Below are 41,676 nucleotides of genomic sequence, written 5' to 3'. Positions count from 1 at the left end.
TTGTGGGCGAAGGGGGACTTGAACCGCCATATCGCCCCAACTCACGGCACGCGACCTGGGGATTCATCGGGATTGATCGGGATTCACCGGGATTGGTAGAGGCGAGAATATCCCGTTTTGTGGACCGCGTCCACAGCGCTTATAGGCTTATCGAGGGGCGACGATCAGCTCTCGGCGTTACCAAACGCCAGGTCGTGCAGACGCTTCGACCCGCCCCGCGCCGTGCGGATGATGTGGGCGGCCTCGCGTCCAGTGAGCCCGAGCTGCTGCACAAGTGCGACAGGCACGACCTCAGCGTCGCCGACAAGCTCGACGAGTAGCCGATTCCGTTCCTGCTCGGCGGCGAGGATCTCATCACGCGCCCGGCGGTACCTCGTCGACCGCGCCGGAGAGCGCCCGCCCTCGGCGCGGGTCTCGGTCTCGCCGGTGGCGAGCAGCTGCGCGCGGGCCGCAGCAATCTTGGCCAGTGCTTCGGCGATCCGCTTTTCGGTCACGCACTCACGATATCGCGCGCGGCGAGGCGCTCGTCGAGGTCGCGTACGCACCGGGCATCGGACCACGGCGCGAGGTTGTGTCGGGCGTCCACGATCGCTGACGCCAGCCGCGGCGAACCGTTCTGCTCGGTCAGGTCCGCCGCCGTCGCTATCGCGTCAGCCGCCTCGTCTATGTCGGCGAGGGACACGAGCGGACGCGACAGCTCAAGCAGAGTCACTGCACGGTCGCGGACAAACGGGTCGGTCATGAGCGCGGCGGCGCGACGCGACGCATCGGCGGCCGGTGCAGCGTCACCCAGAATTGCCAGCGCTGAACCCCGGTAAGACTCCAACATCCCAGCGCCCACGAAGTAGGCGCGCGACTCGGCAGGGTTGCAGGGAGTGAGTCCATCTAGGTCTCGCTCGGCGTCGTCGAGCGCGTCTAGCACCGCGGTGCGCTGCCCGTTGAGGGCGGCGGCCTCAGCCATCCGCATGCCAACATAGGCGCGTAGTCGCCGGTCTTCGGTCTGCGCTACCCACGCCCGAGCGGCAACCGCGTGGTCGATCGCGGTGCGGCGTCGCTGCTGCCAGATCGCGAGCTGACTCAACCCGCACAGCATGTACGCGGCCAGGTCGGAATCTTCGGCGTCGTGCGCTGTTTCGCGGGCGGTCTCGTATCGCGATGCGGCGGTCGCGTAGTCGCCCGCGTCCCACGCCAGCGCGCCAGACAGGCCGGTCCATTCAGCGTGCAGACTCAGTAGGGCCGGGCGAAGGTCGGCCGAGCTGGCGCGCAGCATTGCCTCGGTGAGTTGCTGCTGAGCCGCGACAAGCCCGGCGGCGGCGGGCGAACCGAGCTGGTCGTCGAGCTGCATTGCGGCGTGCAGAGTCGAGCGGACAACCGCGACGGCCGCAGCGTCAGGTCGACCGGCACCCGACACAGCGAGGGTTACGCGGTCGCCCACGCCCGTACTTGCAGCGACGCCGACGACCGCCGCCGACATGAATAGCTCTCGACGCTTCACGTCGTTCTCCTCGCGCAGTTGCCGGAACATCTCGACAACGTGCGGATCTGCCTGCGCGAGCATCGTTCCGAGGTCGATCTGTGCCAGAGTCCCGATTGGCGCGCCACTCTCCCATCGTTTGACGGTGCGAGCGACAACGCCGATTTTGGCCGCGAACCTCGGTTGTGACAGCCCCATTGCTTTACGCAACGCGCGGCAATCTTCTCCGGTCCACCTGGCCACAACGATAGCCATCACGCCCCCTGCGTCGGAGTGGTCGAAATCCGACTGTATCTCCGATGTCCCCCTCGCGTCCCCCCTTCGACCGCCAGTGTCACCGGTGACAGCGGCACTGTCAGATGCACGCCCCGCCGCCGGGTGATCACCGCATCCTCGGCGGCGGGCGCGAATCAACCGTCTACCTGCCGGGGGTGGCCCCATGGTCGCATCGTCCGATTCAACACTGCCGCAGCGCGATCCGTTCGTCGGTCCGCGCGGTGCGTACAGCGGCGCACCGGGCGATGTGGTCGAACTGTTCGCGGACGCGGTCCGCGAGTGGGCAGATCGACCCGCACCCACGGACCCAACGGGGAAGCTCTGCCCCCGCTGCACCTATGAGGATGCCGAGCCGGATACCGGCATTTGCGGCTACTGCAAGGCCGCGATCGAGCGCTCAGGCAACGCAACGCTTGTCGCGATGCGCGACGCCAACGCGGGAACCGATCGCCCGGCGGGCTGGTTGCAGCGCGACGACGGATCATGGGCGCCTGTCGACGATCACGGGTTTGTCGGCCAGTCGTTCGCATTCGAATTGGATGACCACCACGAGATCGACGAACGCGCCGTGATCACCGTCGAGCCGGTCTCGATCGACGACACGGAGGTCGACTAGCCGTGTCGACTACTGGACTTGTATGCGCAACTGTCGCCGGGGTTTTGGTGCTGGGCGTCGTGGTCTTCTATGTGCTGCCGTACCTCGTCGACCGCCCGGTGCACGTCGACGGTGAGCGCCCCAGCACGGAAATACTCGCCCGCATAGCTCGCGACGCGTGCCACCGTGCACCGGATCGTCCGTACAGCGTCGATGAAGCGCGCCGTGTGTTCCGTGCGCGCATCAACTGCGACGCCGACTCATGCGGCGCAAAACATGAAGCGTTCTGGACCTTGATCGACGCAGGGGTGCTCCGGCCCGCTGCATATGTCGAGCGGTAGGCGCCTCGTTCGAGGCGGTTCTGATCTCTCCCGTGTGGTGCGGGAGTAGTAGGTAATGGAGGATATCCATGAGATTCAACGCGATTCGGGCAGCCCTCACGGTTGTCGCCGTGAGCGCCGCATTGCTCGGCGGGCAGACGCTCACCACCACACCGGCGCAGGCCGGACCGTGCTTGTTCGGGCACGTCGACCCGAACAACGACAACAGTGCTTGCAGGGGCAGTGACTCCGCGAACTTCCCGGAATCGGAGGCGAATCCGGACGGCAGTCCGAAGCTGGCCTGCACCCGTCTCAATGAAGGGCAGAACGTCAAGACCCACGACGCGCACGGCTGGCTGTACTGGGGCTGCAAGGCGTACAAAGACCAATGGGGCAACAAAACGTACCAATGGACCGAGTTCGTGCTCGACTGACGGAAGATAGAGCCATGGCGGATGACATCAGGCGCACACCGATGTACGACGAGCTGCTCGCCAGTGCCGAGCGGATAGCGCGCGAACGCGGAGACGATTACGTGAGCGTCGAGCATGTCGCGATCGCGATGTTCGCGGATGCGGAGTCCGTACCGGCAATCGAGTTGCGTCACCGCATGGGCGTGAACGTCGACGAGCTCGTCAGGCGGCTCGGGTGGTATCTGGACGAGCCGAAACCAGGGCCGGGCGAGTACGGGGTGCGTCGCCTCGACGGTAGCGTGAGCATTCATCCGGCCGACGATCCAAGTACAACGCTGGCACGTTGGGCGCCACCCCGGGCGTCCTGAAACGCTGAACGCGCCCCGCCCGACCGAATCCACGGAGGCGGGGCGCGTTTTCGTCGCACAGACCGGTTAGTCTGCGCTCGTGGCGATCAGTGAGGGCGACCTAGTTCATCTCGTCAAGGGTGGGGTCGACGTGTTCCGAGTGTTGGAGGTCGGCGTCGATGGCGATACCGACATGGCGCTCGTCGAAGCGGTCGGCGAACCGCGGCCCGGGATCTACCCGGTAGCGACACCCATTCGCTATCTGGTGCCCGCCGACTCGCCGACTGAGGCGGACTGAATTCCCGGATTCTGTTGCTGCTAAACATCTCCCCCTGTCAGGATGATCGGCACGCGACGACTCCTGTCGGGGGGAGCCGCCCTTCGGGCCTGTCAGGTCGCGTCCCATCCAGTTTTCAGGGGAGAAATGACGTACCAGCCTCCGGCGGAGCCTTATGGCCAACCGCCCCGCCCAATGCCGCAGGGGCCGACGCCGAAGAAACCGAGCAACCGTACGGCATGGCTTATCGGTGGCGGTGTGATCGCATTGTTCGTCGTGCTCTTGGTTATCGGGACGCTTGCCAAAAGCGACGACACCGACCAGGCCGCGCCCACACCGACCACAGCAGCAGCTACGAGCGCCATTGCGACAACGCCGAACTCAACAACCGCGCCCGCTGCACCGCCTGTGCCCACCACCGAGGCCGCGCCCGCGCCCACAGCGCCGCGCCCGGCGAGCGACTCGGATCCTCGATGCGCACCCGCCGCCGCCGGTGCTGTCGAGAAAGTGCAAGCCGGACTTACTCATTCGGGATGGCGGCTCACGAACGGCACAGTCATCGATTCGGGCGGCAAGACCTACCTCGGCGCGACGATCGTCGACGGCAGCGGCGCGACGAAAGAACGGTCGGATGTGTGGGTGATCGCGAACGGAGCGGTCTACGCCTCGACCGGTGGCGCCCGGAATAGCACGATGTTTCCGAAAGCCTCGGCAGCGCCGCTCAACGTCTCGCCCGGCGATGATGTGGTGCAGGCGGTAGACCGCTGCGTGGTGAATAAGACGCTCGGCCGCTGAGTCCAGGAACGACGAAACGCGCCCCGCCGAATCCGGCGGGGCGCGTTGCTGTTTCAGCGTGTCTGGTATCAGGTGATGCGCACATAGGTGCCAGCGCCGGTGGTGACCGATGGCTGCCCTGAATAGCCGCTCGCTAGGATCTGCACCTTGACGAGATCGCCGCTGGCGATGGTCTGCCCGGTTACGGTGCACGTGGCGGTCCCGGAGCTGGCCTGTACCGCGGTGCCGGTTCCGACGACGGTGCCGTTGACCAGTATTCGTACCTGGGTTCCGGTGCCGAACGTATAGGTGCCGCCGCTGAACGGGATGTTCGCGGTGAGCGTCGCCCCCGTTTTCGCGGCCTGGGCGACGAGGGATGTGTTCGAGTTGACCGATGATCCCGGGTAGGTGCCGGTGTCGGCGGTCCACCCGGTGATGTCGGCGAACGACGTCGTCGTCGCCTGCGCGCCGTTCTTGGTCATTCCGGATGGCCGGAAGGCTAGGCCGCCAGCCACCACGAACATCATGTAGTGACCGCCTTGATGCTCACCTGTAGGCCGTTGCCTGCCGGGCTGTCTGGCGTGACGATGTACGGGATCAGTCGGTCGCCCGCCGCGACCGACCACGGTCCGCCTGCGGTGACCGTCGTGTCCGCGGCGTGGTTGGCCGCTGCGATCGTCGACGCGGCAGGCATTCCCGTGTTGCTGCCGTTGCGGCGCAGCTCGACCACGAGATTGCCGGTGCCCGCGGTCTCGCCGCGGAACGTGACCGATTGGATGCTGATATCGCGCTCGATCCGGACGCCTTCGGGAATCACATTGCCTGCGCCCGCCGCACGCGTACTGGCGTGGCTCTTGATCGTGAAGTCGTAGACCTGACCGGCAGCGGTCGGCGTGCGGGCATTGGTGAGTCGAGCATCGTTGCCTTCGCAGGCGGTACCTGCGGTTGTACCGATGGCCAGGCTCGACGTGCCTGCACCGATCGCTGTGCGGGCGGCGGCGGCCGAGGCGGCGGTGAGCACAGCGCGCCCGGTCGTGGTCGAGTCCGTGATATCGGCGGCGACGTGCGTATGCCCGACGTCGGACTTGCCCGACCATCCGGTCACCGTCGGGTGATCCGCTGTGCCGCCGAGTTCGCCTGGTGTACTGCCGGGAAGTTTGATGATGCCTTTGACGCTGGAGGTGGCATCAGGTGCTGCCGGTCCGGCCGGTCCGGGTGGTAGCACGAGGTCGAGGGTCCAGTCGGGTGGGCCGCCGTGGACTGTGGCGGCGGCGGGCCCTTCGCTCACGGCGCCGATCGCGAGTGTGAACGAGTCGACGGCGTCCTGTGCTGCGGTCGCGGCGGCGGTCGCGCTGCTCGCGCTGGCGGCGGCGGCCGAGGCCGCGGCCGACGCTGCGCCGATGGCGGGCACGGTCACCGGGTCCATGTCCTCACCGTTGTCGAGCTCGAATACGAGCGCGTCGCCGACCAGGTGCACGCCGACCACACTCAGGCCCCGCACGACAGCTTCGCCGTTGGACGCGGGGACCGGCGAGACGAGGGTCAAGTCGACCAGGCCGACCGCGTCGATATCCGGGTGATCTGGATCCGGGCCGGGCGTGTAGGGCGGGACCATGAACGCGTACGAGTCCATCGGTACTCGGTTGCCCTCATAGGTCAGGTCGAACGAGACACGCCAAGTCCAGCCGGTCGGATTGGTATCGCCGTTTGGCGCGACGAGCCGGATACCGCGCTGACCGCGCCAGGTCAGGTATCCGAATTCGTCAAGGCTCGCGACGTAGTAGTCGGGCAGCTGCACGTAGGTCGCCGGATCGGGCTCAGCGGCGGCGACGAGTACCTTGGGCGCGCCGGCAGTGAACGTCACCGTGCCCGCGAGTGGCAGGAACTCGGGCAAGTCGCCGATGTCGGGGCCGTCCGCGATGTTCGCCAGGAAACGGCCGACGACCCGGCCGTATTCGAGCGGTGCGAGCTCGGCCATGGTCAGACTTCCTCTCGCAGTCGCTCGGGAATCTCGGGTCCGGCTGGCGCGTCGGTGCCGAGTTGGTGCGCGAGTCCGAGGTCGCGGATGTGGGCGAGCAGTATGCGGATGAATCGAACAGCCTCGCGGAACAGGCTTTTCGACTTGGCGAGCTCAGCCTCAAGGTGCCCCACGCGGGCCTCAAGCTCGGCGGTGCGCTTAGCCTGGCGGGCGCTCAAGTACCCGAATATCGCCGTCAGAACGCCGACGGTGCCGCCGAACAGGGCCGTGATTTGTTCGGGGCTCATAAGTCGCCGCCTGCTCGCGGCTCGGCTGCCAGCCAGGGTGCCCATATGGCGAGGGCGGCGTTTACCGCGGGCACAGACATGACTCGCGTGATGGTCGCTGAGATCGCCAGCGCCGCACCGATTCCCGCCGCGGTGGCGGGCAGGCCGCTCGTGGCGACGATCATCGGTAGCGCGGCGGCCAAGCCGACGACGAGCTGAAACACGGTGCGGACCACGGCCCGCCACGGGTAACGCACCTGCGAGGCGTCGGCCTCATGGCTGGCCGTCACTGGCCGACCCGAATCGCGGTGGCGATCTTCGCAGGCAGATCGGCGAGCGCCTGCTCGATCCTGCCGAGCGCGGCGGGCACGTCGATGCTCGCCTCGTGCACACGACCGTCGACATTCAGGGCGATACCCGCGAGGGTGTCGACCGGGTCATCGTTGAGACGATGCGCCGACCGCGAGGGGTACTGCTGCGTCAGCTCGCGGTGCACCTCGACGAGCATCCGTTCCTGTTCGGGCGTCATGTCGATATCTCCTCCGGTGAGTAGGTTCCTGAGTTGGTCGGGGGTGCCCTGGAAGGCATCCACGTCGATCGAGCGACCAGCCACCAGGCCGCGCTCGGAAAACTGGAAGATGGCGACTGGCACGCCGCCATACGGCGCCCATCCGATGTCGTCGTGCCCGGGATAGATCGCCGAGGCGTACCCGGCGCGGCCGGGTTGGGGCCCGTAGTGCGAACTCATCAACGGCGGCAGGCCGGACAGATCGGGGCGGCCGATCTGGTCCCAGTACCAGCGCGGTAAGTAGGTCAGGCCGATATGAATCCCGCGGCGTTCGATCGCCTCGTGCAGGGCGCGCAGCACATCAACACCGCCCGAGTTGGCCTCGTGGTCGAGCATTCCAACGATGCCCGGGTCGCCGAGGTGCTCGACGAACAGCTCGGCCTGGCCCTCGATATCGCAGTCGGCGCGAACGTAGTGGTAGCCGACGAGGATCTTGCCCGCGGCCAGAGTCTCGTCGCGGAACCGCGGCCATTCAGGATCCCTGAAATAGTCGCCCTCGCTTACCTTGGCGATGACGAACTCGAATCCCTCGGCGGCCACTGCTGACAAGTCCAGCCCGCCTTGGTGATTGGAGATATCGACCCCGAATGTCAATGCCGCAGGCATGGGTTCGGCCGGGTGTTCGGGTTTGGTCGGCCGGTCGGCGGGCGATGGGGCCGCTGTGTAGCCCTTCGGTGGAATGAGACTGGCGAGCTGCTCGAAAGCCATCCAGTATCCGAACGGCCGGAAACCGCTGTCGGCCACCCATACCGCACGCTCAGGCCCGTCGTCGTAGCCCATGAGCGCGATGTAGTGGTAGACGACTCCACCTGCGTACGCCGGTGACTGTGAACCCTTCACCCCGCGCGGGTAGTTGCTCGGCGGCGCAACGATGTTCGCGACCACGCCGTACCCGGCGTCGATCGAGGCAGCGATGTCGGACCACAGCAACTCCACCTGCGCCGGGGTCGGCGGATCATTCGGCATGGTCCGCACGATGTACGCCCCGTCGCAGAACGCATTCAGCACCGGAGCGATCAGCCCGACGTAATCGGTCCCGTTCTCGGTGGTGCCGATGGTGTTTGCCATGTCCTGTTCGGAGACATGGATTCCGCGGCCGCTGAGCACGACCTGAGTCGACGCGGGCCCGCACCAGTAGTACGTCTCCTGCGGCACGATGCCACGGTCGTAGGGCAGTACTTTCTCAGCCATTGCCTGTTGCCTCCTCGATCTTGGCGCGGATGCGCTCGACGAGTCCGGCGAGCGCTTCTGATTTGGTCGCCGCCTGGTAGCCGAGGCCGCGCGGGTGTTCTGCTTTCCAGCCGCCGTCCGGAAGCTGCGTGGTTTTCACCTCGTCGACGTCCCAGAACTTCTCGGGATCGGGCATAGGCCATTCGCCGGTATCGGGGTCGGGCCGGATATGCAGGCCGAGGTCGTGGGGCCCGGGCAGGCCGCCTGGTGTTGGGGCCCACCGGATCCGCTCGTGTGCGAGGTCTCGCCGCCAGCCGCGCTCGACGAGGTATGCGGCGACGCGGGCCGAGCTGGGCAGCGTGAACACGGTGGCGTCGGCGAGCTTTCGGCCGGCACTGTTGCGCCACTCGGGCAAGTGCAGCACTGCCAGGTCCGAGAGCAGGTCGGCGACGGCGGGGTCGAGCGGCTCGACCTTGCCGGGGTCGGGCAGCTTGCCGTCGAAAGCCATCTTGGCGAATTCGCGGTACTTCGCGGTGATTCGTTCCTGTTCGGTCGCACGCTGCTGTTCGGCCTCTGCGCGCTGCTGTTCCTTGCGGCCCGCTTCGGTGACTACGGTGCGCAGCACCTCGGGCTCGGGCGTATCGGTCACGGCTGCTCCATCAGTGGTTGTGCGGCGACGACGAGCTGCGCGCCGGTGGTGACGATCGAGTAATTGCGGTCGCCGATCTTTCGGGCGATCACGTAGACCACGGCGGTCTCGGACGGGCCGACGATGCCGAGGTCGCTGTCGGGTGTGACGGCGTGCTGCCATCGCGGGTACAGCTGCACCTCGAACCGGTTAGCGACGCCGGTGGCGTAGCCGTAGCCGATGATTTCGCCCTCGGGTGAGCCGAGACGGATCTCGATCTCGACGTGCGTGTCATTGAACGCGGACACATGGACCTGCACGGTGATGTTCCCGGAGAGGACAATCGGCCGCCAGGCGATCGGCTGCGCCGGAATCGTCATGGTCGCAATGGTTTTCGTCGTAGCCGAAATGTTCGAGCCGCCGACGAACTGCGACGAGGCGACCGCCCACGGTCCGCCGAGGCGAGGCGCCGGGATCGGCCGCCATTCCCCGGGTGTGGCCGCCCACGCCAGCACCGACCCTTGCCGGGCTGCGGCAAGGTCGCCGACATCAGCGGCGTCGGAGATCTTGCCCGCCTCGCCAGGGTCGCCGGTCGCGCCGGTCGCGCCGCGCGGCATGGTGACCTCCAGAGCCTGCGATGGCGCGGTTCCGGTGAGCGCTGCGGCCGCCGATGAGCCGACAGCACCGGCCACTGCCGAGCCGGTCGGTGCGGCCGGTGCGCCTTGCGGGCCGGGAGTCTGGAATGCCGCGCCGAACGCGATCATGTCCATGCCGGTCCAGAAGTAGATGGCGTTCGCGCTCACGACGCGCCAGGCTTTGCGGGCGTCGGCGGTGGTGAGGTTGAGCGCAGTCAGCGCCGCCGGGGTCGCGATATCGCCCTGCCACAGCCACGGCCATGCTGGCGCGCCTTGTGGGCCGGGGCCGCCTGGTGGTCCCTCGCGCAGCTCGACGAGCACCTCGCGGTCGACGAGCTCGAGCGGATGGACGGTGTAGGGCAGGCCGACCGGGTCGTCGACTCCGCGCATCCTGATCGAGACGGTCTCGTCGTAAACCTCGGTCATGGCGCTCCTGTCACAGGCACGGCCCACGCGGCGACATGCGCGCCGGTCCGCGTGTAGGCGAAATTCGCGGTGCCGAGGTTGCGGCGAATCACGATGTGCAGCGTGGTCGCGACACCGGCGGCGATCACGCCAACCGATGAGGCGGGCGTCATCGCCGCTGTTTGAAACTGGGGCTGCATCCGAGCGAATGCATCGAGCGCAAACGGGATGCCGACGCCGAGGGCGACGATTTGGCCGCTCGCTGAGCCGATGCACGCCTCGATATCGACACGCGATGTGTGGTCGGTGGCGGCCGTCCGGACGACGGCACCGCCAGTGACGAACGGGCGCCAAGCGGTGTCTTGGGCCGGGATGGCGAGTTGGGCGATCGTGTAGGGCGAAGTCGACAGGCCGGACGCCGAGGCCACGAAACCGGCCGCGCCGTTCCATGCCTCGCCCTCGGTGATCGTCCACGGCCCGCGCCATCCGGGGTATGGCGTCGGTGTCCATTTCGACGTTGCCGCCGACCACAGCGGCACCATGCCGTCGGTTCGGGTCACCGTGCCGTCGAAATCCGAGGCGCCGGTGATCGGGCCGGGGGGGCCGTCTGGGCCCTGCACACCCTGAACACCGCGCGGAACCGTGAGATTCAGCGCCTGCGCGGGCGGGGTGCCGGTGATGCTGGCGACGAGGTCGGACCCTGCCGCGCCCGTGGTGACGGTGCCGATCGACAGCGAGTTCGGTACACCCTGCGGGCCGGTGCCGCCGAATGCGTCGGGGAAGATCTCGAATATCCGGCCGTCCCAATACATGAGCGCGTTGGTCGAGAGCACCCGCCACGCCTTGCCCGCTTGGGCGGGGCCGAGGTTTGCTGAGAGCGCGGTCAAGGCAGCGGCATCGGCGACGTCGCCTTCCCAGCGAAACGGGATCGCGGCCAGGCCGGTCACCCCATCGGCGCCGACCGAGCCGATCGGTAGCTCGAGCGCGCCATCGGCCGGGGTGACGTGTAGCGACTGGACGACACCCTCGTCTCCGATACCCTCGTCGATGCCGCGAATAAGGGCGGCCGCGAAATATTCGCCGACAGTGGTCACGGTGCCTCCTAGACGGGTTGCGCCCACACGGTCAAAGAGCCGCGCGCGTTGTCGTATCCGATGTCGGCGCCGGTGCCGACGCGCTCGACGGTGAGCAGCAGCGTGGCGGGGACGCCTGCGGGGACGGTGGCGTATGTCGAGCTCGGCGACAGTGGTTTGGTGCCCTCATCGCCGAAGGTCGGGTTGAACGGGATCATGAGGTATTGGCTGGTGGCTGCGCGCAGGCCTGCACCGCTGGCGACCATCACGCCGGTCGCTGAGCCGAGGCGGACACGCACCTCGGCTGTGGCCCCGGTCCCGGTCTCGCAGTACGTGTACAGATTCCCGAAGCACATCGGCCGCCAGCGAAACGGCAGCGCGGGCACGGCCGCGGTGAGCGCGATGAGCTGGTCGACGTCGGCCAGCTGGTCGGCGGCGATGTCGGCATCCCACCACGACCACGGCCCGAAACCGTTGGGCGGCGCGGTCGTCGACCAGCGGCGGCCGCCGAGGTTGAGTGCGAACATGCTGCGTTGGGTCGGGCCCGTTGTGTTGTCGTAGTCCTCGGCGGTGGCGATCGAGCCGGACGCGCCCGGCGGTCCGGCCAGTCCGGCGACACCGGCGGGGGCGGTCGCGGCGATCGCGAGCGCGGCACCCTCGGCCGAGATCCGCAGCGCGGGCGTGGTCAGTGCCGGGTCGTGCGTGGTGGTGACCGTGGCGATGGTGGCGGCCGGGGCGACGGGGCCCTGTGCGCCGACAGCGCCGGGCGAGTGCACCCAGGCCGCGCCGGTCCACACGTCCATGCCGTTGTCGTCGAGCCGATGCCACCAGCGGCCGCGGTCGTCCGGGCCGAGTCCGGTCGGGCGCGCCGCCGCGTTGGCGATCGTGCCCGCCTTGACGAACGTCGACCGCGGGCGGCCGCGGGGTCCCTGCGGGCCGGTTTGTCCAGGTGGCAGCGGCAGCGCAGCCGCCTCGCTATCCGGTGTCACAGTCGCCATAAGGATCGGCAGGCCGTCGAGGTCGACGTCCCGCGTCGCGGTCAGCCGCGCCGGAAAAACGATGTCGGACAACGAACCTCCTAGAAAATGAGCAGATCGAGGTCGGCGCCGACGTCCGTGCTGATCGTCTTGACGATCGTCGCCAGGCTGCCGAGGCGCTCCCATCCCTTGACGACGGTGTCTTCCTCATCAGCGCCGTCGCCGATCTTGAGCTCCCAGCGGCCGCCGCCGGTGCGGTCGTCGGTGTAGGTCATCTCGGTCACGTAATCGGTGAAAACCTGCTGCCCGACCTCGAAACCGATCTGATGCCCGATGTCGTAGTCCTTACCCGGCAGGTATGGCGCGCCATCTGCCACGGTGACCGACTTCGCGGTGTAGCCGCGGGTCGTGTGCAGCGCCTGCCGACCCGCCATCAGGCCGTCGAGGGTGAATGCCTTCTGCGAATTCGTCGCAACGAATTCCTTTGGCGCGAACGGCCCGGCGCGCTGCGTGCGGCCGACGTCCTCGTACTGCATCCATGCGAGAAAAACATCGTCGAGCTGCCCCTGATACAGCGAGTCGAGGCCGGGAATACCGATCAACAGGCCGATCCAGCTGAGCAGATTTTTCATGGCGATCTCGATGCCGGCATTGACCCAGCCCGGCGACTTGCCGCCCACGATGACGTGGGTCGCGGTGGGCTTGTGGATCGAGACCTGAGACTCGCCGAGCCCGCTGTATTCGCCTTCGCGGTACCACACCCACGGCAGGCCGCGCGCGGTGCCGAGTGGGCCGTAATTGGCGTACACCGCTTCGTATTCGGTCTGCGCGTCGAAGTTGGGATACCGCACCGGCGAGGTGTCGTCGATGAAGTCCTCGAACCAGGACAGAAGGCCGTCGAGGAGGGTGCCGGTCGGTCCGACCGAGGCCGAGTGATCGCGGGTGCGTAATACGACCGTGTTCCGATCGAGCCAGAACCACTCGGGCGCGGGCTGCTCGTCGCCCTTGTCGGGCAGGTAGAACGAGGCCTCGACGATCACGCCGGAGTCGTCGAGCATCGGCTCGAAAAACACGTCGGCCATGTCGAACCGGGCGCTACCGGCCGCCCACTTGCTCGTGTTGGTCAGGATGTCGACCGGCACGATCGCGATCGGCCATAGGCCGTCGCCGCCGCCGACCACCCAATCAGGCGCGTCGGCCCACTTCGCTGGCATGGCCGTCGACTGCTGGCGAAGGATGTTGCACGACATATAGATGCCGAACAGGACCTCGACGGGCCCGACCAGAATCATATGACGCGGCCACTGTGCCAAAATCGGCGCGAATGGTGAGGCCCAAAGTGCCGTTGTCGCAACGTGATTCCAACAGTGGATAGCCTCGATATCGACCGATTCCGTGCCGTCGGCGGCCCGCAGCAGCGAGGCCTTGGTGATGTACCCGTCCCATCTGTACGCCTTGGTTTCAACCGTGATCGGGATGGTCGCGTCTTCGCCGTCGGGGTTGTTGAAGATGTGGTCGAAGTGCACCATGTCGCGCGGGCACGCCATCTTCAATCCGCCTGCGCGGTTCTTCGGTTTGGAGAACTGGAGATCGAGGTACCGGCCCTCTTCGCCGACCTCGTCGAGCCACTTGTCGTAGTAGGTGACGATCGACGATTGGTCGGTGCGCCACTCGTCGTCTGCTCGCTCGAGGGCGTCCATTCGCCGCACTTCGGCGGCCGCATTCCACGCGGCCATCAGTACGGCCTCGACGAGCGCGGCGTCACGGTGACCGTGATGCTCGATTCCGTTGTGCCGCCATCGCTCACAGCGACCGGTATCGACACGCTCGACCACGGCGAGATCTGAGCGAACCAGCGCCGCCCGGCCAGCTGCGCCCACACATTGCGCCCCGAGGGCGCGGCATCGGAGTAGACGCGGGCCGTGCGGTAGCGCGGGTGCGGGTTGATTCGCAGCGTTTCGCCAGCCGCGATCACCGGGGTCTGCACGAGGCGGGACACGTCGCCGTCGACCGGGTCGCCGATATGCCAGCGGCCGGGGCCGTTCATCGTGTACCGAGGCCAGGCCGCTTGGTCGGCAGCGTTGCGCGCGTGGACGATTCCCTCGTTCAGCCCGTCGACATTCGTCCACGTACTCGGCTCGTCGAACGAGCGCATCGCCGGGTCGGCGGCGAGCGCCGACATCTGGAGTACTTCGTGGTAGTTCTGCTGCGGGTCGATGCCGGTGAGCGGCACCACGGGCCCGTCACGCTGGACGCGCTGAAATCGCCAGCCTTGATGCCGGGTGAACCATGCCAGGGTGCCCGGCCGGTCCGTCGACCAGTCGCGCAGCCAGGCGTCGTGCACGGCATGAAAATGCCTCGCCGACTGAAAGATCAGCGGGATTGTGTCGCCGCCGACCGACACGTTGAAATCGATCTCTTTCTTGCTGCGCACCGACCGTAAGACGGTCACGCCGTCCTGGCGGGCGCCCTCGGAGAGCAGTAACGACACCGGGGTGTCGAAGTGTCCGCCCATACTGTCGCCGAGCACCACGCCCTCGGCGCCCGCGCCGACCCCGGCGAGGTGCCAGGGCCGACCCTCGGGCGAGATGTAGACGAGCTTGGTCGCCTCGATGGCGAGCAGGGGGTGAAGCCTCATCGCGAGATACCCCCTCCCCGCTGTAGCGCCAGCGTTCGGCGGCGCAGAACGCGATCGACCGCGGCGGCCGCGCCCATCGGGTCAGTGCCCGAAATGTTGAACGTCGGCGCGGCATCAGCGGCGCCGGTGGCGCCCATGCCGAGCAGGGACAGGCCAGAGTCGAGCATCTCTTTCCAGTTGGACTCGAAATAGCTCGCGGCGTCCTTCTGCGTGGCCTCCCACTTCTCGGCGCCCTTGGTCTGCAAGTACTCCCACGGGTTGTCCTGCTGGTACCAGGGCGCGTCACCGTCGAACAGCTTCCCCGTCAAGGGTGCGCCCTGTAGCGGGTGTGCCTTCGGGGTCGAGGTCCCGGTGCCCGAGGTGTCCGCGCTGGTCCCTGCGCTGGCGGTGCTGTCGTCGGTGCCAGCACCCGAGGTGTCCGTGCCGCTGCCGGTGGTGGCGGCCGCCGCATTGCCGAACGTGCTCGGCCAGTTGTCGACCCACACCGGTGTGGCATCGCCCGCGGGCCGAGTGCCCGAGCCGCTGGCGGTGCCCGAGCCGCCGCTCGTGCCACTGCCCCCCGAGGTTCCGCCGCCGCCGCTGGTGCCGCTGCCGGGTAGCGATCCGCCGCCCGCGCCGGGCTCGCCCGATGGCGCGGCCGGTGCGCCCGTCATCGCCCAGTGCACGTGGTCGGCGTGGTCGCCCATCGTGTCAGCGCCGTAGAACGACATGCCGTTGCCGACGTCCTTGCCGTTCTTGATGTTGTGGGCGAATCCTTCCGAGTGGATCAGCTCGAGAGACTCGGGGTAATGCTGGGCGATCCATGCGGCCATGCCGACCATGTCGGGTCCGGCGATATCGATCGCCTTGGACTGCATGTGGTAGTCGTAGCCGCTGCCGACGTCGGCGTACCGGGTGGCGCTGGTGAGCACCGCGTCGGGGTACGCACTCGACAGCGCTTGCCACATGCCGCGCTGGGTATCGGAGATGTCGCCCTCGGACACGCGCACTGTGCCGCCCGCGTATCCGGGCAGCATCGCGCGCAGCAGATCGACCGGCGGCACCCATCCCGCGTTCAGCGCGGCGACCAGGTCGGCGCCGCCGCGAGCCATTGCCGATTCCTTGACCACGCCCTCGCCGGTCGAGACGCGGGCAGTCGGGATGCCGTTCGCGTCGAGGCCGAAGATGGAATCGCTCGTGCCGGTGCCAGGCCCCCACAGCAGCCCGGCCGCCGTGCGCCCGGCGATACCGCCACCGGCGAGCAGGGGAAGATCCGGGGTGTCGATAGTGAATGAAATGTGTTTGTCGATAACCGGAATGGTGAAATCGAAAGTCAACCGGAAGTTATTCCACATGCCGATAAGGGAATTCAGCGCGGTTTTGAATCCCGTTGTTAGACCCGTCCACAGGCCAGACAGTGTGTCGGTCACTTTGCCCGGAAGATCGCCGAGCCACCCTATGAGGTCGGTAAATTTGGTGACGATGAAGTCTTTTGCCTCACCGGCTTTTTCGCCGATCGAGGTAAATGCCTCCCACGCCGCGGTCGCGTTGCCGAGCCACCAATTGATGAAAGGTTCGAGGGCGTTGTGCCACAGCCACAGTCCGGCATTAGCGACGGCGTCGAGTGCGCCCTTGACGATATCCCGGAAAGTCTCGGATTTCTGATAGGCCAGCACCACACCGGCGACGAGCGCAGCGATAGCGACGACCACCAGGCCAATAGGGTTGGCGGTCAGGGCCGCATTCAGAATCCATTGCACCGCCGACCACGCCATCGTTGCGCCGCGAATGACGCCGGTCGCGATGGTGTATGCGCCGAGGGCGAGACTGTTGCCCGCGAGCGCGGCGGTACCGGCACCAGTCGAGGCAGCCATGACGCCTTGCGCGACGGCGTATCCGGTGGCAGCGATCTTGGCGGTAACGAGTGCAGCGCCGAGGGTTGCGAGCGCGATACCGAGACCAACAGCGACGCCGCGGTTCTGGTCGAGCCACGACGCGGCCGAGGTGAGGGCGGTGAGTAGACCGTCCTGGATTTCACGCTTGAGCTTCTCGATCGATGTGGCGGTGTTGTCGCCGACCGTCTTGCCCATCTCGTCGGCCGAGCCCGCGAATCCGTCCATCGACTCGCCAGCGCCGCTGAGCGCCGACAGGAACGCCGGAATCTGGTCGACCGACAGATCCTCGAGCGGGGTGCCGAACAGTGCGATCGAAGTATTCGCGCGCTCGGCCGGATCCTCGATCTCAAGTAGGCCCGCCGCGACTTTCTGCAGTGCATCTTGTGCGCCCGCACCGCCCTCGGCGACGGCGCGCGACATCTCTTCGGCGTCGAGCCCGATCGCCTTGTATGCATCCTGCGAGGACTGCGACATGTCCGAGCCGAGAATGGTGAATTCCTTGAGCGCATCGCCCGTCTTGTCGAGCACGAATTTGCCCTGCAGGGCAGCGTCGGTGAGCAGGCCGAAAGCCGTCCGCCCATCGAATCCGAGTGCGCGGAAATTGGTTCCGTACTCGTTGAGAATCTCGGGCAGCTCGTCGCGCATCGCCGCGGGGACCCGCTGGAACGACGTCGTCAGCAGGTCGAACGCTTCGGTGCCGTCCTTGGCGAGCCCGTTCGTGATGAGCTGCGAGGCGGTCTGTACTGCCTCGGGCACCTCGAGCCCGAACACGGTTTGAAAGTTCAGCGCCTTCTCGGTGAGCCCCGACAGGCTGTTCTCGCCAGCGGCGGTGAACCCGTCGAACGCCGAGGCGACGGAACCGACCGCGCTGGTTACGTCGCCGAAGCTTTCGCCGAGCCCCTGCTTGTACAAATCTCCCGCGGTCTTGCCGAACGCGGCGGCCTGCTCGGGGCTCGATCCGAGCTGTGCGGCGAGCAAGTCGACCGAGGTCTCGCGAGACATCGCCTCCATGGCGGTATCCATCGCCGTGCCGATACCAGCGGCGGCGATAGCGGCGGCGGCCATCTGCTTCGCGGCCGGGCCGAGCCGTTCGGTAACCGAGTGGAGCGCTCGCGAGAAACGACCGCCGGACTCGGTCGACTCGTCGGTCGAGTTCGCGAGCGTTTCGTGTGCGGCGGCGAGCTGGTCGACGGCGCGCTGCGTCGCGCGCGCGGTGCGTTCCTCGGCGCGCTGCGCGGTGGCGAGCGCCTCCTCGGCGCGCGCGAGCTGCGTGGCCGTGGCGCGGCCGGACTCGCGGAGCTCTCTCAGCTTCTCCTCGGCGACCCTCGTCTTGCCTGCGGAGTCGGCTTCCTTCTCGCGGGCCGTCTTGAGAGCCTCGGCGGCCCGCTCGACCCCGGCCTGCGCGGCCGCGATGCCCGAGACGATTGCGTTGCCTGTGGCCTGCCCGGCCGATCGGCCAGCCGCGATGAGCGGCTGCGCGATCTGCCCCTCGATCCCGGCTTGTATGCCCTGCACGCTGGGGATGATTTGCAGCGCGGCATAGCCGATCGGTTCGCTCATAGGGCCTCCTGTCCTTGCTCGGGCACGCCGCGCGCGCGGTCGCGGGCACGCTTCTCGGCGATGCGCCGGAGCCGTAGCGCCTCGCGGCGCGAATCAGCAGATTTCGCACGCGGTTTCGGTCGCGCGGGGTGAGGCTTGCCTGTCCATGCCTGGAACACATCCGCGAGTAGGTAGGCCTCGTCGGACCAGCGCGGGTGGCCGTCGTGCACGAGCATTACGAGCTCGGCGTCGTTGGGTAGCTTCTGAATTCGCACCCAGATCTCGCGCAGCGTCAGCAGGGGGACGCCGTACTCGTCGACGCGCCATCGGTCGGTGTAACGGGTGCTGCAATGGTGCGCGAGGTCGCCCTCGAGCAGATCCTCGTGTTCGGCGAGAATCTGCGCGAGGGTGACTAGTTTCCCGCTCGGCCGAACCCGGTCACGCGCGAGATCTCGTTGAAAATCTCGTAGTAGTGGGCGGCCTCGAAATCCTCGACGTTCGCCGCCAGGCGCGCGAGCTGGACAGACCCGAGCAGGGCGACGGTCCCGCCGATGACGTTGTTCTGTGACAGTGGCGCCCACACTGTGACGGGGTGCCACTTCTGCGGGTCTGCGATCACGGTGAGCTCGACACCTCGCCACACGAACGAGACAGTCTCGGCGCCCTCGGCCTCGCGCTGCGCGGGCGACTTGCGTGCCTCGTGGAAGTCCTGCGGCGCAGGCGCACCCGCGGGGCGGGCGGGGCGACGACGGCGACGGTTCTGCGGCTGCGACATGTGCGGGTTCCTCTCTGTGCGTGCGGGTTCGGATGAACGGAGAGATGTTCGGCGGCGCGGGAACCCGCACGGAACCGCGCCGCCGAACGAGGCGCCCCCTACGGGGTGAGGGCACCGGCCTGTCGGTCAAAGATGTCGCCGCTGCCGTCCGCGAAGATCGCGATCTGCACTTCCCACTTGGTCGGGTCCGACTCGTTGCGGGTGTCCGAGGGGACCCACAGACGGGCCCGCTGCGTGGTGAACAGCCGCTCGCGATCCTCGAGGTCGGAGTCGGTCTCGAAAGCGAGCCAGCGATAGACCGGCTTGGGCATGGGCACCTTGGTGGCGGTGCTGCCGGGGGTGATCAGCTTGCGCGTCTCGGTGTTGTCCTCGAGGAGGGTCATCTTCCGAGCGACCTCGAAGTTCTTCGAGCCGTACTTGATCAGGCCGAGCCCCCAGCCGTAGTGCTTGGACTCGGCAAGAGACCGGTCCTCGGCGAGACCGGCGTCGCCGTCGAGGATGCCGACCTCGGCCCAGCCGACCGCGAGCGCGGTCTCGATGTCGGCGGGCAGCGCGGGCCGGGTGGTGGCATCGGACAGGTACACGCGGGCGTCCTGCCAGATCTTGACGTTGTCGGGATCGCGTGCCATGTGGGCACCTCCTGTTATCGGCCAGCCCGAATCAGGCTGGGAGAGTGCGAGATTGGGCGCGAATCGTGAAACTCACGAGCTGCGCCGTGGTGTTCGAGTCGCGCGCCTCGAGCAGCCCGGATGGCTCGGTGAGGGTGGCGACGCCGGTAATCCGCTGAGATGTGAGCACCTCGAGAGCGGCCGAGGCGATGTCGCGGGCGCGGTCACGGCCGTTCGCCCACACCGTGATCCGCAGCAAGGGCCGGGTTACGACCGGCCATCTCGGGGCGCCGCCGTCGTCGAACACCACCACGGCGGGCGGTGAGGTCGACAGCGACCAGTTCGCGGGCAGGACAAGGCCGAACGTCGGTGACGGCGAGGCGACGAGCGCCGGAACCGTTGCGGCCAGATGGTTTTTGACCGCCTTCGCCGGATCGGCCGGGCGACGGACCGGCTTCACGGCTTCTGCTTCACCTCGAGCCCGACCGCCTCGGCGGCGCGGGTGAGCGTGCCGTACATCGCCTGATCTTCGGCCGGCACTTTGACCGCGGCCGCGCCGCGGTCGGTGGTGTAGTGGTCGACCTCGGCGTCGCTGCCCGCGGCCGCGGCGACCTCGGCGGCCACACCGTTGACCAGCGCCGCGAACGCGGGCGACTTGAGCAACTTGCCGATGGCCGCATTGTTCAGGCGCACACGAGGGTTCGCCATGGTCAGCCCTCCCCTCTGCTGCACAGCGCGACGGTGCCCGTCCTCGACGACCACGGCGACGACCACGGTTCGACGGCCAGCCGATACCGCTGCCCGGCGACGGTGAGCTCGTCGGCGCCCGTGAGGTCGACCTCGGGCTCGAAGTAGACCGTGCACTCGACGCGCTGCCCGTCGCGGCCGCGGTCGATCATGTCCGGGTTCGCACCCGGCGCAACGGCCTTCGCAGTGAGCGGGGTGTCGGCGCCGGGCACCGGGTTGCCGTCGTCGTCCATCCCGCCGCCGCGGTGGCGAATCACGGTGACGCTCATGGCATCACCAATCCGGGTGGCGGGTACCGATAGCCGACCGGGTCGCCGAAATCGCCGGTCGGTGTGGGCGCGGACGATATGCCGAGCATCTGCTCGTGCACTGCGAGGAATTGCAGCGTGCCCGCGGTGGTGGCGAGCGTGCCGGATCTCGCCCACGGCCCCATCGTGTCCGAATAGGCAGTGTGCCCGGTGAACTCGGCGGGCGGCGCCATCGCGGCCCGCACCACCTCGACGACCACGTTCTTGCCGGTCGGGTCGCCGTTGGCGATGTCGGGCCGCCGCGACGGGTCGCGTATCCACGCCTCGGCCACGGCGATGAGCAGCTCGGCCCGCGCCCGCTCGCCGGTCGAGAGCGTGCGCCAGCCTAGTGCTACATCGTCAGCGGTAGCGAGCGGCATCGGTCACGCCTCGGGCAGGCGCGCGGCCAGCTCGGCGCGGGACAGGCCTGCGGCCTCCTCGGCCGACATGCCGCGATGAACCGCATACGCGATCCACTCGTCCTTGGGCGAGGTCTGGCGTGGCCGAGCCGGTGCGGCGGGAGCAGCACCGGCGGTGCCGTCGCCCGTCCCATTGTCGGCGCCGTCGCCCTGATCGCCTGTGGCCTGGTCGCCGTCGCCGGGGCCGGGCGCGCCGTCGCCCTGGTCGTCGAGGCTCACCTCGCCGAGGTCGTCGTCGGCCTGCTCGATCATCCCCATGTCGAGCAGGCGCGCGGCGTCCTCGGCGGCGATGTCGTCCAGGCCGAGCCGTGCGCCGTGGTACCGGTACCGGAGCAGCCCGGAACCATCGGCGACGACAACGACGGGCGCGGTTACACGTACAGCGACCATGATCAGATCCCCGTGATCTTCCATGCCGCCTTGGGCTCGACGACGACCGGAACCGTGACGCGGCGGCTACGCAGCCGGTACAGGTCCTTGTCCTCGTCTCTGAGCGTCTTCACCTCGACGCCCGGGATGCCGCCACCGGCGGACACGTAGCCGGGGCCGCCGAGCTTCTCGTCGGCCATGCCGCCGAGCTGCCCGGAATCGACGATGAACGCATTGCCCGCGACGGGCAGGTTCGGCGTCGGCAGGAATCGCAGACCGGCGATGGTCGGGAAGTTGCCGGTGTAGACCGGCGCGAGCCCGTCCTCGCGCTTGAGCAGCTGCGAAATCTGGGTGTCGGACATAACGATGGCCCACGTCAGATCGTCGACCACGATCGTGTCCGGCTCGAACCCCTCGTTCAGGGCGCGGATGTTCGCTACTGCCTTGAGCACGTCGCGCAGGATCACGGCCGAGCCGCCCGACCACGAGGCGGTTGCCGCGGTGCTCTGGGTGACCTGCGAGGCGATCACGGCGAGCGCGGTCGCATCGATGGTCTTGACCATCTGGTTTACCTGCTTGATCAACGCGCGGTTGACCGGGTCCATCTTGCGGCGCGCGATCGACTCGTCGGTGATCTCGGAGTCGCGGCCCCACTTGACGGTCTTTGCGACCTGCGCGTTTCCCTCACCGATCGAGGTCAACGGGTACTCACCGCCCGGCGCGACCGCCTCGGGCGCGCGGTCGGAGTACATCGACTCGCCCGACTCGTAGGTGATCGCGCCGCCGGTGGCGTCGAAACGACCGGTCAGCAGCACATCGGAGATGAACCGCTGTTCGGCCAATGTGCGCAACCTGCGCGCGATCAGGGTCGGGTCCTTCAGGAATCGAGAGATGGTGATGTTGTCGCCCGAGATGGTGGGTGCCGCGGGCGGGTAGGTGTACGGCATCTTTGTGTCCTTTCAGGAATCAGCGGGCGAACAGGTGAACGCGGACCTTGCCGCCGGACGCGGCGGCAGTAGCAACGCCGACAACCTGCGAGTAGTCGGTGCCTGCGGCGAGGTCAGCAACGGCACCGGCCGCCGCCGTGACGACACGGGCGCCAGCGGCGATAGCGCCGGACGCCGTCAGGTCGTGATCGCCGCCCGACATCACGAGCACGTTCTCGCCGCTCGCTGCGTCAGTGAGAGCGACGCCGATAAACGCCGAGTTCGCGGCAGCCGACGCGGCAACGGTGTTGTTGCCCGACACGACGAGGGCCTGCCCCGCCGTGACAGTCGCCGAAGTAACGCGCGTAACGGCCTGTCCGGGCTTGAAAATCGGGCTGTATTCGGGCATGTCAGGCGTCCTTTCCGAACAGCGCCGAGTACACGGCGTCGTTGTCGTCGTTGTGGATGGTTCCGGCGTGGCCCAGTTCGACACCGACCGGGAACACCGGCTCGAGGGCGTTGAGGATCGCCAGCTCGCGTGGGTCCTTGTTCAGCCGGTTGAGCCAGGTGTCGCGCTGCGACGGCGCGATTCGGCCGGTGCGCACCGCGTTGTCGACGGCGGTCGCGCGCTCGGTCCGTTCCTGCTCGGTGCGGGCTTGGTCGCCGCGCCGTGCGGCGTCCTGCAACGCGGTCAGCGAGGCCGCGTCGATCGCGACGACGCCTGCGGGCAGGCGGTTCGCCGCGGCCGGTTCCTCGGTCGGTGCCGGGGCCGGGGCGGCGGTGTCGCCGTCCTGTCCCCACACGGTGAGCGCTTCCTGCGCGGTCGCGATCGACTCCTCGAACGAGTCGGCGAGCGGCTGCGCGATAGCGGCCACGTCGGGCGATACGCCTTCGGTGACAGCGGCCGTCGCGGTCGCGAGCAACTCGGGCCCGGCCGCGACGAGCGCCTTGAGAAACGCAATGTCCTTGTCGTTGAACGGGAGCTCGACGGGCGTAATCGCCGACTTCGGTCGGGCGGCGAGCTTGTCGAGCGCGGCCGTGATGGTGGCCTCATCCGCGTCCTCGGCGACGCCGAGGCGCTTCGCGATGCTGGCGAGTGCAGTCATGCGCGTTCCCTTCTGGTTGGCCTCGGCCTCGGTGGCTGAGGGGGTACGGGGCGCGGGCGCCGCGTGACGGCCCGCGTAGTTGAATGCCGACAGGTCGAATCGGGCGACGACAGCGAGCTCGGTCTGTCCGACTTCGGTTCGATCGGCGAGCCCGGCAGTGACGGCCTCGGCGGCCGAGAACCACGTCTCGGCCTGCATGACGGCGCGCCACTCCTCGACGGTCCCGCCAGCCTTCTCGGCGTAGATGCTCGCGATGTTGTTCGAGATGCGGTCGAGGTTCTCGGCGTGCTTGCGCAGTTCCTCGGCGTTGCCGCTGGCGTAGACCCATGCGTCGTGGATCATGAGCTCGGCATTTCGGCCGACGACCACCTCGTCACCGGCCATCGCGACGAACGACGCGGCGCTGGCGGCGAGCCCGTCGACCACGGTCGTGATGCGCGCCGGGTGCCCGCGCAACGTGTTCAGTAGGGCGATGGCCTCGTACACATCGCCGCCGGGGGAGTTGATCCGCACTGTGATGTTCTCGGCACTGATCTGCGCGAGATCCTTCGCGAACGTGGCGGCCGAGACGCCCCACCACGGATCAATCTCGTCGTAGATCAGCACCTCGGCCGAGGCGCCGTCGAGGGCCTTGATTCGGTACCACGGGTCGGGCCGCTCGCCGCGGTTCCGGGTCGGTGAGTTCACCACAGCGTCAGCGCTCCATTCGGTTCGATGCGGGCGACCGGCGCCGACAGTGCGGCGCGGCGCATGTTGTTGCGCTGGCGCAGGTCTCGGCCAAACTCATCGCGACCGCGGCCAGCCATGCGGGCGGCTACGGCCGCCGTTGTCACCTCGTCGGGATCGAGGTCGACGGCCTCGCGGATCGGTAGGCCGTAGTCCTGGCGCGCGGCCTGCTCGATCGCCTCGTCGGGCGTGATGATTCCGGCGCGCACGAGGATCTCGAGTGCCGCTGCGGTGGCGTCCTTGCGCGATCCGATTTCGTCGAACACGATGCGCGGCGCGGGCTCGTCCGGCCCCCAGTTCGCATCGACGAGGTCCTCGACGATGTGGGCCTGCGCGGTGTCGCGGATCATCTCGGCGACGGTCTGCAACGACATCACGAAGAAATCGGCGAACGTCGTGCCGAGTGCCCAACTGCCCGTTGAGTTTCCGAGGTTGAGGAAGTGCGCCAGCACCGATCGGCCGATCTGCGCATCGTGGTAGTCGATCGCGGGCTGCGCGTCTGGCAGGTTGCCCTCGACACCCGCGAGCCGTAGGCGAGCCTGGTACGGCGTCGCCGCGCCCGAGGCGCTGCCCGCCTTGTAGCTCTGGGCGATCTTCTTGCCCGCCTCGAGTTGCTTTTGATCGTCGGCCGGGCCCGCCTCGTAGACGGGCACGCCCATACCGTTTCGCTCGATCGTCTGCGCCTGCACGCGCAGCAAACGGTCACGGATGAGCCAGTGCTTGTACGCGGGCCGTAGCAAACTCTGCCCGGTCCAGTCGCCACCCTCGCGGTCGACGACGTACGCGACGAGCCGCTCGACCGGAATGCGCACCGCGCCGCCCGCGCCCCACCCGTATTGCTCGATCGAGACGAGGCCGCCGTCGGGCGCGACCTCGATATCCGAGATGGTCTCGGCGAGACGCTGCCCCAGCTTGCGCAGGTGGTACAGGCCGTCGTCGCCGACATTCCATACCGGCTCGAAGAACTGGTGTCCGTAGCGCAGGCAGAGCAGCGCGGCGGCCATGTGCTCACCCCACGAGAACCGGCCACGTCGGCGCTTGTTCGACGGCGCTTGCCCGACGATCGGCAGGCCGAGGTCGTTCGCGATGTGCGCGACCACCTCGGGCCGCGCGCCGTTCGGGTCGATGCGCCAGTTCGTACGGCGGATCGGCAGGCGTACAGCCCGCATCACAGACGTGATCTGCGCGTCCTGCCGTTCCATCCGGCGATACACGCGCGTGCACTGCGGCCAGACGAGCTCGGGCGTTTCCTCGGCCGCCTGCCAGAATCCGACCCCCGACGAGTCGTAACCCTCTGTGGCGTAGCCGATTTCGGCTGTCGGTGTCGTCTTGGTCTTGCCCATGGTGCCCACCTCCTAAAACCCCATCGCCATGAGCTCGTCCTGCTCGACGCGCACCTCGGCCTCGTCGTCCTGTGTCGGCGTCTGCACTGGCGCGAGCTGCGCGCCGAACGTGAGCAGCCCCCAGCGCGCGAGCGTGATCACCTGCATTCGGGTCACCTCGCCCGCGGTGTAGTCGAGGACGAAGCGGCCGCCGCCGAGCGTCTTGGTCTGTGTCGCTTCGCGCGCCTCGTCGAGTCGCGGGTCGCCCGCGTGTGAGAGCCGTTCGGCGAGCGCGTCGTCGACCAGGCCGACGACGGCGTCGGCCATCTGTGTCGACGAGGTCAGCTCGGGTTCGATCCCGAGCGCCTTGAGCTTCGGCACGACGCTCGCGGCCGGGCTCGACGAGTTGATCACCAAACAGCACGGATCCCAGCGATCGACCAGATCGACGATGCGCTCGACTACATCGGTAGCGCTGCCGTGATAGCCGAGCTCGACGCGGATCCGCTCGCTCGTCGTCCATGTCGACGCGCCGATCGAGGCGGTGCGTAGATCAGGGGTCATGTCGACTGCGATCGCGATCGGCCCACGCACAGCTACTCCCGCTTCGCTCATCCGGCCCCACGGCTCGTCCGGGATCAGCGCGGGCAGATCCTCCGCGTCTGCCGGCCAGTCCCCACGGCCGAGGTACTCGACGTCGAACGACTTGCGCCCGGCCAATGTCGAGAACTTCTTGAACTCGGCCGCGAGCTTCTTCTCGGTGGCGATCACGCCGTACGACGGGTTCGCGAGTCTCCAAGTCTCGGGGGCCGCGCGGTCGCCAGCGGATCCCATCCACTCGGCGAAAAACAGGTTCGCCTCGGTGCCATCGTGGCCGCGCCGCCGGACCGCCGCGAGCACTTGCCCATTGGGGTGCTGGTCCTGGTTGACCGCGCTCGAGGTGTAGATCGTCTGCGGATCCGAGGCGTTCATCTTCGTCGGCGACAGCGCGGCCATGTCGGCCTCGGTGAGGTCGTACGCCTCGTCGTAGATCTCGAGATCGATCTCGTCCAGGCCGCGCCCGGCGTGCGCCGAGCGGGTGGTGAACACGACCTCGGCACCCGAGGCCAAAACGATCGTGCCGCGACCTTGTGAACAGGTTTTCGACTCGACGCGTTTGCTCATCCACGGCGTCGTCTTCACGATCGCCCACGTGCGTTTCCACAGCGCTTTCGCGGTCTCCCACTGGTGCGCCGAGAAAATGATCTTCTCGCCGAGTTTGAACAGGCCGTAGAGCACTCGCAGGATGAGCACCGTGCTCTTGCCCGCCTGTCGCGGGATGATCAGGCAGCACTCGGGGTGCGTCCACGTCCCATCGGGATTGCGCGCCAGGATCCGCTCGAGGGCCCACAGCTGCCACGGCATCGGGCGAATGCGGGAGCCCGACAGCTTGCCGAGCGCCGCCGCGCGCATCCCAAGGTCGAAATCGCCTGGCGTGTAGAGCAGCGCCTCGGGCGTCTGGCGCCCTGTGAGCTTCGGCCACTCCGCAGCGATGATCTCGGCGAACCGAGCGTCGACGTCCTCGCTACAGATCGTCGAGAGGGTCATATCCGTTGTCGCCGCTGTCCGGCCCTTGTCGGCGGATCTCGGCGAGCAGCTGGCGCAGCGTATTCGCTTGCTGGCGAGCCTCGACGAGCGCGCCGTCGATCCGAACCTCGATGTCGCCGTCCCGGGCGGTCGTCAGCTGCGCCCAGGTCGTTTCGTCGCCCTCGATGAGCTCATTCAGCCGATCGAGGCGGTCAGCGACCCGCGCGGCCTCGTTGACCAGCACGCTGCGGGCATAGGGCTCGTCGGGTGTGCTGAGCGCCGCCCGCAGCCGGTCGCCGGTGGTCTGCTCGGTCACCGGGCCCCCTCCCCCGGCGATTTCGGCCGTAAAAAAAATCCTGACTACCACCGGGTCGAGTCAGGCCCCGGGGGTGCGAATTTTCTTGCGAGGGTGCCGGTTCCGGGTGCGATGCTGTGCGTGTGACTTCGTGGCTCCCGCTGATCAGCGCGCTCGTCATCGCCTCGGTGACGCTAGTCGGCATTCGCATCAACAACCGCACAAATCGGGCTGCGATCGTCGCTTCCGACGAGCGTGAGTATCGGAAATGGCAGCGCGAGATGGTGCTTCGGCAGTGCGGCGAGGCGATCGAGACTGCACTGCACGTGCACGACGAGTACTGGCGGACCCTTACCGACAGGTCGGACAAAGACGCTGACGAAATCAGAGCAACGATGGACGAGCATGTCGCTAAGCTCGGCGTGAACGTCGCAATGCTCCGAATGCTCAATGCCCGCACGGTCGCGAAACCCTGCGACGAATTACGCGACGTGGCGGTCGCGCTCTGGGAGTCTTGCGAGTCGGCGAAGAATGGAGACCCAAGTAACCATGTAGGGGACTTGATCGAGGATCTTTACCGGCTTCGACACCAACTTGCCGAGACAGCCAGCGCCGAACTTCACACCCTCGGCCGAACCGATGGAACACAGGAAATTAGCCCCATTCGAGCGCGTTTCCTGCGTGCCCGCCACTCCGGCGAGTGAGCGCTGGTCGCTGGTCGTCGCGTGAGCCGTCGCCGCGCTGCTTGTTGCACAGGGCGTGCAGCAGCCTGTCGGCCCTCGTGCCGCCCTTGGCTCGGGCGAGCGTGTGGTCGGCCGCGAGGTCTTGACTCTTGAGCATCGGCTCACCGCACCACCAGCAGCGCTCGCCGTCGCGGTGCTTGGCGAGCAGCCGGTCGCGCTCCTGCTGGTGCTTCCAGCCGAGCCCGCGTTGTGTGGTGGTGCGGCCGCTCACGCCCGGGTGCTCACCACGTCCACTGGCCGAGCGGCGCCACGTACGGCAGCTCGAGGGTGCGCAGCGGCGCGGGATGGCAGAACAGGCGAATCAGTGCAGCGAAGTCGAACAACGGGGGCTCCTTCACGCTCGCAGTTGGGGTGGGGTTCGCAGCGCGCAGCGTGACCACCCGCGATGGATGCGCGGGCTTGCGGAGGTTTGCGCGGCTCCCTGGGGCGCTTGCCGGACCTGGGCCGGTTTGACGCGCTGCGAAGTCTTGGGGTCAGACCGGAGTGGTCAGAGCAGTACGTCGAGCACGGCGAGAGCGAGGCGGCCGACCAGTTCCCACGGGACGACGGACAGAGCGGCAGACAGAGTGGACAGCATGATCGTGTCTCCTACGTAGTGCGGTTGTGGTGATCGCCCTGGACTCGCGCCCGGTGTCCGAGGTGGTGACCTATGACGGGTGCAGGGACGTGGGGCGCAGCGCGCAGCGTGGCCCCCGGTTGAGTCGGACCGGGTTGCGGCTACTCGGCTAGAACGAGTTGCGTTGGGGCGCTTGCGGTGAAGGTTGGCACCGGTTGACGCGCTGCGAGATCGTGGGGCGAATGTGCCCGTGATATGCGAAAACCGGCACTGTCGCCGACTTTTGGGGTCGGTTTGTCAGTACCGGTTTCGAGGTGCCATCGAGGATAGCACCAGGTCGGGGTGTTTCGATCTTCCGGCGCGCGCACGGCGCGCCGGGGTCAGTCTGGGGACCACTCGGGCCGGTAGTCGGGATGGTTGCGCCAGACGGCGACCATCGCGCGCACGGCGCGAATCTTCTCGATATCGGCCGATGCCTGCTCGGCCGACGGTGGCCGGGCGCCGACAAGCAACTCCCACATGCCCGAGGATTCCAAGATGAACAGGAACATATCGCGCGTCGCCGCGACCTGGCGCAGCTCGCGCGCCGGGTCGTAATGGGCGATGTGCGCGGCCTGCTCGGCGGTGTGGCCGCCCTCGTCGTAGATGGTCATGGACGCGCCGTGAACCATCCGCTTGTCGTTCGGATCGACGTATGAATCGGTGTGCCACTCGCCGGAATCGGTGCCGGTGCGCTCGTGTTCGCGAGTCTCGGGGTTGTACTTCGTCGGGTGCCGAAGCGCGGCGCGTGCGATCGTCTCATCCTCGGCGAGCCGTGCGCGAATGAACTCGTCGATGGTCACGGCCGCCATTCCTCGCGGTAGTCGAGATGCTCGGCCCAAATCGCGGCGATGGCTAACACCGTCCCGCATGGGAAGCCTCCGCCGGGGTCGCCGGGCGCGTCGCTCCTCTTCCCCACGCACCGCGTGCACAGGTAGTCCGAATGGTCGGGCGCGTGGTCAGCGATGATCGCCCGCAGCGCGGCGCACTGTCGCAGCACGCGCGCCGGATCATGGCGGCCGAGGTGGCCCAACAGGGCCGGGCCGATGGCGTCCCATGATGTCGGGCCGCCCGGATGGTCTTCTGTACCGGCCGCCGTTGCCATCGCCTCGTCCTCGGCGAGTCGGGCCTCGATGAATTCGACGATGGTCGCTGTCATGCGGTCGATCCTCTCTCGCTGGTCTCGCGCCGCGCCAGTTCGAGGGCGTCGCCGACGCGGTAGACGGGCACCGCGCCGCCCTCATGCCGATCGGTGATGCGCACACCGGCCCGGGAGCGGATGAGCCACGCACGCCGCGCGAGGCGGCCCTCGGCGGCCCACCGGTAGCCGGTGCGGCGCGCGATCGGCGAGCCGACGGCCGCGCAGGCGTGCAATAGCTCGGGCATGGTGCACAGCATCTCGCGGGCCGCCCGGGTGGCGGCGGCCTCGATTCGGGCGACCTCGTGCTGAACGCGGCACCGCGGGCACCGCGCCCACGTCGCATCGGGTTCGGCCCACAGGTTCGCCGCGCACGTCGCACCGTCGTCGAGCTGGACGGCGCACCGGCCGAGGTACCGGTGATCGGCGGGGCGGTCGATCGCGCGCCGTAGCCCGCCGGTGGCGTTCACGATGTCGTGGTATGCCTGCTCGGCCGCCTCGAGCTGGCGCAGCTCGTGTGGGTGCGAGGCGAGCCATACCGCGAGGCGTTCGTCGGTCTGTACCGGCGTGATGAGGTGGGCGGCCATGCGTCGCGCGACATGGGAATCACGGACGCGGCCGCCGTTACGTAGGCGATGTTCGTGCACGAGGGCCGGGGCCTCGGCCGAGCCGCGGGTGTGCCGGGCGTTGACGGCCAGGACGGCGAGCGCCCGGGACTCGATCGGCACCTCGGCGCCGAGGTGGTCGGCGAGCACGCGCGCCCACCCGTGCAACGCGGTCGACAGCGCGACGGCGTCACGTTCGCCGAGCAGGCGCACGCCACGGCCGCGGTACTCGCTGCTCGTGTCCTTGATCGGTAGCGGTGCCTCGGCCGACCGGCCGCCCGCGCGGCCCTCGGCGATCCGGGCCTGCCCACTGCGCGCGGTTTCGAGGTCAGCGAGCAGGCTCGGCACGGCGAGCAGGGCGTCGACGAGCGTCCGGCCGCACACCTCGCACAGCGCAAGCCGGTCGCCGACGAGGCGTGTGCAGATGCCGCACGATGTGCCGCTCATAGGCCACCCTCGGGCCGGTTGCCGGACAAGATCGCGACGAGGTCGCGAACGGTCATGAGCACGAACTGTGAACCGGGGTCGGTGACGCCGCGCCGCTTGGCAACGACGAGCCCCGCGAGCGCGTCGTCGTTGCCGCGCTCAACCTCGGTCTCGCCGAGCCAGGGCCCAGCCTTGAGCTGCCCGCCGTAGTCCTTGCACTCGATGACGAGTCGCCCGCCTCCAGGTGCGCGCACGCCGCCGATGTCGCCTCGATCCTTTGCGCCGTTGCGAGCGCGCCGCTCGATCCGGTCCTCGTCGAGCTGGTCGGCGAGATAGTTCGCAATGCTGCTCTCGTGACGGGTCCCAGCGGCCTTGGCGCTGGCACGTGATCGCGTCACTTCGCGTCACCGGCGATGACGGCGGCGATGTGCTGCGCCATGAGTCGCTGCACGGCGCCGATCTGCGTCTCGGGCTCGTTGTCGAGGTCGCCGATAATCTCGGCGCCACACAAGCAATCGACGACGACCTCGGCGGCGCACTCGCTGCCCAGGGGCTGCACGGTCACGGTCTCGGCGATGTGCTCGGCGAGGATGTCGGCGACCCGCTCGACCTCGGGGTCGTGCATGAGGACGAACTCGCGGCCGGTGAGCCGTTCCGGCCTCATCGAGGTTTCGCGGTAGGGCTCGGTGACGCGGCCGTCGCCGTGATCGTGGCGAATTACCGTGCAGGACACCTGAATTGCGTAGGCGCTGACCTCGATGTAATCGACGCGCAGGTGGCGCACGTTGCTGGCGCGGGCGTCCTCGTAAAGCTGTCCGGCGCGAATGGGTTTCGTTGCGGCCGTCGTGAATTCGGTGAGTTCGGCGGTCTTGGTCACGGTCGGCGCTCCTTGTGTTCTGCTGCTGCTATGGCCTGCAGCGCTCGCGGGCTCGGGGATCGGTTGGCGTCGTCGCGGACGCCTACGCCGGGCGCTGGTGGTCGGTGGATCGGGCACGCCCGCATCACGTCGGCGTCGGGCCGGGACAGCCACCCGTCGCGGCAGTCGTACGGGCAGCGGCCGGGGTCGTCGTCGCGGGGCTCTCCGGTGCGATCGAGTGACATGGATTCACCTCCGCTTGTGGATGCGGTGGTGAGTTGCGTTCACAAGCCAGCCACGCGGGTAGTTCTTGGTAGTGGTTGGTATGGGTTGGTGGGGGATCATGGGTGATCCGTAGAACGCGTCCAAATGATCCCTAGAACGTGTCCAAATGATCCCTAGAACTGTTCTCGCCCTTCGGTTCTGCGGATCACGGGTGATCTGTAGAACCGAGTTATCCACTCCTGTGGATAGAGTTATCCACAGGCTTCTAGGGATCAGTCGTGATCCCCAGAAACGGGGGTGTCGGACGGGTCGAGCATCGGCAAATCGAGAATGTCCGAGGGCATCGTGAGCCGGTACTCGTCGGCCAGACCCGAGCGCCGACCTCGCCGATGCACCTCGATCAGACCCAGCTTTCGCAGCACCGCAAGCTGCCGTTTCACGGTTGGCACAGACACGCACATCACGGCCGCCAGACGCTCGACGCCGGGCCAGATACGCGACCCGTCCGCCTCGGCGTAGGTCGCCATGGTGAGCGCGAGAAACTTCGCCGTCGACGGCATCTCGACCCGCCGCACGATTCGTTCCCACTCGAAACGGTCGACCGGCATCAGTTCGCGCACCGAGGCACCCGTGATCGAATCCATCACGTACCCACCACCTTTCATGCGCGGTCACTGCCGCTCGTCCTCGGCCGGTGGGTCCTCGATGCTGAGCGCCTCGATGTCGGGCTCCGGTCCTGTCAGGTTCAACATGGGTGCCGCCTCCTCCTGCGCTGTACGGCAGTCGGCACACAGCCGGTCGCGCGGCACCTCGGCGTCGGGTGCGAACGGTCGCCGACACTCGCGGCAGTCCATGAGCTGCACCGGGCCGTACTTGCCGACTCGATATCTGTTCGGGATGGGACGCCGGGGCTTGGGCCGCCCCGGCGTTACCCCGTAGCGATTGCTGCCGGGCCACGGCCCGACCACTACGTCGTCGCTCACGTGTGCCCGTTCGGGTCGGGGTTGACGAGGCCGCCGATGCGGGCGCGCACGTAGACCTCGGCGGCGGCCTGGTCCTCGATGTCGATCAAGCCGTCCTCGCCGTCAGTGCCGAGGGCGGCGATGACGTTGCCGATGCGCAGCTGCTCCACCAGTTCGCGCGCCTGGTCGCCGAGGTAGATCAGAGCGTGTGCGGTTGCCTCGCTGGCATAGGAGACTTCGCGCGCGGTGTCGGTGGCGGATGCGATGTGTGTCAGGGCGATCGTGGCTTGCTTGCGGTGGTCGTAGGCGCTCACTGGTCGCCGCCTTCGGTCACGGTGGCGGCCTGGTCCTCGGTGCCGGGGTCGCGCTCGAGGTACTCGAGCAGCGCGACCGCCTCGGCCCAGGTGATGTCATCGGCCCCGGCGATCTCGCGCTCAAGGAATTTTCCGATGGCGAGCAATTTGTCGCCGTCGTCGGCGACGCCCTGCTCGTTAAGCAGCCTTGCGACTTTCTTCTGCTGGATACGGGTCGACGGCTTCTCGGGCTGGCTGACCTGTTCGGGTTCCGGTTTCGCGCTCGGTTCTGAGGGCGCACGCTCGGCCGCGACCGGCTGCTCGTCGACGGGCGCGGGTGCCTGCCACTGCTGCGCATTGACCACGCCAGCTTGCGCACTCTCGACGATCAGGTCGGCGGGCGATACGCGCTCGGACTTCACACGGATCGGCTCGGGGCCGCGGTCGCGCACCTCCTCGATGTCGGAGTCGATACCGAGCAGCACATCGGGCGCGGTTGCGCGGCAGCATTCCGCGGTCGCACGGGCGTACAGCATGTTCTCGGTCTCGGTGCGGTACTTGGGGTTGCGCTTGTCGTATCCGGCATCGGTCACCCGCTTCATGTCCCACACGGACTCTTCGGGCGGCAGATTCGGGTCTGTGCCCTTGCGTCGACCGCGCACCACGCACCGGGTAGCGGACTTCTCGACTGTCCAGATCTCATGCCCGGCGGCGAGCACGGCCGCCTTCATCACCTTCGCGTACGTCGACGGCACGCCGTAGACGTCGAACACGTTCTGCAGCGACTGAATGGCATCGAGGCCCAGGCGCGCGCCGTACAGGATCGCGACCGCGCCCTCTTTCGGTTTGTCGCGGTAGCGATCGGGCGCGAACCCCGTCGCGCACAGCCATTCCGCGACCTGATGCGCGGCGTCGAGTGCCTCGGCCTGCTGCCGTAGGTCAGCCAGAATCGAGGCGGTCATCGGTACCGGCGCGAACGAGTCGGCGATAGCGAGTTCGGTGGTCATAGATGGTCGTCCTCTCGATATGCCCATGTGGGCTGGGGGATTTCGTGGATGCCGCGAGCGAAGCGCGGCCAGTCGCCGGAGTTGGTGCACTCGGCGTAGAGGTCAAGCGCCGTGCGGTTGCGGCGGCGACCGTGCTCGACATACGCATCGGGGATGCGGTTGACGGTCACCAGATGCGGCGCGGTGTCGGAGACGACGACGAACCACACGTCGGCCACGTCGACGTCAAGGTCGCGCAGCACGTCCTCGTAGTGAGGTTGCTGCTGGTTGTAGCCGTAGGTGCGAATACTCTTGGCGAAGTGCCCCGGGTCGGCGCTGCCGGACTTTTTCAGGTCGAGCATGATCACGCGGCCGTCGCGCACCCTGTATAGGCAGTCCGGCCGGATGCGCCGCATGATTCCGGTCTCCGGATCCGGGTAGTACCCGGACAGTTCGCATTGCCCGTCGCGGAACATGTGCCCGACGTCGGAGTCGGCGAGCACGTTGCGCACCGCCCACCGCACCGACTCCATACGCTCGGTGAGTAGCGCGACCTTGCCCGCCGCCCGCGCGTCTTTGCGGATCTGCTGATCAGCCTTGGCGTTCCACGTCTTTGATGGAACCTCGATCAGCAGCTCGTCGGCGCGGTGCGGCTCGAGCACGAGCACATGCAGCGCGGTGCCCCACTCCATGTCTTCGCTGACCTTGCGCACATGGTTCTCGCGCCGCCACCAGAATTCGTAGGGCGTCATCTCGCCGAGGTCGCGCAGCTGCGACGACGAGACCGAGTTCCGGTCGCCGTGGTAAACGTCTTCGGGGACACCGGCATACAGGCCGCGCTCGGTTGGGGCGGTCATCCGGACACCACCTCGGCATCGAGCCGGAGCGCCATAATGCGCTCGGCCTTGTCGCGACCGATGTACTGCTGCCGTCCTTTGGCCACAGCCGCGACGACGCTCTGTGAAACGTTCGCCGCCCGCGCTACCTGGGTGGGGTTCATTCCGTGTTCGTGCGCGCCGAGTGCCGCAATGTGCTCGGCGACCGGTCCTATCTCGACCAGGTTTTGCATGCACGGAACGCACCGCGTGCCGTTCCGGCGTTGAGTGGTGAACGGGTCGCCGCATTCCGAGCAGATCAGTTCCCGACTTTTCAGCGCTCGCTGCTGGTCCTCGGGCATTTTCAGCCCGAGCCAAACCCAGAGTTTTTGCCACTCGGCTGGATCGCCGGTGTGGAATCCCGCGACGATGCTGTGCCGCTCGCCGCGCTTCCTAGCGGCCTCGCCGCAGTCGCGGCGCACGGGGCAGCCGTAGCAAATCCGCTTGGCCTCGGCGGCCGAGTCGGACCCGACATCCGAAAACCACAGCTCCGGGTCATAGCCGCGACACGCACCCAGGTCCGACCACTCTGGGTTTTGAATGACGGCCGCCGGGGCAGGTTTGGCTGGCGCCTTGGCTCGGCTGAGGTTGCTTGGCCAGTCGCGGTTGCTGCTACGTGCCTTGCGTGGCGGTGTGCTGTCGAGGCCGAGCATCGCGAGCAGCTGGCGCGCGTCGTCGGCATTCTCGGCGCGGCGAACCACCTCGAGCCGCGCCCGGTCCGCGTCGGCCGGACTGACCGGGTCTGCTCGTATCTCATCCAGCTTGGGAAGCTCGGCCATCAGGCCACCCCGCTTCGGGCGGCCTCGCCGGACCAACCGCAGCGCTCGCAGCCACGACCACGGCAGGACGGGCAGTCACGCGGGGGCTCGGCCGTCCGGCCGATGCCGAGGGCTTCGGCCGTGCCGATCGCGCCGAGCAGCGCCAGGTAGATCAGCCAGATCACTGCTCACCCACCACGGACAGCAGCCGGTCGCCGGTGGTGCGCGCATCGACCTGGACGCCGGGCGCGTGCGCGGCGAGCATGGTCGCCTCGGCACGGGCCGCGTCAACGGCGACGACGAGGTAACCGAAATGGGGGACGATCGCGCGAGCCTGTTCGGCCCACTCGCGATGGCCCATGAATTCCATCTCTTGCGCCAGCGCGGCCAGCGCGGCAGCCGGAGCCAGATTCACTGGCGGCGTGGCGAGTTCGACTGTCGGGTCGTAGGCCACAGCCTCGAGGTCTTCGGGTGCGCAGATGCGCCAGTCCGAATCAGGATCTCCGTCGGTGCAGACCAGGCGGGGGCGGTCCAAGCTGCCTGCGTACTTCGCGACCTTCAGCTCTTCGCCAGTGGTGCGCAGGCGTACCCGCTCACCGATGCCGAACTTGTAGATGGATGTCATCGGATACGATCCGTTCGTTGTAGGGGCGTACCGCCGAGCTAGGCCCTCGGCGGTACGTCGATTACTCAGTGCCGAGGGACGATTCGGGACGGTGATGCGACCGTGGTCGCCCGCCCGTGAGCAGCGCGCCGACAATGAAGCCGCTGACGAACCAGCTCCCGAACGCGACGATGAGATACAGCCACGCGTTCACAGCGGCGGCATCCACACCATGAGCGCGAACCAGCCGACACCGAGCGCCAGCACGAGCACGACACGGCCGAGATCAGTGAGCAGGCCGACTGTGTGGCGGTCCGGGTGCGGAATGTGGAGCAGGGGCGAGTTCATGCCACACCTGCGTCGCGGGCAGGAACGTCCTGTCGTGCCTCGCGGTGGATTCGCGACAGGTTCTCTTGCGTGATCTGGCGGCCGAGTATCGACGCGGTTGTGACGATGCCGCGCGCCGCGCGCCGCCGCTCTCCGCCGCCGATGATCTCCTCGGCGGCCCGCGCGGAGCTGAACCCGAACGCGCGCATGATCTTCTCGGCGTCGTCCTCGGTCACGGGCGAACTGTCTCGATACCTGCATGGGATTGGCATTTGTTCTCTCCCTGGTTATTTGGGGTGGTTGCGCAACCTCGAGAGGCTCGGGTGTGAGGGGGTCACCCGGCGGTCCACCTCTCGGGGTCACGCGTCCCCGTGGCGGCTTCGGCTTTGCTGCCGCGGGAAGCTCAGGCGACTCGTTGCCGCTTCATGCGGGCAGCGCCACGCTTGGACAGCCCTGCGGGATTGGCAGGCGCGGCGGGGGTTTCGTCGGTGCGGGCGACGGCGCGGGCGGCGAGCTGCTGCTCGGCGGCGGCCCGCATTTGGTCGACGAGTCGGCACATGTCGCTGCGCGTCATCCGCCACTCGCGGCCCGCGAGGACGGCAGTCAGTTCGCCCGTGGCGATGCGACGTGACAGCCAGTCGCGCGATGGCGCGCCGGTCAACTCGCACACCTGCTCGAGGGAAAACGTCTCGAATTCGCTGGCGGCGTTCATGCCAGCAACTCCTGCGGAATCAGTGAGGACAGGGGGCGCTGGAGCAACCGCGCGAGGGCGAGTAATTCGAGAACATCGAAGGAGGTCTTGCCTTGTCCGCGCAGCTTTCGTTGCAGCGTGGTGAACGCGATTCCCGTTTCGGCGGATGCCTTTCGGATGCTGACGTCGGCGTCGATCAGTGCTTGCTCTACGACGCGACCCAGCATCTCGCTGGTGTGATCCATATAGATCACATTAGTACTCAAACGGATCACATCGCAACCAGTCGGCAATGTCCATTTGGATCACATTGCGATCCGGATGGGGTTGTCATCTGAACGCGCGGAGCCCAAACTGATCCACATGGACCTGGACGTTGAGCTTGCGAACGCCGTCATCGGCGCGAACCTCCGCGCCCTGCGGGCGAAGCGGGACTACAGCAGAGAAAAACTGTTCGAGCTGTCCGGAGTTCCGGTCATCACGATCCGGCGCATCGAAGATGGCAAACGTGCCGCGGCCGTGCCCACGATGATGGCGCTATGCCAAGCGCTTGACGTCGACCTGGGGAGATTCCTCGACGACGCGCACAAAGAGATCAATGAGCGAATGGACTCGAACGCCAGCAAGTGACGCGACGACGACCAGCTCGGAGACGTTGAATGGAACCGCACCGCGAAGGCGCGCAGCCACTTGTGGCGCTGTCAACTTCAGCGCGCGTTGCACATCAGCCGAGTTGCATCGGCCCAAGCGGGCCGCCAATGCAGGCAGAGATAGATCGTTTGCGGCGCAGCGAGCGTCGTTGTTCACGCCGAACTCCCAGGGGGACGATTGCTGAGGGTAGGTCCTTCCGGCATAAGGGCCGATCTCTCGCGCGATTTCTAGGATTCTCATCCATTAAAATGATTGCCTCAGCGTATTACCCCCATATGGGGGAAGGCAATAGCCTCTACCCCTAATGACAACCTCCCAAACCCCCTAATCGGAGATTCGGACAATGCACAAGCCGGAGCGTGGCCCAGACACTAGCCGCCGTCGACCGCTAGCCTGATTCGATGCTGCCGCAGAAACCGAGTCTGACCGCAGCCCTGGCGTTCGTGATCCGGCGACGACGCGTCAAAAAACAGCAGTCCGCCAAAGATGTCTATGGGCCTGCGGGCCTAGGAAAGAGCGTGTACGAAAGGCTAGAGGAGAACGTCCGCGGATTCAGCGCCGAGCAGATCCGTGCTATCGCCAGAGTGCACGGCATGAAGGCGTGGGAGCTCATGCAAGAAGCCGAGGACGCGCTCGACAACGATGAGGTTCCGCCCAAGCCGCCCTCGGTGGCCGCGTGGCGCAAGGCGTTCGGGTTCGATCCGTAAGACAAACCGATTGTCCGGTTCATCGGGCGGAGAATTAGACTGCCGGAGTGTTGCCCGTCATCATCTCGCTGACGGCAGTAGGTGTCGCCCGGCTGGGCATATGGTCCTCTGCCCCAGCGACGCGCCGATTCACTATCGGAATGCTAGCCATCGCCACCGCCTCGACTCTGTTCGTCCCATGGATCGGCGAGCGTCTCATTGACCGACATATAACGGCCGCCGGGGCCAACATCAGCGACGTCGCTCAGCATCTCATCATGCTTTACGGCTGCTACCAGTTCGGCGCGATGACATTCGAGGACAGACCGCGAGAGGCTGTGTACCTCCGGTATTGGCGAGGCGTCGCGGCCGGGATCGCGGTCGCCATGATCGCGACCTACCGACTCGGCAATGCTTACGACACCCCGGCAGAAGAGTTCGAGCTCGGTGGACCGGTGAACCTCGCACACAACTGGCTCATCGTGGTGACCATCGTCGCCACGTTCGCACTCGTCACCGCGGCGGCGCTGCGCGATATCTACGCAGCGGGCACACGGCTGCGGCTGTCGATGTTCGCAATGCTGGCTTTGGGCGTTGTCGGCCTCGGGTGCAGCATCGTCACGGGCGCCCTGCTGGCGATAAGGCCTACGTATATCCAGGCCGAATACAACGATTTCGCGACCGTGTGGACCATCCCAGCGCTCGCGGCTCTCGCGGTGGCGGGTGTGCCAGGTTTCGTCTCGGCATGGAGCCGCCGAGACGATCCTCGACCGGGCAGACCCGCTTAGCTCGCGCCTAGGCGGTGCGACGCGGGTGGCCGACGGTGTGCGCGGTTTCCGCGCGGGCGATCTCGGCATCGGCGACGGCCGCGACTGCGGCGACGTCGCGGTCGAATTCGGTGCGCATCCGCGACACTGTCTCAGCCGCCTCGCCGCGTACCTCGGTCACCTCCTTACGCGCCAGATCGCGCAGCGCGAGCGCGGCGTCTCGCTCCCGCCGGGCCGCGTGTGCCTCGCGCTCGGCACCGTGCCGACCGCGCTCGGCCGCGGCAATGAGGGCCCGGGCCCGTTCGAGCTCGGCGGCCAGGTGCTCGGCGTCGGTCTGCTCGGCCGCCGCGGCGAACCGCCTCGCCGCGCGGTGCGCCCGCACGGGGTTGTGTGTGGGGTCGGCGCAGTAGGCGGCCGGGCGGCCCGGCCCGGTGCGCGGTGGCACTGGCGCGCCACACACCGAGTCGGGGCCCATCGGAAAACGGCATTCACCTGCGGTGATTTTCATTTCATTGCACCTGATATGAAATGAAATCCGCTGTCACGCAACGTCGGCGAGCAGGTCGCCGGCCTCGTGCTGGGCGACGTGGTCGACCGCGGCGTCGTAGGTGTCGAACACCTGCGATTGCACGAGCCCGCGCGCGTCCATCCACACAGCCTCGAAACCGGCGGCCACGCGCTCGATTTCGCCGAGCTGGCCGAGCCGGACGAGACGCCGTCGGCGCGCCTGCTCCATATCGAGGACCCGGCCACGGAGACGAGGCAGCCTGCCCGCGACGGCCTGCGCGCTCGCCGCCGAGGCCGCCGCCGAGATGTGCCCGTACCTCTTATCCGTGATTGCGATCGACGAGTGCCCGGCGTCGCGAGACACGACCCAGATCGGCTCACCGTCCTGCAAGCGCCACGAAATCCCCGTATGCCGTGTGCAATACGGGGTGAGGCGTTTTGCCATGAGGCGGGCGACGAGATGCCCGTACCGGCGACGCAGCTCGTCGAACGACAGCCCTTCCCAACCGGCCGCGCCGGTGAACGGTGCGCGGCTGCACGCGGCGAGCGCCTCGAGGCGGGCGAGCGCCGGTGCCCATCCCTGTTGCCAGAACCGCACCGAGGTAACCGGCAGACCGCTCGGCGTCTCGAACAGATAGGCGTCGGCCGGGCGGTCGAGGTCGAGCTGAGCGACCGTCTCGAGCGGAACGAACGTCATGCGCACGCCGCGCTCGGTTTTCGGGTCGCCGAGGCGCATCTTGCCGTTGGCCCACTTCCACGCTTTCGTGATCGAGACGCCGCCGGTATCGGGGTCGATGTCGCCGACCGTGAGCGCGCCCTGCTCGCCGGGGCGCGCCATGCTCATAACGCCGAACTCCCACCACGGGCGCCAGAATGGCGCGAGCAATTGCTCGATGAGCTCGTACTCGTCCTCACTCAGGTGGTCGACCTCGCGGGCCGACTGCTTCGGCAGGCGAGTCTCTGCGCACGGGTTCCACGGAATGAGCGCGGTCGGCCGATGCCGGGCCGCCGCGCCCATGGCCGCGCAGAGCAACCCGTGTTTATTGCGGATCGTCTTGGGCGCGTTGTCGAATTCGGTTTCGAGCCACTCGACCCACGCGGCGTCGAGCTCGGCCGTCACGCCGTCGACGGGCAAGTGCTCTCCGTTGAAGAACGGGACGATGTCGCGGTCGATCATGCGCCGGTACTTGCGCTTGGTCTCGTCGTCCACGCTTTTGCCGAGGCGGTCGACGTACCGGTGAAGCCACACCTTCAATGTGATCGTGTCGGCAACGGCGCCGAGCTGGGCGGCGAGGACGCGCTCGGCCTCGGCGGGGCCGACGCGGTCGAGCAGTTTCGCCCATCGGATCGCGGCGGCGTGGTCGTCGAACGATTGGGATGTCTGTACGGCCTTGCCGTCACGGGTGATGCGGTAGCGCACCTGCGAATAGGTGCTGCGGTCCTTGCGAACGCGAATGCGGGGAGTGGTCGCCACGGGGCATGGTCCTTGTACTCAGGCCGAATCCCCTCAGATTCCCTGTGGACCGCTGTGTGGACGCAGAGGGGGCATAACCCGTAGGTCATGCCCCTGATCTGCGTCTATGTTGTGGGCGAAGGGGGACTTGAACC

At 67.5% G+C, this 41,676-nt stretch carries 59 protein-coding genes; 10 read left to right on the top strand and 49 right to left on the bottom strand.

All coding sequences use genetic code 11. The features are described from left to right. Positions 1-164: 164 nt before the first annotated feature. Together ACIBG0_RS40250 and ACIBG0_RS40245 are read right to left on the bottom strand one after the other, a co-directional pair. Complete coding sequence (locus tag ACIBG0_RS40250; protein ID WP_397040565.1) at positions 165-494, bottom strand: hypothetical protein; 330 nt, start codon at positions 492-494, stop codon at positions 165-167. After that, positions 491-1,558 (bottom strand): hypothetical protein, encoded by a 1,068-nt coding sequence (locus ACIBG0_RS40245; protein ID WP_397040563.1) that lies wholly within the window; start codon positions 1,556-1,558, stop codon positions 491-493. The genes ACIBG0_RS40250 and ACIBG0_RS40245 overlap by 4 nt, the downstream gene beginning before the upstream one ends. A 355-nt stretch (positions 1,559-1,913) precedes the next feature. On the opposite strand from ACIBG0_RS40245, the gene ACIBG0_RS40240 reads away from it, so the two are divergent. From ACIBG0_RS40240 to ACIBG0_RS40215, 6 genes are all read left to right on the top strand, one after another. Next, the gene (locus tag ACIBG0_RS40240; protein WP_397040561.1) at positions 1,914-2,366 is read left to right on the top strand and encodes a hypothetical protein; all 453 of its coding nucleotides are present in this window, start codon (positions 1,914-1,916) and stop codon (positions 2,364-2,366) included. A gap of 2 nt (positions 2,367-2,368) precedes the next feature. After that, the gene (locus ACIBG0_RS40235) at positions 2,369-2,686 is read left to right on the top strand and encodes a hypothetical protein (RefSeq protein ID WP_397040560.1); all 318 of its coding nucleotides are present in this window, start codon (positions 2,369-2,371) and stop codon (positions 2,684-2,686) included. A gap of 68 nt (positions 2,687-2,754) precedes the next feature. Then, complete coding sequence (locus tag ACIBG0_RS40230; RefSeq protein ID WP_397040558.1) at positions 2,755-3,099, top strand: hypothetical protein; 345 nt, start codon at positions 2,755-2,757, stop codon at positions 3,097-3,099. 14 nt (positions 3,100-3,113) lie between these two features. Then, on the top strand, positions 3,114-3,446 hold the full coding sequence (locus ACIBG0_RS40225; RefSeq protein ID WP_397040557.1) for a Clp protease N-terminal domain-containing protein: 333 nt from the start codon (positions 3,114-3,116) through the stop codon (positions 3,444-3,446). A gap of 79 nt (positions 3,447-3,525) precedes the next feature. Further along, positions 3,526-3,723, top strand: a complete 198-nt coding sequence (locus tag ACIBG0_RS40220; protein ID WP_397040555.1) for a hypothetical protein — start codon at positions 3,526-3,528, stop codon at positions 3,721-3,723. Positions 3,724-3,960: 237 nt separating this feature from the next. Continuing rightward, a complete protein-coding gene (locus ACIBG0_RS40215; RefSeq protein ID WP_397040552.1) occupies positions 3,961-4,497 on the top strand; it encodes a DUF2510 domain-containing protein in 537 nt (178 codons plus the stop codon). 68 nt (positions 4,498-4,565) lie between these two features. Here ACIBG0_RS40215 and ACIBG0_RS40210 read toward each other — a convergent pair whose 3' ends face one another. The 26 genes from ACIBG0_RS40210 to ACIBG0_RS40085 all read right to left on the bottom strand — a co-directional run bounded on the left by ACIBG0_RS40210 (position 4,566) and on the right by ACIBG0_RS40085 (position 27,394). Further along, entirely contained in the window at positions 4,566-5,003 is a 438-nt protein-coding gene (locus tag ACIBG0_RS40210) for a hypothetical protein (RefSeq protein WP_397040551.1), read from the bottom strand. Next, a complete protein-coding gene (locus ACIBG0_RS40205) occupies positions 5,000-6,454 on the bottom strand; it encodes a hypothetical protein (protein WP_397040550.1) in 1,455 nt (484 codons plus the stop codon). Before ACIBG0_RS40205 ends, ACIBG0_RS40210 begins: the two co-directional genes overlap by 4 nt. A 2-nt stretch (positions 6,455-6,456) precedes the next feature. Beyond that, the gene (locus ACIBG0_RS40200; RefSeq protein ID WP_397040548.1) at positions 6,457-6,741 is read right to left on the bottom strand and encodes a hypothetical protein; all 285 of its coding nucleotides are present in this window, start codon (positions 6,739-6,741) and stop codon (positions 6,457-6,459) included. Continuing rightward, positions 6,738-7,010 carry a hypothetical protein gene (locus ACIBG0_RS40195; protein ID WP_397040547.1) on the bottom strand — a complete coding sequence of 91 codons (273 nt, stop codon included), beginning with the start codon at positions 7,008-7,010 and terminating at the stop codon, positions 6,738-6,740. The genes ACIBG0_RS40200 and ACIBG0_RS40195 overlap by 4 nt, the downstream gene beginning before the upstream one ends. Further along, positions 7,007-8,479, bottom strand: coding sequence for a C39 family peptidase (locus tag ACIBG0_RS40190; RefSeq protein WP_397040545.1), 1,473 nt, complete (start codon positions 8,477-8,479; stop codon positions 7,007-7,009). Before ACIBG0_RS40190 ends, ACIBG0_RS40195 begins: the two co-directional genes overlap by 4 nt. After that, positions 8,472-9,107, bottom strand: coding sequence for a hypothetical protein (locus ACIBG0_RS40185; RefSeq protein ID WP_397040544.1), 636 nt, complete (start codon positions 9,105-9,107; stop codon positions 8,472-8,474). Before ACIBG0_RS40185 ends, ACIBG0_RS40190 begins: the two co-directional genes overlap by 8 nt. After that, on the bottom strand, positions 9,104-10,147 hold the full coding sequence (locus ACIBG0_RS40180) for a hypothetical protein (RefSeq protein ID WP_397040542.1): 1,044 nt from the start codon (positions 10,145-10,147) through the stop codon (positions 9,104-9,106). Before ACIBG0_RS40180 ends, ACIBG0_RS40185 begins: the two co-directional genes overlap by 4 nt. Beyond that, positions 10,144-11,220: a hypothetical protein gene (locus ACIBG0_RS40175; RefSeq protein ID WP_397040540.1), complete on the bottom strand. Its 1,077-nt coding sequence runs from the start codon at positions 11,218-11,220 to the stop codon at positions 10,144-10,146. The genes ACIBG0_RS40180 and ACIBG0_RS40175 overlap by 4 nt, the downstream gene beginning before the upstream one ends. An 8-nt stretch (positions 11,221-11,228) precedes the next feature. Beyond that, positions 11,229-12,269 carry a hypothetical protein gene (locus tag ACIBG0_RS40170; protein WP_397040539.1) on the bottom strand — a complete coding sequence of 347 codons (1,041 nt, stop codon included), beginning with the start codon at positions 12,267-12,269 and terminating at the stop codon, positions 11,229-11,231. An 8-nt stretch (positions 12,270-12,277) separates the two neighbouring features. After that, complete coding sequence (locus ACIBG0_RS40165) at positions 12,278-14,011, bottom strand: phage tail protein (RefSeq protein ID WP_397040537.1); 1,734 nt, start codon at positions 14,009-14,011, stop codon at positions 12,278-12,280. Next, entirely contained in the window at positions 13,912-14,814 is a 903-nt protein-coding gene (locus ACIBG0_RS40160; RefSeq protein ID WP_397040536.1) for a phage tail protein, read from the bottom strand. Before ACIBG0_RS40160 ends, ACIBG0_RS40165 begins: the two co-directional genes overlap by 100 nt. Beyond that, the gene (locus ACIBG0_RS40155) at positions 14,811-18,248 is read right to left on the bottom strand and encodes a phage tail tape measure protein (RefSeq protein WP_397040535.1); all 3,438 of its coding nucleotides are present in this window, start codon (positions 18,246-18,248) and stop codon (positions 14,811-14,813) included. Before ACIBG0_RS40155 ends, ACIBG0_RS40160 begins: the two co-directional genes overlap by 4 nt. Next, positions 18,245-18,502, bottom strand: a complete 258-nt coding sequence (locus tag ACIBG0_RS40150; RefSeq protein ID WP_397040533.1) for a hypothetical protein — start codon at positions 18,500-18,502, stop codon at positions 18,245-18,247. Before ACIBG0_RS40150 ends, ACIBG0_RS40155 begins: the two co-directional genes overlap by 4 nt. A gap of 137 nt (positions 18,503-18,639) precedes the next feature. After that, positions 18,640-19,002: a hypothetical protein gene (locus ACIBG0_RS40145; protein ID WP_397040531.1), complete on the bottom strand. Its 363-nt coding sequence runs from the start codon at positions 19,000-19,002 to the stop codon at positions 18,640-18,642. Positions 19,003-19,100: 98 nt separating this feature from the next. Beyond that, positions 19,101-19,631 (bottom strand): hypothetical protein, encoded by a 531-nt coding sequence (locus ACIBG0_RS40140; protein WP_397040529.1) that lies wholly within the window; start codon positions 19,629-19,631, stop codon positions 19,101-19,103. Between the two features lie 31 nt (positions 19,632-19,662). Next, positions 19,663-20,070 (bottom strand): hypothetical protein, encoded by a 408-nt coding sequence (locus tag ACIBG0_RS40135; RefSeq protein WP_397040527.1) that lies wholly within the window; start codon positions 20,068-20,070, stop codon positions 19,663-19,665. After that, positions 20,067-20,318, bottom strand: a complete 252-nt coding sequence (locus ACIBG0_RS40130) for a hypothetical protein (protein ID WP_397040525.1) — start codon at positions 20,316-20,318, stop codon at positions 20,067-20,069. Before ACIBG0_RS40130 ends, ACIBG0_RS40135 begins: the two co-directional genes overlap by 4 nt. A 2-nt stretch (positions 20,319-20,320) precedes the next feature. Beyond that, positions 20,321-20,626: a hypothetical protein gene (locus ACIBG0_RS40125; protein ID WP_397040523.1), complete on the bottom strand. Its 306-nt coding sequence runs from the start codon at positions 20,624-20,626 to the stop codon at positions 20,321-20,323. Beyond that, a complete protein-coding gene (locus tag ACIBG0_RS40120; RefSeq protein WP_397040522.1) occupies positions 20,623-21,024 on the bottom strand; it encodes a hypothetical protein in 402 nt (133 codons plus the stop codon). The genes ACIBG0_RS40125 and ACIBG0_RS40120 overlap by 4 nt, the downstream gene beginning before the upstream one ends. A 3-nt stretch (positions 21,025-21,027) precedes the next feature. After that, a complete protein-coding gene (locus tag ACIBG0_RS40115) occupies positions 21,028-21,453 on the bottom strand; it encodes a hypothetical protein (RefSeq protein WP_397040520.1) in 426 nt (141 codons plus the stop codon). A 2-nt stretch (positions 21,454-21,455) separates the two neighbouring features. Next, a complete protein-coding gene (locus tag ACIBG0_RS40110) occupies positions 21,456-22,379 on the bottom strand; it encodes a hypothetical protein (protein ID WP_397040518.1) in 924 nt (307 codons plus the stop codon). A gap of 19 nt (positions 22,380-22,398) precedes the next feature. Next, the gene (locus ACIBG0_RS40105) at positions 22,399-22,767 is read right to left on the bottom strand and encodes a capsid cement protein (RefSeq protein WP_397040517.1); all 369 of its coding nucleotides are present in this window, start codon (positions 22,765-22,767) and stop codon (positions 22,399-22,401) included. 1 nt (position 22,768) lies between these two features. After that, positions 22,769-24,070: a head maturation protease, ClpP-related gene (locus ACIBG0_RS40100; protein ID WP_397040515.1), complete on the bottom strand. Its 1,302-nt coding sequence runs from the start codon at positions 24,068-24,070 to the stop codon at positions 22,769-22,771. A 77-nt stretch (positions 24,071-24,147) separates the two neighbouring features. Beyond that, positions 24,148-25,533, bottom strand: coding sequence for a hypothetical protein (locus ACIBG0_RS40095; protein ID WP_397040513.1), 1,386 nt, complete (start codon positions 25,531-25,533; stop codon positions 24,148-24,150). Positions 25,534-25,545: 12 nt separating this feature from the next. Next, positions 25,546-27,099: a hypothetical protein gene (locus ACIBG0_RS40090; protein WP_397040511.1), complete on the bottom strand. Its 1,554-nt coding sequence runs from the start codon at positions 27,097-27,099 to the stop codon at positions 25,546-25,548. After that, a complete protein-coding gene (locus tag ACIBG0_RS40085; RefSeq protein ID WP_397040510.1) occupies positions 27,077-27,394 on the bottom strand; it encodes a hypothetical protein in 318 nt (105 codons plus the stop codon). Before ACIBG0_RS40085 ends, ACIBG0_RS40090 begins: the two co-directional genes overlap by 23 nt. Before the next feature lie 122 nt (positions 27,395-27,516). Between ACIBG0_RS40085 and ACIBG0_RS40080 the strand changes: the two genes are divergently transcribed. Continuing rightward, positions 27,517-28,077, top strand: a complete 561-nt coding sequence (locus tag ACIBG0_RS40080; RefSeq protein WP_397040508.1) for a hypothetical protein — start codon at positions 27,517-27,519, stop codon at positions 28,075-28,077. Here ACIBG0_RS40080 and ACIBG0_RS40075 read toward each other — a convergent pair. From ACIBG0_RS40075 to ACIBG0_RS39985, 19 genes are all read right to left on the bottom strand, one after another. Beyond that, positions 28,028-28,327, bottom strand: a complete 300-nt coding sequence (locus tag ACIBG0_RS40075) for a hypothetical protein (RefSeq protein ID WP_397040506.1) — start codon at positions 28,325-28,327, stop codon at positions 28,028-28,030. The genes ACIBG0_RS40080 and ACIBG0_RS40075 overlap by 50 nt on opposite strands. A gap of 725 nt (positions 28,328-29,052) precedes the next feature. Further along, on the bottom strand, positions 29,053-29,514 hold the full coding sequence (locus tag ACIBG0_RS40070) for a DUF6221 family protein (RefSeq protein ID WP_397040504.1): 462 nt from the start codon (positions 29,512-29,514) through the stop codon (positions 29,053-29,055). Beyond that, positions 29,511-29,870, bottom strand: coding sequence for a DUF6221 family protein (locus ACIBG0_RS40065; protein WP_397040502.1), 360 nt, complete (start codon positions 29,868-29,870; stop codon positions 29,511-29,513). Before ACIBG0_RS40065 ends, ACIBG0_RS40070 begins: the two co-directional genes overlap by 4 nt. Continuing rightward, positions 29,867-30,901 carry a hypothetical protein gene (locus ACIBG0_RS40060; protein WP_397040501.1) on the bottom strand — a complete coding sequence of 345 codons (1,035 nt, stop codon included), beginning with the start codon at positions 30,899-30,901 and terminating at the stop codon, positions 29,867-29,869. The genes ACIBG0_RS40065 and ACIBG0_RS40060 overlap by 4 nt, the downstream gene beginning before the upstream one ends. After that, positions 30,898-31,278, bottom strand: coding sequence for a hypothetical protein (locus tag ACIBG0_RS40055; RefSeq protein ID WP_397040500.1), 381 nt, complete (start codon positions 31,276-31,278; stop codon positions 30,898-30,900). Before ACIBG0_RS40055 ends, ACIBG0_RS40060 begins: the two co-directional genes overlap by 4 nt. Beyond that, entirely contained in the window at positions 31,275-31,757 is a 483-nt protein-coding gene (locus tag ACIBG0_RS40050) for a hypothetical protein (protein WP_397040498.1), read from the bottom strand. Before ACIBG0_RS40050 ends, ACIBG0_RS40055 begins: the two co-directional genes overlap by 4 nt. Beyond that, positions 31,754-31,981: a hypothetical protein gene (locus ACIBG0_RS40045; RefSeq protein WP_397040496.1), complete on the bottom strand. Its 228-nt coding sequence runs from the start codon at positions 31,979-31,981 to the stop codon at positions 31,754-31,756. The genes ACIBG0_RS40050 and ACIBG0_RS40045 overlap by 4 nt, the downstream gene beginning before the upstream one ends. Before the next feature lie 252 nt (positions 31,982-32,233). Continuing rightward, positions 32,234-32,581 carry a helix-turn-helix domain-containing protein gene (locus ACIBG0_RS40040; protein ID WP_397040495.1) on the bottom strand — a complete coding sequence of 116 codons (348 nt, stop codon included), beginning with the start codon at positions 32,579-32,581 and terminating at the stop codon, positions 32,234-32,236. Positions 32,582-32,632: 51 nt separating this feature from the next. Further along, complete coding sequence (locus ACIBG0_RS40035; protein ID WP_397040493.1) at positions 32,633-32,944, bottom strand: hypothetical protein; 312 nt, start codon at positions 32,942-32,944, stop codon at positions 32,633-32,635. Then, entirely contained in the window at positions 32,941-33,237 is a 297-nt protein-coding gene (locus ACIBG0_RS40030) for a hypothetical protein (protein ID WP_397040491.1), read from the bottom strand. Before ACIBG0_RS40030 ends, ACIBG0_RS40035 begins: the two co-directional genes overlap by 4 nt. After that, the gene (locus tag ACIBG0_RS40025; RefSeq protein ID WP_397040489.1) at positions 33,234-34,223 is read right to left on the bottom strand and encodes a hypothetical protein; all 990 of its coding nucleotides are present in this window, start codon (positions 34,221-34,223) and stop codon (positions 33,234-33,236) included. The genes ACIBG0_RS40030 and ACIBG0_RS40025 overlap by 4 nt, the downstream gene beginning before the upstream one ends. Continuing rightward, the gene (locus ACIBG0_RS40020) at positions 34,220-35,059 is read right to left on the bottom strand and encodes a PD-(D/E)XK nuclease-like domain-containing protein (protein WP_397040487.1); all 840 of its coding nucleotides are present in this window, start codon (positions 35,057-35,059) and stop codon (positions 34,220-34,222) included. Before ACIBG0_RS40020 ends, ACIBG0_RS40025 begins: the two co-directional genes overlap by 4 nt. Further along, a complete protein-coding gene (locus ACIBG0_RS40015; RefSeq protein WP_397040485.1) occupies positions 35,056-35,856 on the bottom strand; it encodes a WhiB family transcriptional regulator in 801 nt (266 codons plus the stop codon). The genes ACIBG0_RS40020 and ACIBG0_RS40015 overlap by 4 nt, the downstream gene beginning before the upstream one ends. After that, positions 35,856-36,020 (bottom strand): hypothetical protein, encoded by a 165-nt coding sequence (locus ACIBG0_RS40010; protein ID WP_397040483.1) that lies wholly within the window; start codon positions 36,018-36,020, stop codon positions 35,856-35,858. Before ACIBG0_RS40010 ends, ACIBG0_RS40015 begins: the two co-directional genes overlap by 1 nt. Then, on the bottom strand, positions 36,017-36,460 hold the full coding sequence (locus ACIBG0_RS40005; protein WP_397040481.1) for a hypothetical protein: 444 nt from the start codon (positions 36,458-36,460) through the stop codon (positions 36,017-36,019). Before ACIBG0_RS40005 ends, ACIBG0_RS40010 begins: the two co-directional genes overlap by 4 nt. A gap of 189 nt (positions 36,461-36,649) precedes the next feature. After that, the gene (locus ACIBG0_RS40000; protein WP_397040479.1) at positions 36,650-36,787 is read right to left on the bottom strand and encodes a hypothetical protein; all 138 of its coding nucleotides are present in this window, start codon (positions 36,785-36,787) and stop codon (positions 36,650-36,652) included. Beyond that, a complete protein-coding gene (locus tag ACIBG0_RS39995; RefSeq protein ID WP_397040477.1) occupies positions 36,784-37,002 on the bottom strand; it encodes a hypothetical protein in 219 nt (72 codons plus the stop codon). Before ACIBG0_RS39995 ends, ACIBG0_RS40000 begins: the two co-directional genes overlap by 4 nt. Before the next feature lie 167 nt (positions 37,003-37,169). Beyond that, a complete protein-coding gene (locus tag ACIBG0_RS39990; protein WP_397040475.1) occupies positions 37,170-37,478 on the bottom strand; it encodes a hypothetical protein in 309 nt (102 codons plus the stop codon). Further along, positions 37,475-37,702: a hypothetical protein gene (locus ACIBG0_RS39985; protein ID WP_397040473.1), complete on the bottom strand. Its 228-nt coding sequence runs from the start codon at positions 37,700-37,702 to the stop codon at positions 37,475-37,477. Before ACIBG0_RS39985 ends, ACIBG0_RS39990 begins: the two co-directional genes overlap by 4 nt. Before the next feature lie 118 nt (positions 37,703-37,820). On the opposite strand from ACIBG0_RS39985, the gene ACIBG0_RS39980 reads away from it, so the two are divergent. From ACIBG0_RS39980 to ACIBG0_RS39970, 3 genes are all read left to right on the top strand, one after another. Beyond that, the gene (locus ACIBG0_RS39980) at positions 37,821-38,087 is read left to right on the top strand and encodes a helix-turn-helix domain-containing protein (RefSeq protein WP_397040471.1); all 267 of its coding nucleotides are present in this window, start codon (positions 37,821-37,823) and stop codon (positions 38,085-38,087) included. Positions 38,088-38,509: 422 nt separating this feature from the next. After that, positions 38,510-38,815: a helix-turn-helix domain-containing protein gene (locus ACIBG0_RS39975; protein WP_397040469.1), complete on the top strand. Its 306-nt coding sequence runs from the start codon at positions 38,510-38,512 to the stop codon at positions 38,813-38,815. Positions 38,816-38,955: 140 nt separating this feature from the next. After that, on the top strand, positions 38,956-39,582 hold the full coding sequence (locus tag ACIBG0_RS39970; RefSeq protein WP_397040467.1) for a hypothetical protein: 627 nt from the start codon (positions 38,956-38,958) through the stop codon (positions 39,580-39,582). A gap of 7 nt (positions 39,583-39,589) precedes the next feature. Here ACIBG0_RS39970 and ACIBG0_RS39965 read toward each other — a convergent pair whose 3' ends face one another. Beyond that, positions 39,590-40,069: a hypothetical protein gene (locus ACIBG0_RS39965; protein WP_397040465.1), complete on the bottom strand. Its 480-nt coding sequence runs from the start codon at positions 40,067-40,069 to the stop codon at positions 39,590-39,592. A gap of 33 nt (positions 40,070-40,102) precedes the next feature. After that, the gene (locus ACIBG0_RS39960) at positions 40,103-41,542 is read right to left on the bottom strand and encodes a tyrosine-type recombinase/integrase (protein WP_397040464.1); all 1,440 of its coding nucleotides are present in this window, start codon (positions 41,540-41,542) and stop codon (positions 40,103-40,105) included. Positions 41,543-41,676: the final 134 nt, after the last annotated feature.

The organism is Nocardia sp. NPDC050630 (genome assembly GCF_044457245.1).
Taxonomy (GTDB): Bacteria; Actinomycetota; Actinomycetes; order Mycobacteriales; family Mycobacteriaceae; genus Nocardia.
The sequence above is the reverse complement of the archived record's forward strand: the minus strand, read 5'-3'. Positions and strand labels throughout refer to the sequence as shown.

Bases quoted from the DNA above. Each gene is read 5' to 3' on its own strand.
- ACIBG0_RS40245 (WP_397040563.1), bottom strand. From the start codon at position 1,558: ATGCTCGCGCAGGCAGATCCGCACGTTGTCGAGATGTTCCGGCAACTG.
- ACIBG0_RS40240 (WP_397040561.1), top strand. From the start codon at position 1,914: ATGGTCGCATCGTCCGATTCAACACTGCCGCAGCGCGATCCGTTCGTC.
- ACIBG0_RS40230 (WP_397040558.1), top strand. From the start codon at position 2,755: ATGAGATTCAACGCGATTCGGGCAGCCCTCACGGTTGTCGCCGTGAGC.
- ACIBG0_RS40225 (WP_397040557.1), top strand. From the start codon at position 3,114: ATGGCGGATGACATCAGGCGCACACCGATGTACGACGAGCTGCTCGCC.
- ACIBG0_RS40210 (WP_397040551.1), bottom strand. From the start codon at position 5,003: ATGATGTTCGTGGTGGCTGGCGGCCTAGCCTTCCGGCCATCCGGAATG.
- ACIBG0_RS40205 (WP_397040550.1), bottom strand. From the start codon at position 6,454: ATGGCCGAGCTCGCACCGCTCGAATACGGCCGGGTCGTCGGCCGTTTC.
- ACIBG0_RS40200 (WP_397040548.1), bottom strand. From the start codon at position 6,741: ATGAGCCCCGAACAAATCACGGCCCTGTTCGGCGGCACCGTCGGCGTT.
- ACIBG0_RS40190 (WP_397040545.1), bottom strand. From the start codon at position 8,479: ATGGCTGAGAAAGTACTGCCCTACGACCGTGGCATCGTGCCGCAGGAG.
- ACIBG0_RS40180 (WP_397040542.1), bottom strand. From the start codon at position 10,147: ATGACCGAGGTTTACGACGAGACCGTCTCGATCAGGATGCGCGGAGTC.
- ACIBG0_RS40160 (WP_397040536.1), bottom strand. From the start codon at position 14,814: ATGAGGCTTCACCCCCTGCTCGCCATCGAGGCGACCAAGCTCGTCTAC.
- ACIBG0_RS40155 (WP_397040535.1), bottom strand. From the start codon at position 18,248: ATGAGCGAACCGATCGGCTATGCCGCGCTGCAAATCATCCCCAGCGTG.
- ACIBG0_RS40145 (WP_397040531.1), bottom strand. From the start codon at position 19,002: ATGTCGCAGCCGCAGAACCGTCGCCGTCGTCGCCCCGCCCGCCCCGCG.
- ACIBG0_RS40140 (WP_397040529.1), bottom strand. From the start codon at position 19,631: ATGGCACGCGATCCCGACAACGTCAAGATCTGGCAGGACGCCCGCGTG.
- ACIBG0_RS40130 (WP_397040525.1), bottom strand. From the start codon at position 20,318: ATGGCGAACCCTCGTGTGCGCCTGAACAATGCGGCCATCGGCAAGTTG.
- ACIBG0_RS40125 (WP_397040523.1), bottom strand. From the start codon at position 20,626: ATGAGCGTCACCGTGATTCGCCACCGCGGCGGCGGGATGGACGACGAC.
- ACIBG0_RS40120 (WP_397040522.1), bottom strand. From the start codon at position 21,024: ATGCCGCTCGCTACCGCTGACGATGTAGCACTAGGCTGGCGCACGCTC.
- ACIBG0_RS40115 (WP_397040520.1), bottom strand. From the start codon at position 21,453: ATGGTCGCTGTACGTGTAACCGCGCCCGTCGTTGTCGTCGCCGATGGT.
- ACIBG0_RS40110 (WP_397040518.1), bottom strand. From the start codon at position 22,379: ATGCCGTACACCTACCCGCCCGCGGCACCCACCATCTCGGGCGACAAC.
- ACIBG0_RS40105 (WP_397040517.1), bottom strand. From the start codon at position 22,767: ATGCCCGAATACAGCCCGATTTTCAAGCCCGGACAGGCCGTTACGCGC.
- ACIBG0_RS40095 (WP_397040513.1), bottom strand. From the start codon at position 25,533: ATGGGCAAGACCAAGACGACACCGACAGCCGAAATCGGCTACGCCACA.
- ACIBG0_RS40090 (WP_397040511.1), bottom strand. From the start codon at position 27,099: ATGACCCTCTCGACGATCTGTAGCGAGGACGTCGACGCTCGGTTCGCC.
- ACIBG0_RS40065 (WP_397040502.1), bottom strand. From the start codon at position 29,870: ATGACAGCGACCATCGTCGAATTCATCGAGGCCCGACTCGCCGAGGAC.
- ACIBG0_RS40060 (WP_397040501.1), bottom strand. From the start codon at position 30,901: ATGAGCGGCACATCGTGCGGCATCTGCACACGCCTCGTCGGCGACCGG.
- ACIBG0_RS40045 (WP_397040496.1), bottom strand. From the start codon at position 31,981: ATGTCACTCGATCGCACCGGAGAGCCCCGCGACGACGACCCCGGCCGC.
- ACIBG0_RS40025 (WP_397040489.1), bottom strand. From the start codon at position 34,223: ATGACCACCGAACTCGCTATCGCCGACTCGTTCGCGCCGGTACCGATG.
- ACIBG0_RS40020 (WP_397040487.1), bottom strand. From the start codon at position 35,059: ATGACCGCCCCAACCGAGCGCGGCCTGTATGCCGGTGTCCCCGAAGAC.
- ACIBG0_RS40015 (WP_397040485.1), bottom strand. From the start codon at position 35,856: ATGGCCGAGCTTCCCAAGCTGGATGAGATACGAGCAGACCCGGTCAGT.
- ACIBG0_RS40005 (WP_397040481.1), bottom strand. From the start codon at position 36,460: ATGACATCCATCTACAAGTTCGGCATCGGTGAGCGGGTACGCCTGCGC.
- ACIBG0_RS40000 (WP_397040479.1), bottom strand. From the start codon at position 36,787: ATGAACTCGCCCCTGCTCCACATTCCGCACCCGGACCGCCACACAGTC.
- ACIBG0_RS39990 (WP_397040475.1), bottom strand. From the start codon at position 37,478: ATGAACGCCGCCAGCGAATTCGAGACGTTTTCCCTCGAGCAGGTGTGC.
- ACIBG0_RS39985 (WP_397040473.1), bottom strand. From the start codon at position 37,702: ATGGATCACACCAGCGAGATGCTGGGTCGCGTCGTAGAGCAAGCACTG.
- ACIBG0_RS39980 (WP_397040471.1), top strand. From the start codon at position 37,821: ATGGACCTGGACGTTGAGCTTGCGAACGCCGTCATCGGCGCGAACCTC.
- ACIBG0_RS39975 (WP_397040469.1), top strand. From the start codon at position 38,510: ATGCTGCCGCAGAAACCGAGTCTGACCGCAGCCCTGGCGTTCGTGATC.
- ACIBG0_RS39970 (WP_397040467.1), top strand. From the start codon at position 38,956: ATGCTAGCCATCGCCACCGCCTCGACTCTGTTCGTCCCATGGATCGGC.
- ACIBG0_RS39965 (WP_397040465.1), bottom strand. From the start codon at position 40,069: ATGAAAATCACCGCAGGTGAATGCCGTTTTCCGATGGGCCCCGACTCG.